This is a genomic window from Devosia sp. Root105 (genome assembly GCF_001424865.1).
GTDB lineage: Bacteria > Pseudomonadota > Alphaproteobacteria > Rhizobiales > Devosiaceae > Devosia_A.
In genome coordinates this window covers 113,444-160,191 of sequence record NZ_LMCR01000002.1, presented here as the reverse complement: position 1 = coordinate 160,191, position 46,748 = coordinate 113,444, and the positions used below count along the sequence as shown (strand labels likewise).

30 protein-coding genes (1 of these 30 cut by a window edge) are annotated in these 46,748 nt (G+C 65.8%); 11 read left to right on the top strand and 19 right to left on the bottom strand.

Annotated features, from left to right (window positions below; all coding sequences use genetic code 11):
- Positions 1-142: 142 nt before the first annotated feature.
- Positions 143-1,048 carry a S1C family serine protease gene (locus tag ASC68_RS06145; protein ID WP_055876443.1) on the bottom strand — a complete coding sequence of 302 codons (906 nt, stop codon included), beginning with the start codon at positions 1,046-1,048 and terminating at the stop codon, positions 143-145.
- Between the two features lie 244 nt (positions 1,049-1,292).
- On the opposite strand from ASC68_RS06145, the gene ASC68_RS06140 reads away from it, so the two are divergent.
- The 3 genes from ASC68_RS06140 (at position 1,293) to ASC68_RS06130 (ending at position 6,311) form a co-directional block, all read left to right on the top strand.
- The gene (locus ASC68_RS06140) at positions 1,293-2,702 is read left to right on the top strand and encodes an extracellular solute-binding protein (RefSeq protein WP_055876441.1); all 1,410 of its coding nucleotides are present in this window, start codon (positions 1,293-1,295) and stop codon (positions 2,700-2,702) included.
- Between the two features lie 170 nt (positions 2,703-2,872).
- A complete protein-coding gene (locus ASC68_RS06135) occupies positions 2,873-4,828 on the top strand; it encodes an ABC transporter permease subunit (RefSeq protein WP_082527947.1) in 1,956 nt (651 codons plus the stop codon).
- Positions 4,829-5,045: 217 nt separating this feature from the next.
- Positions 5,046-6,311, top strand: coding sequence for an enolase C-terminal domain-like protein (locus ASC68_RS06130; protein ID WP_082527954.1), 1,266 nt, complete (start codon positions 5,046-5,048; stop codon positions 6,309-6,311).
- A 189-nt stretch (positions 6,312-6,500) separates the two neighbouring features.
- On the opposite strand, the gene ASC68_RS06125 is transcribed toward ASC68_RS06130, so the two are convergent.
- From ASC68_RS06125 to ASC68_RS06080, 5 genes are all read right to left on the bottom strand, one after another.
- A complete protein-coding gene (locus ASC68_RS06125; RefSeq protein WP_055876432.1) occupies positions 6,501-7,655 on the bottom strand; it encodes a mandelate racemase/muconate lactonizing enzyme family protein in 1,155 nt (384 codons plus the stop codon).
- Between the two features lie 122 nt (positions 7,656-7,777).
- Positions 7,778-9,271 carry an HlyD family type I secretion periplasmic adaptor subunit gene (locus ASC68_RS06120; RefSeq protein ID WP_055876430.1) on the bottom strand — a complete coding sequence of 498 codons (1,494 nt, stop codon included), beginning with the start codon at positions 9,269-9,271 and terminating at the stop codon, positions 7,778-7,780.
- Between the two features lie 67 nt (positions 9,272-9,338).
- The gene (locus tag ASC68_RS06115) at positions 9,339-11,072 is read right to left on the bottom strand and encodes a type I secretion system permease/ATPase (RefSeq protein WP_055876428.1); all 1,734 of its coding nucleotides are present in this window, start codon (positions 11,070-11,072) and stop codon (positions 9,339-9,341) included.
- A 7,516-nt stretch (positions 11,073-18,588) separates the two neighbouring features.
- Entirely contained in the window at positions 18,589-20,685 is a 2,097-nt protein-coding gene (locus ASC68_RS06085; protein WP_055876410.1) for an ABC transporter substrate-binding protein, read from the bottom strand.
- Between the two features lie 91 nt (positions 20,686-20,776).
- The gene (locus ASC68_RS06080) at positions 20,777-21,709 is read right to left on the bottom strand and encodes a phytanoyl-CoA dioxygenase family protein (protein ID WP_055876457.1); all 933 of its coding nucleotides are present in this window, start codon (positions 21,707-21,709) and stop codon (positions 20,777-20,779) included.
- 95 nt (positions 21,710-21,804) lie between these two features.
- On the opposite strand from ASC68_RS06080, the gene ASC68_RS06075 reads away from it, so the two are divergent.
- The 6 genes from ASC68_RS06075 (at position 21,805) to ASC68_RS06050 (ending at position 31,040) form a co-directional block, all read left to right on the top strand.
- On the top strand, positions 21,805-22,635 hold the full coding sequence (locus ASC68_RS06075; protein ID WP_055876407.1) for an AraC family transcriptional regulator: 831 nt from the start codon (positions 21,805-21,807) through the stop codon (positions 22,633-22,635).
- 284 nt (positions 22,636-22,919) lie between these two features.
- Positions 22,920-23,390, top strand: coding sequence for a hypothetical protein (locus ASC68_RS06070; RefSeq protein WP_156387266.1), 471 nt, complete (start codon positions 22,920-22,922; stop codon positions 23,388-23,390).
- Between the two features lie 179 nt (positions 23,391-23,569).
- Positions 23,570-25,765, top strand: coding sequence for a GMC family oxidoreductase N-terminal domain-containing protein (locus ASC68_RS06065; protein ID WP_055876400.1), 2,196 nt, complete (start codon positions 23,570-23,572; stop codon positions 25,763-25,765).
- Positions 25,766-25,857: 92 nt separating this feature from the next.
- The gene (locus ASC68_RS06060; RefSeq protein ID WP_055876454.1) at positions 25,858-28,764 is read left to right on the top strand and encodes a hypothetical protein; all 2,907 of its coding nucleotides are present in this window, start codon (positions 25,858-25,860) and stop codon (positions 28,762-28,764) included.
- Entirely contained in the window at positions 28,761-30,422 is a 1,662-nt protein-coding gene (locus ASC68_RS06055; RefSeq protein ID WP_055876396.1) for an alkaline phosphatase family protein, read from the top strand. The genes ASC68_RS06060 and ASC68_RS06055 overlap by 4 nt, the downstream gene beginning before the upstream one ends.
- Before the next feature lie 6 nt (positions 30,423-30,428).
- Positions 30,429-31,040 carry a hypothetical protein gene (locus tag ASC68_RS06050; RefSeq protein WP_055876393.1) on the top strand — a complete coding sequence of 204 codons (612 nt, stop codon included), beginning with the start codon at positions 30,429-30,431 and terminating at the stop codon, positions 31,038-31,040.
- Between the two features lie 12 nt (positions 31,041-31,052).
- Here ASC68_RS06050 and mepA read toward each other — a convergent pair whose 3' ends face one another.
- From mepA to ASC68_RS06000, 10 genes are all read right to left on the bottom strand, one after another.
- The gene (mepA, locus tag ASC68_RS06045; protein ID WP_082527952.1) at positions 31,053-31,904 is read right to left on the bottom strand and encodes a penicillin-insensitive murein endopeptidase; all 852 of its coding nucleotides are present in this window, start codon (positions 31,902-31,904) and stop codon (positions 31,053-31,055) included.
- A 115-nt stretch (positions 31,905-32,019) separates the two neighbouring features.
- On the bottom strand, positions 32,020-33,057 hold the full coding sequence (locus ASC68_RS06040; protein ID WP_055876388.1) for a Gfo/Idh/MocA family oxidoreductase: 1,038 nt from the start codon (positions 33,055-33,057) through the stop codon (positions 32,020-32,022).
- Positions 33,058-33,067: 10 nt separating this feature from the next.
- Complete coding sequence (locus tag ASC68_RS06035) at positions 33,068-34,270, bottom strand: hypothetical protein (protein ID WP_055876385.1); 1,203 nt, start codon at positions 34,268-34,270, stop codon at positions 33,068-33,070.
- Entirely contained in the window at positions 34,267-35,139 is an 873-nt protein-coding gene (locus ASC68_RS06030; protein ID WP_055876381.1) for a carbohydrate ABC transporter permease, read from the bottom strand. Before ASC68_RS06030 ends, ASC68_RS06035 begins: the two co-directional genes overlap by 4 nt.
- On the bottom strand, positions 35,136-36,026 hold the full coding sequence (locus ASC68_RS06025) for a sugar ABC transporter permease (RefSeq protein ID WP_055876378.1): 891 nt from the start codon (positions 36,024-36,026) through the stop codon (positions 35,136-35,138). The genes ASC68_RS06030 and ASC68_RS06025 overlap by 4 nt, the downstream gene beginning before the upstream one ends.
- Positions 36,027-36,103: 77 nt before the next feature.
- Positions 36,104-37,414, bottom strand: coding sequence for an extracellular solute-binding protein (locus ASC68_RS06020; RefSeq protein WP_082527951.1), 1,311 nt, complete (start codon positions 37,412-37,414; stop codon positions 36,104-36,106).
- A gap of 106 nt (positions 37,415-37,520) precedes the next feature.
- Positions 37,521-38,795, bottom strand: a complete 1,275-nt coding sequence (locus ASC68_RS06015; RefSeq protein WP_055876375.1) for a neutral/alkaline non-lysosomal ceramidase N-terminal domain-containing protein — start codon at positions 38,793-38,795, stop codon at positions 37,521-37,523.
- Positions 38,783-39,928, bottom strand: coding sequence for a hypothetical protein (locus tag ASC68_RS06010; RefSeq protein ID WP_055876371.1), 1,146 nt, complete (start codon positions 39,926-39,928; stop codon positions 38,783-38,785). Before ASC68_RS06010 ends, ASC68_RS06015 begins: the two co-directional genes overlap by 13 nt.
- Positions 39,925-40,698 (bottom strand): sugar isomerase domain-containing protein, encoded by a 774-nt coding sequence (locus ASC68_RS06005; RefSeq protein ID WP_055876369.1) that lies wholly within the window; start codon positions 40,696-40,698, stop codon positions 39,925-39,927. The genes ASC68_RS06010 and ASC68_RS06005 overlap by 4 nt, the downstream gene beginning before the upstream one ends.
- On the bottom strand, positions 40,691-41,476 hold the full coding sequence (locus ASC68_RS06000) for a glucosamine-6-phosphate deaminase (protein ID WP_082527946.1): 786 nt from the start codon (positions 41,474-41,476) through the stop codon (positions 40,691-40,693). The genes ASC68_RS06005 and ASC68_RS06000 overlap by 8 nt, the downstream gene beginning before the upstream one ends.
- Positions 41,477-41,652: 176 nt before the next feature.
- Here ASC68_RS06000 and ASC68_RS05995 point away from each other — a divergent pair, with 176 nt between their 5' ends.
- Positions 41,653-42,693 (top strand): LacI family DNA-binding transcriptional regulator, encoded by a 1,041-nt coding sequence (locus ASC68_RS05995; protein WP_055876366.1) that lies wholly within the window; start codon positions 41,653-41,655, stop codon positions 42,691-42,693.
- Positions 42,694-42,805: 112 nt separating this feature from the next.
- Here the strand turns inward: ASC68_RS05995 and ASC68_RS05990 are convergent, their stop codons facing one another.
- The 3 genes from ASC68_RS05990 to ASC68_RS05980 form a co-directional block, all read right to left on the bottom strand.
- Entirely contained in the window at positions 42,806-43,573 is a 768-nt protein-coding gene (locus tag ASC68_RS05990; RefSeq protein WP_055876363.1) for a pentapeptide repeat-containing protein, read from the bottom strand.
- Positions 43,570-44,304: a hypothetical protein gene (locus ASC68_RS05985; RefSeq protein WP_055876360.1), complete on the bottom strand. Its 735-nt coding sequence runs from the start codon at positions 44,302-44,304 to the stop codon at positions 43,570-43,572. Before ASC68_RS05985 ends, ASC68_RS05990 begins: the two co-directional genes overlap by 4 nt.
- A gap of 64 nt (positions 44,305-44,368) precedes the next feature.
- Positions 44,369-46,144, bottom strand: a complete 1,776-nt coding sequence (locus tag ASC68_RS05980; protein ID WP_055876357.1) for a PQQ-binding-like beta-propeller repeat protein — start codon at positions 46,142-46,144, stop codon at positions 44,369-44,371.
- 235 nt (positions 46,145-46,379) lie between these two features.
- On the opposite strand from ASC68_RS05980, the gene ASC68_RS05975 reads away from it, so the two are divergent.
- On the top strand, positions 46,380-46,748 hold the 5' portion of the coding sequence (locus ASC68_RS05975) for a Rieske 2Fe-2S domain-containing protein (RefSeq protein ID WP_055876354.1). It continues 246 nt past the right edge of the window; the window shows 369 of its 615 coding nt (coding positions 1-369); its start codon is at positions 46,380-46,382; its stop codon lies beyond the right edge, outside the window.

Genomic DNA, 46,748 nt, shown 5'->3' with positions numbered 1-46,748 from the left:
CACTTACCAATCCTACTCAGCAAAAGCCGCCAGAACCGCCCCCTCAGGGCTACGCCTGCGGCCCAAACCACCAGCCCTCGCCAACTGCGCAACAGTCCCCTGAGGGGAGAAGGGACGTGGCTGCCTGCGTCCGCAAATGCCCTCACTGCAGATGTGGTTTGCGCAGGAAGCTGTTGCGGTCGGCGGATTTGATGCGGACCCAGGTGTCGCGGCCGTCGCGTACGACACGCATCGGGAACTCGGCGCCGGCCGGGCCGCTGCTCCAGACCTTGCGATAGAAATCGGCGAGGCTTTCGACCTCGCTGTCGCGCACGTCGGAGATCACGTCGCCCTGGCGCAGGCCGGCCTGCGCGGCCGGGCCGCCATCGGCGACACTCATCACCACCACTTCACCGTCGCTCTCGGCGGAGAAGACGCCCAGCCACGGACGCGGCGGGCGGTTGGCCTCGCCGCGGGTGAGCAGGTCATCGAGGATGGGGCGGAGCAGATCGATGGGGACCACCATGTTGATGTCGGCGGTCTCGCCGGCCCGCATCATCTGCAGGCGGAGCGAACCGACACCGAGCAGCTTGCCGTCGGCGCCGATCAGCGCCGCGCCGCCCCACGAGGGATGCGCCGGGGCGGTGAAGATGGCTTCGTCGAGCAGGTACTCCCAGTAGCCGGCGAATTCCTGCTTGGCGACGATAGTGGCGCGGATGGAACGACCGGTGCCGTCGGCGAAGACCACGGCATCGCCCAACTGGGCATCGGCAGAATTACCAAGTTCGAGCGCCGGCAGGTCGAGGGGCCCAAGCGCCTGCACCAGGCCAAAACCGGTTTCCTGGTCATAGGCGAGGGCATGTGCGGCGACGACGCGGCCGTCGCTGGTGGTCAACCACACCTCTTCGGCTTCGGTGATCAGATAGCCGATGGTCAGCACCAGGCCGTTCTCGCGGATCACTACGCCGCTGCCTTCGCGCAGCGTGCCGAGGCCGGCCGCGGTGAAGGCGTCGTCGGGGATGGTGGATCGGACGGCCACGACTGACCGCAAGGTCGGATCGATATCCATGCTCTTGTCCTGGTGTTGCGGAAACAGGCGGGCGCCGGGCCTCTTGCCGGGCACGATGCCTGTGCACAAGGTAGGCAATGGACGGGGGGCCTGCAAGGGCCGGACAGCCGAACCGTGAGGTACGTGTTGCAGCAGAGCGAAATCTGTTCAATGCTGCACGTGTTGTCATACAAGGTGGACACGAGAGCCACCAACGAGCCGTGACTAGGAGAGACTGCCCAAACGACGAGGAGGAGAAACTACGATGACTATCAAGAAGTTGAGCCGTCGCGACGTCCTGAGGGGGACCGTTGCTACCGGCGCCGGACTTATCGCCGCGGGGAGCGGCCTTCCGGTTTTTGCGCAGGACGCCGCAGCACCCAAGCCGGATGCACCGCTGCCGGTCGGCGGTTCGGGAAAGCTCACCGTCATTCACCGCACCGAGTATTTCGAGGCGGCCCAGACGGCGTTCCGCGACACAGTGCAGGCCTTTGCCGACGGCAAGGGAGTCCAGCTCGACATCTCGACCACGAACCCCGAGTCATTCGGCGATTTCATGGGAAAGATGACGGCGGCGGTGAAAGCCGGCAACCCGCCGGATTTCGCCTACACATCCAACGTCTCGATCTCGCAACTGCACCTGCTCGACCTGGTCGAGGATGTGACCGACGTGGTCGACGAAGCGGTCAAGCTTTACGGCGACATCATGCCCGGCCTGAACGCTGCCAAAACCGCGCAGCTTGACGGCAAGTGGTGGGCCGTTCCGCTGATCGGCACGACCACCGGCTATTATGCCCGTGGCGACAAGCTCAAGGAAAAGGGCATCGATCCTGCTTCCCTGAAGACCATCGTCGACCGCCGCGAAGCGGCGCTCGCCATCTCGGGTCCCGACTTCTACGGCTGGGGCTTTACGCCCAACCAGTCCGGTGACGGCTTCGGCTTCCTGATCGCCACGGTGCAGGCCTTCGGTGGCCACTTCACCGACGAGACCGGCCAGGTCGTTACCTTCGACTCGCCGGAGACGGTGGCCGCCTTCGAGTTCCTGCGCGAAACCTACGACCGCAACGGCAAGTATGCCGCCATGCTGCCGCCGGGCGTCGAGAGCTGGAACGACACCGGCAACAACGAGGCCTGGCTCGCCGGGCAAATCGGGTTCACCCAGAACGCCTTCTCGATCTACGCTCAGTCGAAGCGTGACGCCAACCCGGTCTATCCGAACACGCTGCTGCTGCAGGCGCCGACGGCGATCAACGGCGACAGCCGCGACGGCGGCAACGTCGGCGGCTGGATGACCGTGTTCAAGGGTGCACCGAACGCGGCGCTCGCCAAGGAACTGGCGCTCAACCTGCTCGACCCGGCCAACTTCGGCAAGATCGCAGCTCTGGGCAGCGTGCTGTTCACCCCGGCCTACCAGAACCTGTGGACCCCGGAACTGCTTGCCGCCGAACCAAACCTGGCGACGATCAAGCAGGCGGTTGACGTCAAGGATCCGTTCCTTGGCCAGTCGTGGCCGGCCAATCCGAATGCGGGTGTCGATGCCATCCGCGCCCAGGGCGTGCTGGAACAGTCGGTCGGCAACGTCATCTCGGGCCGCATGGCGCCCGCCGATGCCGTCAAGGATGCGCACCAGAAGATGCGAGACCTGTTCGAAGAAGGCGGGATCATGCAGCCGTAAGGCGATGCGACCCGCGCGGGAGGGCGGTGCGACCGCCCTCCCCACTCTAGCGCCACAGCGTCATCGGCCGCACTCCCAGGCAGAGTGGGCGCGCTGTTGCACGCAGTGGATCAAGGCTCCGGTGCGCAGGCCAGACGCCTCGCCATGCAGCACTTTCGAGGGGACAGATAATGGTTGACCAAGCTCAGGTGAATACGGCGGTAGGCCGAACGATGCGGCCGATGTCCGTGGCGCGGCGGGTGCGAGGAATTCTCGGCCGCGACTGGAAGATCGCCTATCTGTTCGTATTGCCAATGGTCCTGCTGATGGCCGGCCTGATCTTCTGGCCGTTCATCAGCGCCATCCTGATGTCGATGACGACATTCAATTTCAACACCGGCGAGACGGTGCAGGTGGGCCTGAGGAACTACCAGCGGCTCTACACCAATTCCGACTACCTGCTAAGCCTCTCGAACACGATCAACTTCACCTTCTGGTCGCTCAGCATCAAGTTCGTCACCGGCATGACCATCGCCATGATCCTTCATTCCAAGTTGCCGTGGCGCAACCTGATGTCGGCGATCATGCTGCTGCCCTGGATCGTGCCCGAGATCGTCACGGCGCTGGCCTGGAAATCGATCTACGACCCGCTGTTTGGTGGCCTCAACCCGATCCTGCAAGGCGCCGGCATCATCAACAAGCCGCTGGGCTGGCTGTCGGACTCGAACCTCGCCCTGGGCAGCGTCATCGCGGTGAACGTCTGGAAGGGCATCCCGTTCTTCACCCTGCTGCTGCTGGCGGGGCTCAAGGCGATCGATACCGAACTCTATGAATCGGCCGAGGTCGACGGCGCCAATGCGGTGCAGCGCTTCCGCTACATCACCCTGCCCGGGATGCGCTACGTCATCCTCGTGGTGCTGCTGCTGAGCTTCATTTCCACCTTCAACCAGTTCGGGCTGATCTTCCTGATGACCGGCGGCGGACCGAGCGGCGCGACGCGCCTCTACTCGATCCTTGCCTATGAAAAGGCGATCGGCTCGCTGCAATACGGTCCCGGCAGCGCCATCGCGCTTTCCGTCGCGCCGCTGATGGCGTTCCTGATCTACCTGCTCTCCAAGTACATGCGCCACGACGAACGTGCCGCCGGGGTGCAGAAGAAGGGGCTCGGCATCGGCAAGTTCTTCGGCGGGCTGTTCAGCTTCGTGCTGGATATCTTCTTCTGGCCGTTCGACATGCTGAACCGCGGCATCGAGGTGCTGGGCCGGGCGCTGCGCAAGCGGATGACCGGTTCGACCGAAAAGCCGGTGTTCAAGCCGCAGGGCCGCGAACGCATGGGGATCGGCATCCGCATCCTGATCCTGTTGCCGATCATGGCGTTCGTCCTGTTCCCGTTCTACTGGGTGCTGATCACCTCGTTCAAAACCACGACACAGATCAGCCAGCGGCAATCGATCTTCTGGCCGAACCCGCCGACCCTCAACCAGTACCAGGAGCTGCTGTTCGGCTCGCCGTTCCTGCACTGGCTGGGCAACTCGATCCTGATTGCCGCATTGAGCACCATCATCTCGGTGGCGATCGCGGCGCTCGCCGCCTATGCGTTGACCCGGCTCAAATTCCTCGGCGCCGGGCTGCTGACCACGGCGATCCTGATCACCTACCTGCTGCCCGGGACGCTGATCTTCATCCCGCTCTACCAGACGCTGAGCGACCTTGGGTTGATCAACAGCTATGGCGCGCTGTTGACCACCTACCCGACCTTCCTCGTCCCCTTCGCCACCTGGGTGCTGATCGGCTATTTCCGCTCGATCCCGGTGGAGCTTGAAGAAGCGGCGATGATCGACGGGGCGAGCCGACTCTATGCCTTCATCCGCATCACCCTGCCGCTGGCGGCGCCGGCCCTGCTGTCGGTGGCGCTGTTCGCCTTCACCAACGCGTGGAACGAGTTCCTGTTCGCCTTCGTGTTCATCACCTCGGAATCGCTCAGGACTTTGCCGATCGGCCTCCAATCGATGGTGGTGGGCGACATCCTGCCCTGGGGCGAACTGATGGCGGCCTCGCTGCTGACGGCGATCCCGGTGGCGGTGCTCTACATGTACGCCCAGCGCTTCCTGGTTGGCGGGCTGACCGTCGGGGCGGTGAAGGGCTAGTTCGCTCGATCGGTGCGTGTTGCCCACCCCCACCCTTGATCCCTCCCCACAAGGGGGAGGGAGAACCACGGCCCGCGCCACAACGTCTCCCTCCCCTTGATGGGGAGGGATCAAGGGTGGGGTGGAACCCCACGCACCAGCTTGTCTTGAGGCAAACGTGACCGCCACCCCCATCATCACCGCCCTCCGCGTCGTGCCCGTGGCCGGCGAGGACAGCATGCTGCTCAACCTCAGCGGCGCGCATGGACCATTGTTCACCCGCAACATCGTGCTCCTCACCGACAGCGCTGGCCGGACCGGGCTGGGCGAGGTGCCGGGGGGCGAGGCGATCGCCAGGACGCTGGAGGATAGCCGCGAACTGGTGGTGGGGCGCGAGATCGGCGCCTATCGCTCGGTGCTGCGGCAGGTGGGCGAAACCTTCGCCAGCCGAGACGCGGGCGGACGCGGGGCGCAGACCTTTGATCTGCGCATCACCATCCATGCGGTGGCAGCACTCGAATGCGCCCTGCTCGACCTGATGGGACAGTTCCTCGGGGTGCCGATGGCCGAGCTGCTCGGCGACGGCCAGGTACGCGACCGGGTCGAGATGCTGGGCTACCTGTTCTATGTCGGCGACCGCACCAAAACGCCGCTCGGCTATCGCGCCGCGATGCGTGGCGATGATTGGGTGCGGGTGCGCGATGAGGTGGCGCTGACGCCGGCGGCCATCGTCCGGCTCGCCGAGGCGGCGGAGGCGCGTTACGGGTTTCGCGATTTCAAGCTGAAAGGCGGCGTGCTGGCCGGCGAGGCCGAAGCCGAGGCGATCGAGGCGCTGGCCGAGCGCTTCCCCGCGGCGCGACTGACGGTCGATCCGAACGGGGCGTGGTCGCTCGAGGAAGCGGTGAAGCTCGCGGGCCGGCTGAAGCCGATCCTCGCCTATGCCGAGGACCCGTGCGGCGCCGAGGCCGGCTTTTCCGGACGCGAGGTGCTGGCGGAGTTCCGGCTACGCACCGGGGTGAAGGTCGCGACCAACATGATCGCCACCGACTGGCGGCAGATGGGACACGCCATCACGCTGGGCAGCGTCGATATCCCGCTGGCCGATCCGCATTTCTGGACGCCGCGCGGCTCGATCGACGTGGCAAAACTCTGCCAGCGCTGGGGGCTGACCTGGGGCAGCCACTCGAACAACCATTTCGATATCTCGCTGGCGATGTTCACCCAGGTCGGCGCCGCGGCGCCAGGGACGATCACCGCGCTCGACACGCACTGGATCTGGCAGGACGGGCAGCGGCTGACGGTGGAGCCGCCGCTGATCCGCGACGGGCACGTCGCCGTGCCGGAACGGCCAGGCCTCGGGGTGGAGATCGACGAGGCGCAGCTCGAGGCGGCGCATGCCCGGTATCGCTCGCTGCCGGCAGGCAGCCGCAACGATGCGGCGGCGATGCAGTATTTGATCGGTGGGTGGGCGTTTGACGCGAAGCGGCCGGCTTTGGTGCGGTAGCACAGCTCCGATCTTACCGCCCCGCCCCACCCAGCTGCGCTAGGCGGCAGAGCCGCCAAGCTGCGCTGCCCTCCCCATCAAGGGGAGGGAGAGCCAGAACCGCAGCTTCAGTACGCGTCTCCCTCCCCCTTGTGGGGAGGGATCAAGGGTGGGGGTGGCCACACGCTCAGAGCATCGTGGCCGTCCCCCTCAAGCAAACCAGGTCGTCCCCGGATACTGATGCTGCCGTGCCACGTCCTCGTTCAGCTCCAGACCAATGCCCGGCCGATCGGTGAGCTTGATGCGGCCGTTCTGGATGATCTCGCCGCCATCGGTGATGGTCGACCAATAGTCGCGGTGGAACCAGTGGAACTCCAGCACGAGGAAGTTCGGCACTGTGGCGCAGACCTGGGCCGAGGCCATGGTGCCGATGGGCGAGCTGACATTGTGCGGGGCGAAGGGGATGGAATAGAGGTCGGCCATCTCGGCGATCTTGCGGCACTCCGAGAGCCCGCCGCATTTCGGAATGTCGGGCATGATGATGTCGAGCGCCTGCTGCTCGAACACCTTTCGGAAGCCGTGACGCAGATAGAGGTTTTCGCCGCCGCAGATCGGCACGCTGGTCGAGCGGGTAATCTCGGCCATGGCGTCGATGTTTTCGGGCGGGATCGGCTCTTCCAGCCACATCAGCTGCAGATGTTCGAGGTCCTTGGCGAGGCGGATGGCGGAGTGCTTGTCGAGCCTGGTGTGCAGGTCGCAGGCGACCTCGACCTCTTTGCCGGCGGCCTTCACCACCATCTCGGCCAGCTGCACCATGCGGTCATGCTCCCACTTGTTGGGAGTCATGTTGAACCTGTCCTTCTCGTACCAGCCGGTTTCCGATCCGGTGTGGCCATAGGCGCGGATATCGAGATCGACCTTCAGAGCGCTGAAACCGGCCTCAAGCACCTTGTCGACCTCGGCCTGCACCTCGTCCATGTTCATGCCGGGCGAGACTTCGCAATCGCAATAGACCCGGATGTCGTCGCGGAACTTGCCGCCCATCAGCTCATAGATCGGCACTTTGAGGGCCTTACCCTTCAGGTCCCACAGCGCGATTTCGATGCCGGTGAGCGCGGTAATCAGCGCGCCGGCGAAGCCGCCCTCGAACACCAGGCTGCGGCGGGTCTCCTCGAAGATCGCATCGATGGCGAAGGGGTCGCGGCCGATCAGGCGCTCTTCCAGCTCCTTGATGATGGCAATGGCCTGGTAGCCGCCATGCACGCATTCACCGAGCCCGGTGATGCCGGCGTCGGTCTCGATGCGGACCCATAGATGCATGCAATGGCCGCTCGTTGCCGCCGTCTTCACCGAAGTGATCTTCACGTTGCCTCTCCCTCGTTATTTGTCCCCCGATCCTCCCCGAGGGACGTACGTCAGGTTACAGCCCGAGGCAGCGTTGGCAACCGCCGATCGGGCAACGAGGAGTAAGCCGAAGGTCGTATACTCTACTGCCGGAAGCTATGGTCGAGCGAGGCGGTGATCGGGCTCACCAGATAGTCCAGGAGGGTCTGCTCGTCGCCCAGCAGCATGATCTCGGCCGGCATGCCGGGAAGCATCCTGATGCCTTCGCCGAGCGCGTCGAGGCTCGCCCGGTCGACCTCGACCTTGGCGAGGAAATAGGCGCTGCCGGTGCGCTCGTCGATGAGGCTGTCGGCCGAGATCGAACGGAGCACGCCGTGGATCTGCGGCAGGTTGCGCTGCCGGAACGCAGTGAGGACAACGCGCGCCGGCATGCCGGGATGGACGGTATCGATATCGAGCGGCCTGAGCCGCGCATCGATCACCAGCTTCGAGCCCTCCGGCACGATCTCGAGCATCGGCTCGCCGGATTTCACCACGCCGGAAACGGTGGTGACCCGCACATGCATGACGGTGCCGGCGATCGGCGCCGTGACCACGGTGCGGGCCAGCACATCCTCGCGCGAGGCCAGCTGGCTCGCGAGTTCCGCGAGCTCACCGCGCACCTTGCTGAGGTCCTCGCTGACGCTTTCGACGATTTCGTCGCGCAGCGCGAAGAGCTGCATCTGGGTTTCGCCGATCAACTGGCGGTTCTGCGCGATGGCGGCGCGGTTGGCGGCGCGCTGGGCTTCGACGCTGGCCGCCTCGCGCTGCAGCTCGAGCAGGCGCGGCAGGCGCTCGAGGCCCTTGTCGTAGAGCTGCTTGACGTTCGCGGCCTCCTGTTCGAGCAGGCCGATCTGTTCGTCCTCGGCGGCGATCATCTCGGTCAGGCCGGCGATCTGCTCGTCCACCTGTTTCACCCGCTGGTCGAGAATCTGCTCACGGCCGTTCTGTGAGGCGCGGCGGTTCATGAACAGGGCACGCTGGTCGTCGATGGCCCTGGCATAGTCAGCTGCCGGAAAGGCGAGCAGCTCGGCCGGGATGACGATGGCGTCGCGCCCCTGCATCTCGGCGAGAAGGCGAGCCTCGAGGGCGCGCAGGTCAATGTAGCGGTCGCGCAGCTCCTGGCGACGGGCCAGAGCCTGGGTGTCGTCGAGGGTGACCAGCGGGTCGCCGGCGGCGACCACATCCCCCTCCTTGACGTGAATGGTGCGGACGATGCCGCCTTCGAGATGCTGGATGGTCTTGCGGTAGCCGTCGGGGCTCACCACGCCCGATGCGATGGCGGCGCTGGCGAGCCGGGCGCCATAGGCCCAGGTGCCGAAGCCGCCGACCAGCAGCAGCGCCGCGACGTAGCCGAGCCAGCGCGGACCACGGGTGGCGCGGGAGAGTTCGACCCGTGGTTTGATGCGGCGGCGGCGCTCCCCGAGCATGGGCAGCAGAATGCCCAGGGCAACCACGGTGGCGGCTGCAGTGAGCACGCCTTCGGGGGAGAGGCCGACGTCGCGAGTGGCGATCCAGGCCCGATCGACCAGCGGCAGGGCCTCGGCTTGCCACCAGTCCAACGCCATCTGCCAGAGCTTGGTGGGGTTCTCGAACATGGCAGCGACCTCCTGGAGTGCTTACAGGAAAAGTTGCAGACTTTTCCGGTTCGAAAGCGCGACATAATCAATGACTTGGAGCGTTTTCTCTGGGGAGCTTGCGCGCCGGCTGCGGGATGCGCCGCGGCTCTTCGCCCTCGACCGGAACGCCGGAGGGGCGCAGCACCTCGTCGCGGTCGGCGAAGCGGGTGACGGTGCCGTTGCGCATGATGAGGATCTTGTCGACGGCCTGCAGGTCGACCGGCCGGTGGGTGACGATCACCACGGTGCGCCGGCGGCGCCGGAGCTCGGCGAGCGCCTTGGTGAGCGCGAGGTCGCCATCGCTGTCGAGGTTGGCGTTGGGCTCGTCGAGCACCAGCAGCGGCGGATCGCCGTAAACGGCGCGGGCGAGGCCGAGGCGCTGGCGCTGGCCCTGCGACAGCCGGTTACCGGCCGCCGCGATATCGGTCTCGTAGCCGCCCGGCAGGCCCAGCACCAATTGGTGCACGCCGGCCAGCTGGGCCGCCTCGACCAGCTTATCGCTGTCGATGGGGCGGAAGCGGGCAATGTTCTGGCCGACGGTGCCGGGGAACAGTTCGACCTGCTGCGGCAGGTAGCCGAGGTGGCGGCCCAGATCGTCGGAATCCCAGGCAAAGACATCGGCGCCATCGATGCGCACATGGCCGAAGCTGGGGCGCGCGGCGCCGACCAGCAGGCGGCAGAGGGTCGACTTGCCCGCCCCCGATGGGCCGACGATGGCGCAGCTGGTGCCGGGCTCGAGGCCGAAGCTGACATTGGAGAGGATCGGCTCATGCCGAGCCTGCGCGGCGAAGCTCACCGCCTCGACGGACAGGCGGCCGAGCGGCCGTGGCAGCTGCACCGCCTCGTGGCCCGTGGCAGAGCCCTTGAACAGGGCCTTGAGATTTCGATGCGCCGCGGCGGCAGCGAGCAGCCGGCGCCAGGCGCTGATCGAGCGCTCGATGGGCGAGAGCGCCCGGGCGAGGACGATCGATGCGGCGATCATGGCGCCACCAGTGAGCTGGCCCTGCAGCACGTAATAAGCGCCAGTGCCGAGGATCAGCACCTGCAGCGCCATGCGAATGGCGCGGGAGATGCTGACGACGGTGGCGGTGTCTTCGGCGAGGCGCTGCTGGCGATCGGTGGCGAGCTGCTCGCGTTCCTGCCAGCGCTCGATGATCGGTTGCGCCATGCCGAGCGGCGCCAGCGTCTCGCCGCCGTCGATGTAGCGGAGCGCCGCGTCGTGGTTGGCGCGCAGCTCGGCCGTCGAGCGCTTCTGCGCCGGCCGGGTGGCGATGTCATTGCCGACAGCGAGGCCGAACAGCACCAGGGCGCCGCCGATGGCGATGAGGCCGAGCGCCGGATGCAGCTGCCAGATGAAAGCGATGAAAACGATGGCCCAGGGCGCATCGAGCAAGGCGAGCGGACCGTCGCCATCGAAGAAGGCGCGCAGGTCCGAAACATCGCGCGGTCCGGCTTCGAGGCCGGCGCCGGCAAGCCGGGCTTCCATGGCGCGGCGGATCACCGGGCCGGTGAGCTCGAGATTGAGCCAGGCGCCGGTGCGAGTGAGCATCAGCCGCCGGGCATGCTCGATGATGCCGTAGACGATGATGGCGGCGAGCGTGCCGAGGGTCAGCCAGATCAGCGTGTCGAGCGAGTCGGTCGACAGCACGCGATCATAGACCTGCAGCATGTAGAACACGGTGACGAGCAGCAGCAGGTTGACGAGGCAACTGAACAGGATGAGCGCCGGAAGCTCGTTCCGGACGCGATCGATGATGGTTTCGTAGAGGGTCTTGGGCATGACAACCGCCTTGGCAAGGAACGCGCCGCAAAAGACGCCGGCCGGGGTTTGCCCCCGGCCGGCTAAGGCTTGTTGCCGCTAGATGGTGATCACCCCGTCGAGGTCACCATCGATGCCGATGGTGAAGTCGGCTACTGCCGTGTCACCCGCGGTGTCGAAGTCCTCGATGGTCACCTCAAAGTCGAGCTGGCCGTCCGGTGTCGTCCCGGTTTCGCCGATGCTGAACTTGCCGACGTCGAACTTGCCGGCGACGCCTTCAACCAGAACGCGGTTATGAAGCGTGTCAGTATCCCATTCGACGGTGTAGCCCTTGTCGAGGCCGGTAACGACCACCGAGGTGCCACCCAGGCCCGTCACATCGATGAAGCCGATCGCCGGGTCGGAGTCGGAGTCGAACTCATAGACCGTCCCGTCGGGCTTGATGATGCGCACCTCGATGATGTTGGGCGAAGTCCCGTTCGGGGTCAGCACCATGTCGCGGCCCTGCTCGGCGGTGCCGAGGAAGGTCGTGAGCTTCATCGATGCACCCTTGTTGCCCTGCATCTGCGAGATGGTGATCGAGGCCGTGGTCACGTCCACGGTGCCACCGGTGTACTGCACGTTGTCGGCATCGTCCGCTTCGGTTGGGCTCAGCCCGCCGGGCACGCCCGACAGGTAGTTGGCCACCGGGTCGTCGATGTAGACGAAGTAGGCGCCTTCGCCGGGGTCGAACATCTGGTTGTTCACACCGATGGTCGCTCCGGTGCCGCCCTGCGAGGTATGGATCACATCGCTCTTGTTGGTGTAGTTGCCGGCGGCATTGACGACGGTCTTCTTGCCGAAGACGAGGATCGCCGGATCAGAGGAGGACTCGCCGACCACGCCGAACAGGTTCGCACCCGAAGGCAGCTCGTCAAAGTTGAACTCGATACTGGCCGGTTCCGGATCCTCAAGCGTCTCGAACAGGTAGCTCCAGTTCGCCGGATTGGTGGCGGTGGTATCGAGGCTCAGGCGGAAGAACGCCGTATCCTCGTCGGCGCCGATCGAGCCGTCACCGTTCTCGTCCAGGTAGTAGGTGACCGTCTGGTCGCCTTCCTGCACCCCGATCACTTCGCCGAAACCGAAATCGAAACTCTCGGTGAAGTCGGTGATCTTGGCATTGGCGCCGTCGGCACCGGGAACCGCTCCAAGCAGGTGGGAGACGGTATCGCCGTTGACGAAGTCCACCATGCCGCCGGAGATCGGACCGATCGCCGGGCCGTCGTCCTCGAACAGGAACGTCGCACTGATATCGAGGGTGGCGCTGTCGTGGTCGCCATCCCCGTCATAGGCCGTCGCCACGAGGCTCACCAGGTTGGTCGAGGTGAAGGTGGCGGGCGAGCTGGACTCATCGGGATCGTCCGGATCGTCATGCTTGACGGCCCGGCTCTGCGTCAGGGTGACCACGCCGGTCTCCCCGTCGGCCGAGACGCGGAACACCTCCAGCCCGCCGATCTCGGTAACGCCGATCACGTCGAGGCCGCTGACGCCGAGCACCACCGCCTCGCCGGTGAGCGAGTCGACGAGACCGGTGTCGTCGCCGGCATTGCTGATCGTCACGGCATAGGTGATCGCATCGTCGTCGGCGATGTCGTTGTCGTCGGTGTCCTTGGGCCCGTCATTGCCGAAGGCGGTGGTGAACAGGCTCGAGAAATCGGCGAAGACGCTGCCGAATGCCGACTCGTCAACCACCAGGTCCGGAACTTCGACCAGGTTGCGGTCGATCGACGGGCCATCATCCTCGAAGTTGAACGCAAGCCCGATATCGGCAACGGCGTCATCGTGGTCGAGATCACCGTCAACGGCGACGGCGGTCAGGGTCACGAGGTTGGCTGCGGCAAGCTGAGCGGGTGAGCCGCTCTCCTCGTCATCGTCCGGATCGTCGTGCACAACGGCGCGGCTCTGGTCGAGCGTCACCTCGCCGGTATCGGCATCGACCGTGATGCGGAACACCTCCTCGGCGCCGACCATGCCGACAACCGCAGCACCATCCATGCTGAGCACGACGGCGTCGCCGGTCAGCGTGTCGGTGAGACCGCTGGCCCCGGCATTGATCCCGAGCTCGTAGGTGATGGCATCGGCATCGGCCACGTCATCGTCGTCGGCATCGAGCGGCCCGTCATTACCGAAGGCGGTGGTGAACACGACCGAGAAGTCGGCCGAGTCATTGGTGGCGAAGTCACTGTCGTCGACCGTAAGGGCCGGAACCTCGACCTGGTTGCGATCGATCGACGGCCCATCATCCTCGAAGTTGAAGGCAAGGCCAATGNGAGTCATTGGTGGTGAAGTCACTGTCGTCGACCGTAAGGGCCGGAACCTCGACCTGGTTGCGATCGATCGACGGCCCATCATCCTCGAAGTTGAAGGCAAGGCCAATGTCGGCAATAGCATCATCATGATCGCCGTCACCGTCATGGGCGGTAGCGGTCAGGGTGACGAGGTTGGCCGCGGCAAGCTGAGCGGGTGAGCCGCTCTCCTCGTCGTCGTCCGGATCGTCGTGGACAACGGCGCGGCTCTGGTCGAGCGTCACCTCGCCGGTATCGGCATCGACGGTGATGCGGAACACCTCCTCGGTGCCGACCATGCCGACAACCACGGCACCNCCGCTCTCCTCGTCATCGTCCGGATCGTCGTGCACGACGGCGCGGCTCTGGTCGAGCGTCACCTCGCCGGTATCGGCATCGACGGTGATGCGGAACACCTCCTCGGTGCCGACCATGCCGACAACCACGGCACCATCCATGCTGAGCACGACGGCGTCGCCGGTCAGCGTGTCGGTGAGACCGCTGGCCCCGGCATTGATCCCGAGCTCATAGGTGATGGCATCGGCATCGGCGATGTCGTTGTCGTCGGTGTCCTTGGGCCCATCATTGCCGAAGGCGGTGGTGAACAGGACCGAGAAGTCGGCCGAGTCGTTGGTGGCGAAGTCGCTGTCGTCGACCGTGAGGGCCGGAACTTCGACCAGGTTGCGGTCGATCGACGGCCCATCATCCTCGAAGTTGAAGGCGAGGCCAATGTCAGCGACGGCATCATCATNTTGCCGAAGGCGGTGGTGAACAGGACCGAGAAGTCGGCCGAGTCGTTGGTGGCGAAGTCGCTGTCGTCGACCGTGAGGGCCGGAACTTCGACCAGGTTGCGGTCGATCGACGGCCCATCATCCTCGAAGTTGAAGGCGAGGCCGATGTCAGCGACGGCGTCGTCGTGATCGCCGTCACCGTCAACGGCGACGGCGGTCAGGGTGACGAGGTTGGCAGCGGCAAGCTGAGCTGGTGAGCCGCTCTCCTCGTCATCGTCCGGATCGTCGTGCACGACGGCGCGGCTCTGGTCGAGCGTCACCTCGCCGGTATCGGCATCCACGGTGATGCGGAACACCTCCTCGGTGCCGACCATGCCGACAACCGCGGCACCATCCATGCTGAGCACGACAGGGTCGCCGGTCAGTGTGTCGGTCAGACCGCTGGCGCCGGCATTGATCCCGAGCTCGTAGGTGATGGCATCGGCATCGGCCACGTCGTCATCGTCGGCATCGAGAGGGCCATCATTGCCGAAGGCGGTGGTGAACACGACCGAGAAGTCAGCCGAGTCATTGGTGGTGAAGTCACTGTCGTCGACCGTAAGGGCCGGAACCTCGACCTGGTTGCGATCGATCGACGGCCCATCATCCTCGAAGTTGAAGGCNGAGTCATTGGTGGTGAAGTCACTGTCGTCGACCGTAAGGGCCGGAACCTCGACCTGGTTGCGATCGATCGACGGCCCATCATCCTCGAAGTTGAAGGCGAGGCCGATATCGGCAACGGCGTCATCGTGGTCAAGATCACCGTCAACGGCGACGGCGGTCAGGGTGACGAGGTTGGCAGCCGCCAGCTGAGCGGGTGAGCCGCTCTCCTCGTCATCGTCCGGATCATCGTGCACAACGGCGCGGCTCTGGTCGAGCGTCACCTCGCCGGTATCGGCATCGACGGTGATGCGGAACACCTCCTCGGTGCCGACCATGCCGACAACCGCGGCACCATCCATGCTGAGCACGACAGCGTCGCCGGTCAGCGTGTCGGTGAGACCGCTGGCTCCGGCATTGATCCCGAGCTCGTAGGTGATGGCATCGGCATCGGCCACGTCATCGTCGTCGGCATCGAGCGGCCCGTCATTACCGAAGGCGGTGGTGAACNCCGGCATTGATCCCGAGCTCGTAGGTGATGGCATCGGCATCGGCCACGTCATCGTCGTCGGCATCGAGCGGCCCGTCATTACCGAAGGCGGTGGTGAACACGACCGAGAAGTCGGCCGAGTCGTTGGTGGCGAAGTCACTGTCGTCGACCGTGAGGGCCGGAACCTCGACCTGGTTGCGATCGATCGACGGCCCATCATCCTCGAAGTTGAAGGCGAGGCCAATGTCAGCGACGGCATCATCATGATCGCCGTCACCGTCATGGGCGGTAGCGGTCAGGGTGACGAGGTTGGCAGCCGCCAGTTGAGCGGGTGAGCCGCTCTCTTCGTCATCGTCCGGATCGTCGTGCACGACGGCGCGGCTCTGGTCGAGCGTCACCTCGCCGGTATCGGCATCGACGGTGATGCGGAACACCTCCTCGGTGCCGACCATGCCGACAACCACGGCACCATCCATGCTGAGNAGCGTCACCTCGCCGGTATCGGCATCGACGGTGATGCGGAACACCTCCTCGGTGCCGACCATGCCGACAACCACGGCACCATCCATGCTGAGCACGACAGGGTCGCCGGTCAGCGTGTCGGTGAGGCCGCTGGCCCCGGCATTGATCCCGAGCTCATAGGTGATGGCATCGGCATCGGGGATGTCGTTATCGTCGGTATCCTTGGGCCCGTCATTGCCGAAGGCGGTGGTGAACAGGACCGAGAAGTCGGCCGAGTCGTTGGTGGCGAAGTCGCTGTCGTCGACCGTGAGGGCCGGAACTTCGACCAGGNTCATTGCCGAAGGCGGTGGTGAACAGGACCGAGAAGTCGGCCGAGTCGTTGGTGGCGAAGTCGCTGTCGTCGACCGTGAGGGCCGGAACTTCGACCAGGTTACGGTCGATCGAGGGACCATCGTCCTCGAAGTTGAACGTGTCTCCGATGCCGACCGTGTGGTCGTCGGTGTCGCCATCGTCATCGGTGGCCGTGGCGGTCAGCGCGATGAGGTCGGCCGAGGCCAGTTGGGCAGGTGAGCCGCTCTCCTCGTCATCGTCCGGATCGTCGTGGACAACGGCGCGGCTCTGGTCGAGCGTCACCTCGCCGGTGTTGACGTCGACCGTGATGCGGAACACTTCGGGGCCAGCGGCCCCCGCCTTGCCGACGACCGCAGCACCATCCATGCTGAGCACGACGGCATCGCCGGTCAGCGTGTCGGTGAGGCCGCTGGCGCCGACACCGATGCTGAGGCTGTAGGTGACGGCATCAACGTCGACGGTGCCGTCATTGTCGCTGTCCTTGCCGCCGTCGGTGCCGAAATCGACATCGAACAGGTTGGCGTAGCTGGCCGAGTCATTGGTGGTGAAGTCGCTGTCATCGACCGTCAGCGCCGGCGTGCCCTCGCCATCGCCGACCGATGGGCCATCGTCTTCGAATACGATCCGGTCACCGACCGGCTCGTGGACGAACGTGCCTTCGGTGATGGTGAAGCCGCCAATATCAAACTTGCCGGCGGTGCCTTCGATCTTGACGCGGTTGTGCTCGCTGTCGGTGACGAACTCGATGAGGTAGCCGTCATCGACGCCGGTCAGTGTCACCGTGGTGGTGCCGAGGCCCGACACATCAAAGCCACTCACGGCCGGATCAGCATCGTTGTCGAACGTCGTGGTAACCCCGCCAATGGTGACGTTGACCGCGATGATATTGGGCGAGGTGGCACCGTCGGTCGGGCCGGTCAGCAGGTCACGGGCGGTGTCGGCCGCACCAAGATAGGTGGTCAGCTTCATGCTGCCGGTGCCGTTGCCCTGGATCTGAGCGATGGTGAACTGGGCCGCCGTCACGTCCAGCGTGCCGCCGGTATAGAGCGCGTTGTCGGCATCGTCAGCCTCAGTGCCGGTCAGCCCATTGGGCTCCCAGCCCGACAGAAAGTCGGCGTTCACGTCGTTGACATAGGCAAAGAACGCCGCGTCGCCGGGGTTGAACATCTGGTTGTTCATACCGATCGTGGCATTGGGTCCGGCCTGGGACATGAACATCATGTCGCTTGTATTGGTGGGTGTGCCATCGGCCTGAAGATGAATGTCGGCGCCGAAGATGACGATCGCCGGACCGTCGGGAGACGCGCCCAGCGTTGCAAACAGGTTGTTGCTCGATGGCAGGTCATCGAAATCGAAATCGATGGTGCCGCTGGCCCCCACGTCGAGCAGGCCGCTCAGATCGACCGGATCGTCATGGTTGCCGCTATCGGGATTGGTGATGGCCTCGAACTGCACCGTCGAGATGGTGCCGTCTGCCTCGAGGTAGCCAGCGAGCACGATGTCGCCATTTACGTCGACACCGAGGAACATGGAAGATCCCAGCCCGGTCGCCTCGTCGGCGAACAGATAGATCGCCTCGCCATCAACGGTGGTGAAGCCGGCGAGCACGCCGGTGGTCGGAACGGTCGTGCCGGCGTCATAGGCCAGCAACGCACTGCCGTCGCTCTTGACGAAACCGGTGAGGGTCGAGCCGTCGGTGAGTGAAATGAAGTCGTTCTGGGCCGCGCCGTTGGCCTGGGCAAATGCACTGCTCAAGTTGAGCTGGCCGGCGTCGAAGAGCCGCGTAGCGAAGGCGGCGGGCAGGTCGGTATAGACTATATCGTTGTCGTCGTTGTCCTCGTTGGTGCTGGATACTCCGGTGTTCTGTAGCCCTTGCGACTCGTCGAGCACGACGAATTCGTCGCCTGTTAGAACGATTGCCATGATGACTGCTCCCTAGAGTGTTTTGTAACTGCTCCCCGCTTACGTGTTGACGCTTTGTATTCGCCTGCGGAATAAAACAAATCATCGACCGCGCTGTCGACATCATCGACAACACAGCCTTATCTACCGTTGGCCTCTGATTGTTGCAGAATACATCCGGCGCAGATCGGATGGTACGGCCGGGAGTTCTACTTCTGCACCATGAGCTCGTTCCGCAATTCGAGCGGAGGTGCTGTCCCGGTATTCTTGGTTCGCGCCGGAATACAAGTTGTGTGCCGAGCTATACAAAAAATTAGCCATGATTGCAATGGCGACCAGCGCCGCCAACTGCCGCTGAGGTCGTGCGCGACAGACGAAAGCCCGATCCGGGCGGGTCAGGCGCGTCGAACATACCAACTAGTGCTGAGAGCAAATGCAGTGGGGATGGCTTGCGCCACCCCCACCGGCCTTGGTGCAGCAGTGATCGGTTTTGACGATCTGGCGACCGCCGCACCGGGAGGTTCAGTAATCCTGGCTAGGAGCGCTTTCAGGAAAAGTTGCAGACTTTTCCGGTTCGAAAGCGCGACAAAACCAATGACCTGGAGCGTTTCGGCGTTTCATTGAAACGGTGAAACGATCTAAGAGACCGGGCCGTTGCCGATGCCCGGGGCGCCGGGCAGCGATTGCGGGTGCAGCTCATAGCCCGGCTGCTTGTCGGCCGGCACGAACAGCCGCTCACGCATCATGTTGTCGACGTCCCAGTTGAACATGAAGATCGGCACGCCGGCCGGCACGTTGGCGAAGCGCTTGTTGATGATCTCAGCGCCCGGATACTGGGTCAGCCCGATGGCGTAGATGTTCTCGGTATAGAGCCTCTGGTAGCGCTGCATCAGCGCGATGCGCTCCGCCGCGTCGTCGGTGGCAGTAAAGGCGTTCACCACCTCGACCATCTCGGTTTCAAACGGCAAGAGGTCCATGCTGCCATCCGGCCCGGCCTGGTGCTGGGCGGCGATGCGCGGGCCGGTGGGCGCCAGCGACGCGGTGTTCTGCACCACGGCCACCAGTTCCGAGCCGTTGCGGATCACCACCCAGTCGAACTGGCCGGAGCTTTGCGCGGCATTGAACTGGGTGCCGGTCATGAAGTTGGCGACCACCCGGATGCCGACCCGCTCGAGGTGTGCGATCACCGCCTCGGCGAGGTTCTTGTCGGTCTGATAGTCGGCATTGGCGAGGATGGTGATTTCGAGATTGCGCCCGCCTTCCTGGTCCGCCGGGAAGTTCAGGATGCCGTCGCCATCGGTATCGGCGAGGCCGGCCCTGGTGAAGTAAGCCTCTGCCGTCTCGGCCGAGTACGGATAGTAGACCGTCGAGGCCTTGTCGTAGAAGGTGGTGCCGGCATAGAGGCCGCCCGGATAGATGGCGGTGAACGGCCCCTTGACCAGCGCCTCGCCGATCGACTGGCGGTCGAGCGCGCTGGTGACGCCCTTGCGGAAATCGAAGTTGCGATTGAGCTCACGCACCGCCTGGCGGCGACTGTCGGGTTCGCCCCAGCCATTGGCGCTGAGATTGGGATAAAGCGTGTAGCCGATGGTACGGGCGCCGAACTGCAGGCGCGACGGGGCACTGGGGTCGGCGGCGCGCTTCAGGGCCTCGACGTAGTTTTCCGGCTGCTCCATCGCCGAATTGTCAGCGGTGCCGGCCACGGCCTGCACGTCGCGATCGGCCCAGGTGGAGAGCCGGTAGTGCACCTCGTCGAGATAGGGCAACTGGTTCCCCGCGTCGTCGACCTTCCAGTAGTAGGGGTTGCGCAGCATGACGATGATGTCGTCGGCCCGATACTCGGCCGGCACCCAGGCGCCCATGACGGGGATGTTGAGGTATTCCGGCTTGATGGCGTTCTTGTACTGGTCGTAGGTGTTGGACGAGTATTTTGGGTGCAGCGGCTTGAAGATGTGCGCCGGGCCCGGACAGAAATTTCCGTAGGCCATCTGGTAGAGATACTGCTTGGGGAAGGCGTCCCTGAAGGTCCACTCGATGGTGTAATCGTCGATGGCGCGGAGCGTGGTGCCTTCACCAAAACTCTCGGGCGAGGCGCCGTTGAGCGGCGTAACGTTGGGGTCGACGACATTGTCCTCCCAGTAGAACATCACATCTTCCGAGGTGAACGGCACCCCGTCCGACCACTTCGCCCCTTCGATCAGGTGCATGGTCAGTTGGTGGCCGTCCTCGCTCCATTCCCAGCCCTTGGCGAGGTTAGGCAGCGGCTCGAGCTCTTCGGCCTTCACCTGGAACAGCGGTCCGGTGCGGGTCAAACACTCCATGGTGCCGATATCGGTGCCACCCCAGCCCTGCGACTGGCCGGCCATATAGTTCCAGCCTTCCGGCCGGCCGCCGATGACGTGGCGCATCACATCGCCATAGACGCCAATGCCATCGGGCAGGTTCGAGGCCTTGTAGACCAGCGGCTCCCTGGGCAGGCGTTCCGCCACCGGCGGCAGCTTGCCGGTCACAACGAACTTCTCGGTCACCCAGGCCGGTTCGTGGTACTCGGGCAGCGCCCGGTACTCGAACATGTCGGTGACGCCGACGAAGGTGGGCGTGCCCTGGGCGTCGAATTTCGGCGGGTCGGGCGGCGTCGTCGGCTCCAGCAGCTGCGCCTCAGTCAACGACGTCGAGGCAGAGAGCAGCAGGGCGGCATAGCCTATGAGGCCAAGAGTCCTGGTGGTTTTGGGCATGGCATCTCCTCGCGGGGCGCGGTGGTGTCGCGCCTCTTGCTTTGTGGGTTGGCGGTGGGGGGGGGTGAGCGGACAGGCTGCTGAAGCGCCTTCAGAGCATGTCGTTGAGGCTCCAGTGGTTGTTCCAGCGGGCGTCGATCTCGTCGTCGACGTTCTGGTAGCGGATGTCGGTCGAGAGCCTGATCCGCCGCTCGGGATCCTGGTTGGTGGTCGAGGCGTGGATCATGAACGGGCTGTGCAGCATGACGTCGCCGGCCTCGTAGTCGGCGACCAGCCAGCGGGTATCGAAGCGCTCGGCCATGTCAGGCAGATCCTTGGAGACCCAGCCGCCTTCGGTCATGTTCTTGTTGTAGGCGCTGATCCGCTCCTCCGGCGTCAGGTCCATACCCTCGATCTGGAACTTGGCTTCCATGTCGCTGCCGATGCGGTGCGAGCCTTCGAGATAGGTCAGCCCGCCCATGGCAATCGAGGTGTCGCCGATCGGGATCCAGGCGGTGACGATGCGGCTGGTGCCGCCCCGCAGGTAGACCAGGTCGTAGTGCGCCGGCGTCACTGTCGTGGTCCCGGGCTGGGTGAAGCGCATGATCTTGCGCTTATGCAGGTAGGAGAGCCCGTCGAGGAAGGCGTCCATGAAACGGGCGAGGCGCGGCTGGGCGCAGAAGCCCTCATAGGCGGTCGAGCGCACCAGCGACATCAGGCGGCGATCGAGCCAGGCCTTGTCGGGTGAGCGCGAGGCGGAAATGCCGGCGGCGAAATCGGTGCCCGGCTCGGTCAGCCGGCCGGCCGCCAGCTGCTCGAACACCCAGCCACGGAAATCGATGACGTCCTGCCGGTCGAGGAACCCCTTGATGAACAGGTAGCCCTGCTCCTCGTACTGCCGCCGCATCTCAACGAGGCTGGTGGTCGCACTGGTCGGCGTCAGGTAGCCCATGCGGTTGGCCGCCGAGGACAGGGTCTGGCCATTGGCATGCAGCGTCGGCATGGACGAAGCGGCAGGCCGCTCCGCAGCCACGGAACTTGACATTTCGATCATCCGTTGGAACGACTGGTGATGCAGTATCGCTATGGTATGAACGACAGCGCCACCATAGACAAAAGCACCATCTGGACTTTTCGCTCATGGCTAACTTTTCCGTCGCCGCCTATCGCCCACATATTCCCGGCACCGCGCCGCTGCTCGGGGTGCTCGAATACGGGGCGCACCGGATCTCGACGCAGATCGAGAATCGGAAGCTCGAGCTGTTCGCCGTGGTGATGGTCGAACGTGGCCGCGGCCGGTTGCACACCGCGTCGAGCGGCAGCCAGGTTGTGACAGCGCCGGCCATCTTCTGGCTCTGGCCGGGAATGGCGCATTCCTATGGGCCGGATGACGGCACCGACTGGGACGAGCAATGGGCGCTGTTCGAAGGACGGATCGCCAACGACGTGCTGGCCAGCGCCTTGATCGAGCCGCGCCAACCGCTGCTGCAACTGCACGAGCTTGGTGAAATGCAGCGGCTGTTCGCGCTGTTGCGGGTGGAGATGGGCGACGACACGCACCTCGCCCGCGCCTCGGCCGGCGCCCGCATGCAGCGCATCGCGCTCACTGCGGCGCAGCAGAGCCTGATCGAGCGGCGCGAGCGCGCCGAACACCCCATCGCCCCGGCGATCGAAACGCTGCGTAAGCGGGCCTTCGAGACCGTCGACCTGACCCGCTTCGCCGCGGAGTTCGGCATGTCGCCGGCGACGCTGAGGCGGAAGTTCATCGCCGCCACGGGCGTACCGCCCAAAGCGTTCCAGCTGCGTTTGCGGCTCGACCGGGCCAAGGAGATGCTGGCGATCAGCAATGCCGGCATCGAGGCGATTGCCCACCAGACCGGCTTCGAGGACGCCTTCTACTTCTCGCGGGTGTTTGCGCAGCGCGAAGGCATGTCCCCGAGCAGTTTCCGCAGCACCAACCGGCGGGGGTAGCGGCAGGCGTGTCGCCCCAGGTCCGGCAGGGCAAGCGCTGATAGTAGTTGGGGTTCTCTCCGCGTACTCATCGTCCGTCGCTTCGCTCCGGCCGCGCTACACTTCGTTGCGCGGACCCCTCATCCGCCCTTCGGGCACCTTCTCCCACAAGGGGAGAAGGCTAGAGGTGGTCAGCGCCATCATATGCGATTGCCCCGGTCGGCTCCCGGCTGTGGGCGTTCTGTCAGCTTGCGGGAGTTAGGCTCGGTGATCCCTAGTTATCCGACGAGGGCAAGATGTCATCGATGCGGCTTCACAGACTGGCATGGATTATCCTGGTTACTCCCGTAGTGGCAGCGGGGTTGCCGGCGTTGGCGCAATCGGCGGACGGCCCCGCCATCAAGCGCGAGTTCCTGTTCGAGGTGCCGGGGTACAAGACCCAGAACCAGGGCGGGCAGACGATGAACATGTATTTCCACTACCGCTACAACAGCGGCATCGCCGAAGCCGATATCCCGAATTACGAAGACCTGCGCAGCCATGCGCTGAAGTTCATGGATGCGGTCGACCCAACCAAGAACCCCTATTGGGAAACGCTCAACCAGGAGCTGTGCACGCAACTGAAGGACGGCTTCCCGATCGAGGCCATCACCTGCCAGTTGCTGGTCTATCCCGACAACCGGCCGGGGTTGCCATATGAGCCGGGCTATCACGGCTCGATCCACACGATCGGCGATATCGAGCCGCTGGCGATCCTGTCGCGGCCGCCACCGTGATTGCTGCAGGAACGGATGCTGCCCGCACTCCGAATAAGTCCTTCGCATTCTAGTAGAAACGTGAATTGACGGCACGACTGGCAGCGTAAATCCTGACTTCGCCGAGTAGTCATCTGAGGGGTTGGCTCGTGGCTGATAGTTCTGCCTTCCGCCCTGCCGGATTGGACCGGCGTCAATTCATGGCGTCGCTGGCCGCGGCCGTGGCGGCAATCGCCTCGTCTCCGGTCTGGGCGCAGTCGGCGCCCGCCGCGGCAGCAATCGAGAAAACCCACGATGCCCTGTTCGACCTGTGGTTCCCGCAGGCCGAACTGGGGCTGCCGCCCGATGCGGCCAAATCCATCGCCGAGATCGCCGCCGAAGTCAGCAAGGCGATGCTTTCAGGCTTCGAGGCTTCGCCGGTGGCGCAACTGCTCGCCGGGTTCACCGAACCGCAGGCGCTGCCGTTCTATGCCGAGCTCAAGGCGTCGAGCGATCCGGCAGTGCAGGCCTTCATCACCACCCCGGGCGGCTTCGGCGCGATGGACCCGGCGCTGAGGACGCTGCTCTACTCGTATTTGTTCGAGGGCACGGCAGGGCCAGTCTCGACGCAGATCGCCTCGATCCTGCGGGAGGCCTATCTCTCCTCGATCTGGGACCTGCCGCTGGCGCAGCCGCTCAGCAACTTCCTCGCCCCGCCGGTTTTCGTCAGCCGGCCCGATGTCTATTCGATGCTCAACGCGCCGACGATCGCACCCAGCCGGCTGACCTATGACGCGGCGACCAAGACCATCAGCCATGCCGACGGGCCGATCGAGTATCTGGTGATCGGCAGCGGGCCGGGCGGCGCCACCGTCGCCAGCCAGCTGCAGGCGGCCGGCAAGCGGGTGGTGCTGATCGAGAAGGGGCCGTTCGTCGTCTGGGGCTCGATGACGACGCGCAGCTACCCGCGCCTGATGTACAAGGGCGACCAGTCCTTTACCGCCGACAATGCGGTGGTGATCCGCAGCGGCGAGACGCTGGGCGGCGGCTCGGCCGTCAATATCGACCTCGCCTTCTCGCCACTCGAATCCACGGTGCAGACCCGCATCAATGGCTGGATCGCCGACGGCTTAATGGACGGCACCTACTATTCGACCGAGCGGCTCGCCACTGCCTATGAGTGGGTGCGCCAGGCGATCGGCACCCGCACGCTGGCCGAGAGCGAGCTCAACAACGACAACCAGGCGCTGTGGGACGGCGCCGCCGCCTATGGCGCCGACCCCTCGCTCTATCACCTCAACCGGTTCCCGGTCGGCGACTCGCCGTCGCCGGTGAACGACAAGCTCGATGCCGCCCGGCAGTTGCTCTACCCAGCCATTGCCGACACCGCCAACCCACTCGGCATCATACCGGACGCGACGGTCGACGAGATCGTCTTCGATGCGACCGGTACGCGCGCCACCGGCGTCACCCTGCACATGACGGCGCCATGGACCGACTACGGCAATACGGTGGTCGACCCGTCAAAGCTCGGCATTCCACCCGACGTGCCGGTGAGCATCGCGGCCGAGACCATCGTGGTCTCGGCCGGCACCATCGGCACGACACGGGTGCTGCTCAACACCGCCAAGGCCAACCCCAAGGTCGCCAATGACAAAATCGGCCGCGGACTGATCCTTCACCCATCGGTGCCGTTGCTCGGGCTGTTCGACAAGGTCATCGACCTGCTCGATGGGCTCGACAGCGCCACCTACGTCTCGTCGTTCGGCGCCTCGCCCGGCTTCATTTACGAGACCATGGCCGGGCTGCCGGCCTATGGCGCGCTGCTGGTGCCCGGTAGCGGCAAGCAGGTCTACGAGGAGATGGCGCGGTTCAACAACTATGTCGGCTTCGGCTGCATGCTGGTCGACACGGCATCGGAGGGCAATCGGGTGGTGCTCGACGCGACCGGCGACACGGTGCTCGAGTATACGCTCAGCGACAGCGACAAGGCGCGGTTCCGCATTGGAGTGGCGATCGGGGTTCGGATGATGTTCCTCGCCGGCGCCAAGAAGGTGATCATCCCCTCCAATGAAAACGTGCTCGGGGTCGAAAATTTCGATCCGATGGTCGGCACCTATTTCACCGACATCAAGCAGGCCGACCTGATCGATGAAAACCTCAAGTTCATCCCCAACCGCAATGTGCTGACCTCGGCGCACCTGCAGGCGACCAACAAGATGGGGCCGGCCGGCACGGGCGTGGTGTCGCTCAACCACCGGTTGTGGGCTGCCGATGGCAGCGAGGTGCCGAATGTCTACGTGATGGACAGCAGCATCTTCCCGACCTCGGTCGGCGCCAATCCGATGCAGTCCCTCTACACCATCGCCAAAATCTTCTCCGAACGACTGATCGAGGGCATCCCCCAACCGAGCTGAGGATTCTCGTGACCATCGAGGCGGCCTGCTCCACGCAACGGAAGCGCATAACGCCGAGGCGCTCGCTCGCAACGCTCGTCGGCGGCCTCGCGATGGCACTGCTGTCAGCGGCCGGCGCCGTGGCGGGTACCTGCCCGGCCGAGCAGCAGACGGCGCTGGCGCCGGTCGACCCAGAGCTCTGCCTCTCGCTCGACGCCGATATCCGCAACCCCGGCGGCTTCGCACTCGATGTCTACGAGAAGAAGCTCGACGCCTTCCTTGGCCATTATTGCCATCGCGATCCCGCCCGCGGCTGGGCCCGCGACAAGACGGTGCGCGATACCGGGCCGTTCACCGCGACGCTTGCCGATGGCAAGTGGATCGGCAGCGAGCACGGCACGCATGCGCCGGTGGTGATCTGGTATTCGCCCGAAATGCTGGCCTGGCTCGAGAAATATCGCTCGGAGGACGCCGATCCGAGCCTCGTCCCGCCGCCGGTGCCGGCTGGAGCGGTAATGATCAAGGAGATGTATCCGGCCCCGGCCGCCGACTGCGCCGGCGTCGACCCGATGAAGCTGTTCCCCACCAGCGGCGCGGCCGTCATGATCCGCGCGCCTGACGTTTCGTTCGATGGCTGGTTCTGGGGCTGGTACGGCTTCGGTGCCAAGAGCGGCTGGACGCCGGACTGGCCGGCGCCGCCGGGGAATTCGATCCCCGACATGGGCTTTGCCCAATACTGCATGAACTGCCACGCCTCGGCCAAGGACAACCTCACCTTCGCCACCACCGCCAATATCGAGGGGCATCCCGGCACGCCGACAGTGTTCCTCAGCCAGAACTTCTTCGTCGACGCCCCGGCGACCCCAACCCAGCATCAGGCGGTGGCGCAGGCCGATTTCGGCGCGCCGCGCTTGCTCGTGCCGTTCAGCACGCCCGACCCCGGTGTTGTCAAAGACCTGATGGCCTATGCCGAGGGGTTGCCACCGGCCGCCAACGTCCAGCCGATGCCATCGCAGACCTATGACAATACCTGGGTCGCGGCAGGTGGGCCGACGGCGGCCGACACCTTCCTCACCTCGAGCCAGTGCCTCGGCTGCCACGATGCCGGCAGCACCGGGTTGCAGTTCGACATGACGCAGCCCAACCCGCACGGCAATACGCTCGACAACCTGTCGCCCTATGCGACCTGGCGGTCGTCGCCGATGGGGCTTGCCGGGCGCGACCCGTTCTTTTTTGCGCAGCTGGCGAGCGAGACCCAGACTTTCCACCCGGATGCGGCGGACACCGTGCAGACGGTCTGCCTCGGCTGCCACGGCATTGCGGGGGAACGGCAGTTCAATATCGATAGCAAGCTGGCGGGCGGGCAGTGCTCGAGCTTCGAGCGCTCGGTGCTGGAGACGCTGCCGTGGGAGGGCGGCACATCGCACCTCGCCCAATACGCCATGCTGGCCCGTGACGGGGTCTCGTGCACCGCCTGCCACCGCATGGCGCTGGGCGATCGGGTCACCGAAAACCTGCTGGCGGCGCCGCAGAACGCCTGCGTCGCCGAGCGGCAGGCGCTGCTCAACCCCGACAATACCGGCTTTGCCAAGACCTTCACCGGCAGCTTCCTCGTCGGCCCGCCGGATTCGCTGATCGGGCCGTTCGACAAGCCGCAGACCACGCCGATGAAGCAGGCGCTCGGCATCACGCCCGAGGAGCACCCGACCATCGCCGCGTCAGAGGTCTGCGGCTCCTGCCACACGGTGCACCTGCCGGTGCTGCAGGAGGGCAAGATCATTGCTCACATCTACGAGCAGACGACCTATCCCGAGTGGGCATTCAGCGCCTTCCGCACCGGCTCGACACCCGACGGAATGCTGCCGCAAGGGGCGGGCACCACCCCGCTCTCCTGCCAGGACTGCCACATGGCGGCAAGCGACGCCAATGGCGTGCCGTACAAGTCGAAGATCGCCAGCATCCAGGAATACTCGAACTTCCCGCAGGCCGATAACGCCACCGCACCGGAGAAGATCGACCTCGAGGCGCGCGATAACTTCGCGCTGCACACCTTGGTCGGGCTCAACGTGTTCCTCGTCAAGCTGGCCCAGCAGTTCCCCGATATCCTCGGCATCCCGATCGCCGATCCGATGCTGGGCAGCAAGGGCACGGACCCGCTGCTGTGGACCGAGAGCGCCATGCTGGATCAGGCGAGGCAGCACACCGCCGATATCGCCGTCGGCAGCGTCGCCGTCACTGACACGACGCTCACCGCCACCGTGAAGGTGACCAACAAGGTCGGGCACAAGTTCCCCTCGGGGGTCGGGTTCCGCCGCGCCTTTGTCGAGTTCTCGGTGCTCGACGCCGGCGGCAAGGTCTTGTGGCGCTCGGGCGGCACCAATGCCGCTGGCGCACTGGTCGACGGCAACGCCACACCGCTCGACGGCGAGTATTGGTGGGATGCCAATTGCAAGGCCCGCATCGCACCGGAGCAGCGGCTGCACCAGCCGCATTTCGAGACCATCACCAGCCAATCGCAGGCGCAGGTCTACCAGGAGCTGGTCTCGACCCCCGGCGGCACGGCGCCGGTCTGCGGCGCCGGGTCGTCCCCCTCGGGCCAACTGACCACGAGCTTTCTCTCGATTTGCTCGACAGTGAAGGACAACCGGCTGCTGCCCGACGGTTACCTGCCGCTCGAGCAGCGGGTCGAGATCGCCAATGCGCTGGGGGCCGGCGACGACCTGGCGCTCGAGGCCGGCTCGGTCGGCGTCGGCGACGACCCGGATTACGTCGCGGGCGGCTCGGACAGCATCGCCTATGTGGTGCCGCTCAGCGAGATCAGCGGCAAACCGGCCAGCGTCAGCGCCACGCTCTACTACCAGGCGACGCCACCCTTCTACCTGCAGGATCGGTTCTGCACCGCCTCAGGCAGCGATACCGACCGGCTCTACCACATGGTGACCCGGCTCAACCTCGAGGAAACACCGGCCGAAGGCTGGAAGCTCGCTATCGCCGCCACCAGCCAGGCAGCCGTGCCTTGAGCAAGACCGCCGGCCCTTCGCGGCGCAACTTCCTCAAGCTGAGCGCCGCGGCAATGGCCGGAGCGAGCGCCACGCCGGGCCAGGCCGCCGAGGCGGTGGCGAAGGGTGACCCGGCCGCGGCGCTCGACCACCTGGTGGTGATCATGTTCGAGAACCGCTCGTTCGATAACCTCTTGGGCCACCTCTACCCGTCCGGGCAGATCCCCGACGGGCAGAGTTTTGACGGCGTCGGCAATGGCAGTTTCGTCAACCCGTCGCCGAGCGGCGCTATCACGGCGCATATCTATGCCGGCTCGACCGACGCGATCATGGCGAGCCCGACGCCGGACCCGGGCGAGGAATACCCGCACGTCAACACGCAGCTGTTCGGCACCGTCGATCCACCAGGCAATGCCGGGCTCGATTTCAGCGCCATGACGGCGCCGTTCAACGCGCCGCCCGCGGGCACCGCGCCGAGCATGAACGGCTTCGTCACCGACTACATCAACAGCTTCGTCGCAACGCAGAGCCGGCAGCCCGAGCCGGACGAGTATGCCGTGGTGATGGGCGGCTTCAGCCCCGACATGCTGCCGGTGTTCAGCACGCTGGCCCGCGGCTTTGCGGTCTACGACGCCTGGCATTGCGCCGTGCCGTCGCAGACCTTCTGCAACCGCGCCTTCTTCAATGCCTCGACCTCGTCCGGTTTCGTCACCAACAGCGGTGGCGCAGCCGGTTATCTCAAATGGATGGACCCCAAGCGCAATGCCGCGCCGACCATCTTCAACCGGCTCGAGGCAGCGGGCATTTCCTGGGCGGTGTATTTCGACGAGACGCAGATCGTCTCGCTGACCGGGCTGATCAACGGCCCGGCGCTCAAGCCCTACTGGAAGACCAGGTTTCGCGGCATGCAGCAGTTCCATGCCGATGCCGCTGCCGGCACGCTGCCAGCCTATGCCTTCATCGAGCCGCGCATCATCTTTGACCACAACGACATGCATCCGCCGGTCGCTGCCTTCGATTTCGTCGGCGCCGACGGGGTGACCGTGCAGGTCGGCGGCAATTCCGATGTGCGGGCCGGCGAGAAGCTGCTGCACGAGGTCTATTCGGCGATCCGCCTCTCCGCCTCGCCTACCGGATCCAATGCCGGCAACACGCTGCTGCTGGTTACCTTCGACGAGCATGGCGGCACCTATGACCACGTGCCGCCGCCGGCCGCGACGCCACCGGCCGGTCTCACCGATACCGAGATGGGTTTTGCCTTTGACCGGCTCGGGGTGCGGGTTCCGGCCATCGCCATCTCGGCCTATACGCGGGCCGGAACGATCATCAACGCGCCGATGCACCACGCTGCGGCGATCGCGACGCTCTGCAACCGCTATGGCCTTGCCCCGCTCACCGCCCGCGACGCCGGGGCACGCGACCTCGGCAACGCCATCAACCTGACGGAACCGCGCCCGGCAGCCGATTGGCCCGAGACCACGCCGCAATATGTGCCGCCCAACCCCGAAGCCGGCGGCCCATTCTCCGAGGCGGCCGGCAAGGCTCCGCTCAGCCCGCCCGGCCGCGCGCTGATGGGGATGCTGGTGAAGAATTTCGGCCTCCCCACCGACGAAGTCCCCACCACCTATGACGAGGCCTATGCGCTGCTGCAGCGCCTCGGCCCCGGCCTGTTCGGTTAGCAGCAGATGACCTCCACGGCGGTCCTGCTGGTGCTCGTCGTCATCGCGCTCCTGGTCGCGATCATCATCTTCGACGTCTTTACCCTGGGCACCAAGGGGCGGCTCAATGCGCTCAGACAGTGGCAGACGCTGATCGGCACGATGCTCGGCTTCGTCACCGGCGCCGGGGTGCTGGCGATCTCGAGCGCCATCCAGGACGAGACACAGGTACGGCGCAACCAGGAGGCGCTGGTGCAGGTCGGTAACGCGCTGCGCGTCGAAGCGAGGGATCTCGACGGCGTGCTCGCCCGGGCCCAGTTGCTGCGCGATACGCTGATGCCGAGCGACCCTAACAAGCCCGCCGGCTGCAGTGGTACGGTGAATGAGCTGGTCGACGCCTTCCAGCGCGAGACGCCGATCTACACCGCCGCCGTTCCCCAATTTATCGCGGTGGGCGAGCCGAACCTGGCGCTGTTTGTGTCGTTCTATGCCGGCTTCGAGGAGCTGGCGCGGGCCGCCAAGCAATATGGCGACAATGGCTGCCCGGTGGTCGCCAAGGAAACGGTCGCGCTGTTCTACGGCCGCATCGACGCGGCTCGCGCCGACTTCGCCAGGATCGCCGCGATCTACAAGGGATAACGGCGAGACAGCTCAGTCTGCCTTGAGCACGGCGGTGCAGGCCTTGGGCAGATCGGCGAGGGTCAGTGGCGGGGCCGGTGGCTTGTCGCTCGGCTTGTACGGCTCGTCGGTGAACCAGTAGTCGAGTTCGGCGCCACAGCCGTCACCGGCCGGAGCCGGCGCCTGGTTGACGCAGAGCTCGACGCCCGCCGGGCAGTCGAGCCGCACGTGGAAATGGTCGTCATGGCCGTACCAGGGGCGGATCTTGTTCAGAAAGCTGCGGTCGCGCCAAGTGACGGCGCAGAGCGATTTCTTGATCCCCGGCGCCACAAAGATGCGGGCCACGCCCGGCAGCTCGGCGGCGCGATAGAGCAGCAGGCGCTGCGCTTCGCCGAAGCGCTGGGGGTCGATCTCGCGGGTGCCCTTCTTCAGCATCGAGCGGGCGGAGAGGCTCTCGCGCTCATCGGCGCTGAGCTGGTGATCCGGCATGCGCTCGAACCAGATGTCGACGTCTAGCCCGATCTGATGCGAGGCGTGCCCGCTGGCCATCGGCCCGCCGCGCGCCTGCCCCATATCGCCGACCAGTATCCCCGGCCAGCCATCCTGCGCCGCCGATTGGGCGAGCGCCCCGACATAGCTGACGAGCTCGGCACTGCCCCAGCGCCGATCGCGCGACAGGCGCATCGCCTGCCAGCCCGGCCCATCGGTCGGCAATTGCACCGCACCGGCGATGCAGCCCTTGGCGTAACTGCCCACCGGCACCTCGGGTCCGGTGGTCGGCGAATGCATGGCGCCGAACAGGTCTCGCGCCGGTTGCGCCAGCGCCGCCGAGAGCAGCGTCAGCAGGGCGACAGCCGCCAAAGCAAGCATGCGAAGCACAGCCATCATCACCCCCCATGAAGCACCCACGACTCACGGTTTTTGATCGTAACATCAGGGCCGTGTCATGGCGGAGCGGCACATTCGGCCCCGCCTCGGCGCGAGCCCAATTGCATTGCGCTCAGCGGTCGAGGTCAGCCAGCCGGACCGGGCGCTGTTCGGCGCTCGAAGCAAGGATCGCTTCGATCAGCCGATGCACCTTGAGAGCCTCCTCGCCGGTGACCAACGGCTCGCGGTCCTCGTCCAGGGCATCGAGAAAATCCTCGAGCACGGCGCGGTGCCGGGCGTGCGAATAGCCCATCGGGTCGGCGCCGCCACCATGGCCGGCGGCAGCGACAGAGTGATCCTCGATGCTGCCATCGCGCCAATAGAGCATCAGGCTTTCACCTGATATCACCGCCGTGGCCCGGTCGAAGACCAGTTCCAGCCGTTCGGGGAACCCCGGGAAGCTGGCAGTGGAGGCATCGATCGAACCGATCGCGCCATTGCCGAAGCGGATCGCGGCACTGACCACGTCCTCGCATTCCATCCGGTGGGTCTGCGAGGTGCCGGCCATGGCGCTGACCTCGGCGACCGGGCCGGTGAGGCTCAGGAACAGGTCGAGCGCGTGGATAGCCTGGGTCAGCAACACGCCGCCGCCGTCGCGCGCCAGCGTGCCGCGGCCCGGCTCGTCATAGTAGGATTGGGCTCGCCACCAGCGGATCGAAGCCGAGGCGGTCACCAGTTCGCCCAGCTCTCCCTCAGCGATGCGGCGCCCGAGTTCGCGTGCATTGGGCCGGGTGCGGTTCTGCAGCACGATGCCGAGCCGGACACCGGCGGTACGGGCGACCGCCACGACTTCGCGGCTCCGGGCCGGACTGTGCTCGATGGGCTTTTCCAGCAGGATGGCTTTGCCCGCGGCGGCCGCCAGCCGCACCATTTCGAGATGCGCCGATGGCGGGGTCAGCACCAGCACGACATCGACCCGCGGATCGCCGACCAGGGCGTCGAGGTCGTCGCTGACCGGAAAGCCATAAGCCGCATGGGCCGCCTCGCGGCGCTCGGCCGAGCGGCTGAACACACCGATCACTTCGACCCGATCAGTCAGATCACGCAGGCTCAGCGCATGTGGCTTCATGCCCATGCCGGCGCCGATCACGGCGATGCCCCTGCGCTGCATGTGCCCTCCCCTAGCTCCGGCGACCGACCACATCGATCGCAGCCAGCAGGCTCAGCCCGGTGTGGTAGCCGGGGTCGAGATCGGGGGTGGCCGGCACGTAGTCGATCGGGCCATCGTCGGTGAGGCACTGGTAGGCAATGCCGGTGCCGGGGCGCCAATAGTCGCGGAAGAACACCTCGTCGGCCTTCTGCCAGACGCGGAGGCTCTCGGCGCTGTGCGAGCGCTCGTGGCAGAGCGCTGCGCTGCGGATGGTTTCGGGCAGCGACCACCAGGGGCAATAGGGGCTGATCGGTGCGCCGCTCGCCGCCGACACCACCAGCCGCACGCCGGGCCCCACAAAGCCGCGGTCGAACGACGAGACGAGGATGGTCTCCAGCACGCGCAGCAGTTCCGGGTCGACGTCGGCCTCAAGGTAGTCGAGCGCGAAGCCGACGAACTCGATGCCGTGCCCGACATTGCAGCGATCCTCGCCCGGCACGTTACGCAGCAGCCCACTGGCGGGATCGAAATAGTTGTCGATGACATGGCCGATGAAGCGATCGGCGAAGCCGGCGAGATTGCGGTGGCCGATGCCGGTCAGCAAGGCGCCGGCACTCAGCATGATCATCCGCGGGCCAAAGTCCGCCGCCTCGGCCTCGAGCATCTCGCGCCCCAGCGGCAGCTTCTCGTCGATCTGGAAGCGATCATCCTCGATGGCAGCGATCACCTTTGCCAGCGCCGCGAGCTGGCGCGGCAGATCGGCGGGCGCATAGCGCGCCGCGCCGGCAACCAGGCCCTTGGCGGCAAATGTGTCGGAGAAGCTGTAAATGTCGGCCGGCTGGGTCTGGGGAACGAAGACTTCACCCTCGAAACGGATCGGGCGCATGTCGCGGTCGTAACAGAAATACACATGCCCATCGGCGGCGCGCAGCTTGTCGAGCGCCGTGTAGAGCCGGCGCCCGGCCACGTCGAGGGCGAGCGCGAGGTCAGGGTCGGTGCTTTCGAAGGCCGACGCGTGAGTGACGATGGCCTCGAGGGCGCGGCCCTGGATCCAGCCATAGACATGGTCGGGGCCGCGCCAGCCGTCGACCGCTGCGTAATCGACGAGGGTCAACGGGTTCAGCTTGGTGTTGACGAAGACGCCGTGCAAACGCGGCCGCGCCAGCATCCAGCGCAGCGTCTCGGCGTTGGAGGCGAGATAGCGTTGCCGCGCCGCGGCGAAGAAATCGGTCATTCCTTCAGCCCGGTGCTGGCGACGCCTTGAACGAAGTTGCGCCGCAGAAAGACGAACAGGGCCACCGACGGCACGAGGACGATGGCGGAGGCAGCGCTCAATCGGCCGAGATCGACGGTGAAGCCGGTCTGGAACAGCGCGAGGCCGACCTCGATGGTGTAGCTGTCCTTGGTGGTGGCGACGATCAGCGGCCAGGCAAAGGCCGTCCAGGCCTGGAAGAAGGCAAGGACGAACAGCGCCCCGAGCGCGCCGCGCAGCAGCGGCACGACGATGCGGATGAAGATCCAGATCTCGCCGGCGCCATCGATACGGGCGGCCTCGAGCAGCTCGTCGGGGATCGAGTGGATGACGTTCTGCCGGATCAGGAAGATGCCGAAGCTCATCACCAGGTAGCCGAGCAGCAGCCCCCAGACCGAGTTGAGGATGCCCAGGCTCTGCGCCTGGAAGTAGAGCGGGATCATGTAGACCTCGAACGGCACGATGGCGGTGGCGAGGATGATGGCGAACAGCACGCTCATCGCCCGCGACGGGAACTTGGCGAGGATGTAGCCGGCAATGGTCGAGGTGATGAGGATCGCGATGGCCGAGAGCAGCGCGAAGCTGAAGCTGTTGAAGATCCAGCGCAGCAGCGGCGTATCGGCCAGCACCGCCTCGATATTGGCGAGCGTCGGCTGGGCCGGGATGACGGTGGGCGGCCAGCTCAGCATTTCCTGCGGCGTCTTGAAGGCATTGGCGACCAGCAGCACCAGCGGCAGGATCATCAACAGCCCGAACAACCCGAGGAACAGGTCGATGCCGAGATTGGTGGCGCGCGCCTTGAACGTGCGGTCGCCGACTTCACGGGAATGTTTCTCGATGTCGGTGCTCATCGGGGGGCCCTCTTGTCACGCAGCAGGCTGAACTGCACGAAGGTCAACAGCAGCACGATGGCGAGCAGCACCACCGCCTCCGAGGCGGCATAGCCGACGCGGTAATTGCGGAAGCTGTTCTCGAGCATATCGAGCACCAGCACCCGGACCTGCCGCCCCGGCGCGCCCTGCGCATCGGAGGCCAGCACATAGACCTGGGCGTAGACGTTGAAGGCCGAAACCAGCGTCACCACCGAGACATAGAGAGTGATCGGCTTCAGCATCGGCACCGACAGGTGCCAGAATGACTGCCGCCCGGAGGCGCCATCAAGCTTGGCCGCCTCGTAGACCGAGACCGGCAGGCTCTTGAAGCCAACGAGGTAGATCAGCACGGCGAAGCCGAGCGCCTGCCAGGAACAGAGCACAATGACGCAGATGATCGACAGCACCGGGTCGAACAGCCAGGACATCGGCTTGACCCCGAACAGCGACAGGAACGCGTTAAGCGGCCCGAGCCGCGCATCAAAAATCCATTTCCACGCCATGGCGGCCGGCACCAGCGACACCACGTGCGGGATGAACACCGCCGTCTCGTAGAAGGCGGCGAAGCGCGAGCGGGTGCGGTGGAAGATCAGCGCGGCGATCACCAGCGACAGCGGAATGGTGATCAGCAGCACGCCGAAGGCGATGATCGAGGTGTTGAAGAGCGCCTCGTGGAACAGCCGGTCGCCCAGCAGCTCCTGGAAATTCCTGAGCCCGATGAACGGCTTCTTCTTCGACAGGATGTCCCACTTGTGCAGGCTCAGCCGAAGAATCTCGCTGATCGGGTAGACCCGGACAAAGGCGAAGATGGCGATGACAGGCAGGATGGCAAGCAGCGAGAAGAGCAGGCGTCGTCGCTTCAGCATGTCATCGTCTCCGTGCTGCCTCCGGGGCATGATCCCCGAAGGCAGCGGTTGAGCAAGGGCAGGTTTGCAAAACCGATTTACTGGCCAAGCAGGCCTTCACGGTCGAGAATGGCATTGATCTCCTTGTCGGCATTCTCGAGGAAGGCCTTGAGCGCCGCATCGTCGGTGGCGAGCTCCGGCTTGGCGAAGGCTTCAACGAGGAAGGCTGCGGCGCGGGTCTGGATCTCATCGATCGGGCCGATGGCCGGAACGGTGAAGAACTCATAGCTCGCGGGGTAGTTGACGTAGGCTTCGAAGCCGGGCTTGGCGGCAAGGATGGCCGAGAAATCGAGACCAGAGCGGTTCGGCAGCCAACCGACATTGTCGAGCAGCCAGAGCAGGTTTTCAGGCTTCTGGGTTGCCAGCACGAAGGCCCAGGCGGCGGCTTCCTTGTCGGCGCCGGCTTTGACGTAAAGCTGGCCGGGGCTGACGATCGAACCACGCGGCAGCGTCGCCGTGGCATATTTCAGGTCCGGGGCCTTGGTGGCGATATCGCCGATCACCCAGGACTCGCGGATGAACATGGCAGTCTGGCCGCGCTCGAAGGCATCGGCATCAGCCGGCGATTCGACCGTCACGGTCTTGGTGTCGAACAGGTTGTGCAGGTACTGCTTCATGGTGGCGGTGCCGGCTTCGGAGGCGAAGTTCGACTTCCACAGGCCCTCACCGGCGGGCGCGATCAGCTCGCCGCCATGCTGCCACATGTTGATGGCGAACTTTTCGGCAATACCCGAGCCGCCACCCGAGAGCCGCATGCTCCAGCCGGTGACAGTGGGCGCACCGCTAGCATCGCGCTGCGTCAGCTTTTCGGCATAGGCATCGAAGTCGGCCATGGTCTTGGGCGGCTCGGTGAGGCCGGCCGCGGCGAACATGTCGGTATTGTAGTAGAGCGCGCTCTGGCCGCGGAACAGCGGCATGCCGTAGACGGTGCCGTCATAGCTGGCAGAGTTGACGAAGAACTCGCCGAAATTGGCGGGATCCTTGACGAAGGCCGTCACGTCGGCCGGCGGCGTGTTGAGCAGGCCGCCCTCGAGGTAGCGGGCGGCAATGGTGGTCGCCAGCTCGATCACCTCGGCGGCTTCGCCGGAGGTGACGCCAAGCGCCACGCGCTTTTCGTGCTCGCGCAAGGCGATGGCTTCAACCGTGACCTTGAGGTCCGGGTATTCCGCCGCCATCCCCTCGGCGACATGCTGATAGAACGGCGCCAGTTCCGGGTAGCCGCTCCACACCCGGATCTCCTGCGCCGAGACCGCCGTGGCGGCCAGCCCGAGGCCGGCGGCGGACACCAGCAGCAGCTGTCGTCCTGATATCGAGAAGGCAGAAAGCTGAGGCCGAGAAAGCAATTTCATCATCGTTGTCATCCCTGTTTAACGAACGATCCAGCACATAGTGAAGTCTTGACTGCAACCGGTTGCGTGTCAAGCGGCGCGAACCGCGCGACAGCGTCGAAACCCCTCATTTTCTAGGCGTTGCAGCCCGTTTTGGTAGTCCGAGCAAGGTCTTGGCCGCGAGGGCCAGGCGCTCGGCAGAACCGGCGGCGAATGCCCCCGGCATACCGATGAAGCGATGCGCTTCATCGACCTCGTAGCCGCCGAAGCCAAACTCACTGGCTGGCGGAATGTAACCCGGCGTGCCGTCGGCATAGGACAGCACCAAAGCCGGCCGGCCGGCGCAGGCAGCGCGGACGGCAAGGCCGGTTTCGGCAAAGATCTCTCCGGGCAGCGCCGCGATCGGCAGGCCGCCCCAATCGAGGACACTGACGCGACCGGCCCAGCTTCCCTCGGGTTGGCCGGCATAACGGCGGGCCCAGTTCGCCCAGTGCCGCAGCACCGTGGCGCGCACCGGCTCGGCGGTGCGGGCCTCGTCATCCCAGGCAGCAGCCAGCGCCGGCAGGTCGTGTTCGCGTCGCTCGAGGCTCAGTTCGACCCATTGTTCCCCGGCGGTCGCCGTGTCTCCGAGCCCTGTCTCCGGCGCCGCGAGCGCCGCCTCGGCGATCCGCGTGCCCAGTCGCTCGGCATTCTCGAAGGTGCGGGTGGCGCTGGCGTTCAGCGTCACTGAGGCCTGGGCGGTGTGCCCGATATTGACGTCGCCACAACAGCCATTGAGGAAAATCGCCACCGCGCCCGGATGCGCTGCCTCGATCGTGGTGCGCACGAAATGCGGGAAATCCGCGGTCATCAGCCGGTTGTCGGCGCCCAGCACGGTGGGGTGGCAGGCATAGGAGACGACCACCGCCAGCAGGCTGCCGGCCGCGTCGCGGATGCGCAGCACCGGCAGGGCGCGATCGAGCGGGCCGTCGGCGTGACGGCGATTGCGGGCCACATCGGGATCGGCGCCGAGACCGACGCTCAGCGTGGCCGGCACGGCGTTGGCGGCAGCTTCGCTCAGTGCGGCGACGCAGCCATCCTCGATCGCCATGAGGAATGCCGGGTCAGCCTCGGCGCTCAGCCGGTCTGCCATCGAGACCGGCGCGCCGTGCGTATGGGTGGCCGCGACGATGACATTGGCTGACGGCAACGGGCAACGCTCGCGAATGCGGGCGCTCATCGCTTCGTGGATGCCGATGACGTCGGCGACGACAATCGCGGTATCGCCGACCACCACGGCCCGTACGGTCAATGGATCATGCGCCCCGGTTGCCGGTTCGGTGCGGGCGGCAAAGCCAGCGAGCAGCAACCCGGGTGGCGGGGTGATGTCGACGACGGCGACGCCGGCCTTCAACGCGCCCATACCCGCTCCCCACCCAGATAGGTTGCAGCAATGGCCAAGCGCTCGGCGCCTGGCGCCCACTCGAACTGAATGAGGTCAGCCGCCGCGCCGATTTCGAGCAAGCCACGGCCGCCGGCAAAGCGGCCGGAATTGCGCGTCGCGAGCCCCAGCACCTGAGCGAGGCTCAGCCCGGTCATCGTGACGGTCCGCGCTACGCAATCGCCCAGCGGCAGCGCGGCGCCGGCGAGGTAGGGCGTGCCGGGCGGCCCCAGCCGGCCATTGGCCTGGAGTTCGACGCGGCCACCGATGGTCTGGTGATAGATGCCCGGCTTCAATCCGCCGGGCGAGACCACGTCCGACACCAGCAAGGCCTTGTCGAGCCCCTTGGCGCGCAGCATTGCCTTCAGCGTGTCGGCCGGCAGGTGGTGGCTGTCGCCGATCAGCGTGGCGGTCAGCCGATCGTCCGCCAGTTGCGCCCAGATGACGTTGGGATGGCGCGGCAGCAGGGCCGATATGCCATTGCCGAGATGGGTCGAAAGCGTGGCGCCGGCTGCCGCCGCTGCATGAATCTGCTCGGGGCTTGCATCGGTATGACCGATGGCGACGTGCACCCCCTGCCCCGCCGCGTGCCGTACCAGCGCGATGGCCGCATCGGAATGCGGCGACAGCGTCAGCAGCCCGACCAGCCCGCCGCTTGCTGCCTGCCAGCGCTCGTATTCGCCGATATCGGCGTCGCGGACATGGGCGGCCGGATGGGCGCCGCGCGGGCCGTCATGGACAGAGATGAACGGCCCTTCGACATGCACGAACGGCACGGCGCGGGCGACGAGCGGGTAGCGCGCCCGGGCCTCGCGGATCGCCACCAGCCCGGCAGTGATGTTCGCCTCGCTGGCGGTGACCAGGGTCGGCAGGTAAGTGGTGGTGCCCAGCGCCAGCAGCATCTCGGTCAGCGCCAGGACGCGCTCCGGGGTCACCGTGCCGTCGTTCAGATCGTGGGTGGCATAGCCATTGACCTGCAGGTCGACGAGGCCCGCCGAGAGATAGAGCGGGCCGTGGTAGTCCGCCGCCTCGACGGCAGCGATCCGGCCGTCGGCGATGCTGATGGCAAGGCCCTGGCCGGTGTCTGGATCGCGGCCGACGATTGCTGCCGTCACAGCCAGCGCACCCGCTCGGCAAAGCGAGCGATGAACTTCGCATTGGCCTCGTCGCCGCCCGGGGCATTGCCGCTGCGCCAGACCGGTGGCTCGATGCCGCGTTCGACCAGCTTGGCGACGGTGCGGATCACCAGGTTGTTGAGCGCGAAGGCGTTGGCGAAAGTGGAGATGGCGCCGATCTTTTCGCCCATCCCCGGCACTGCAACGATCGCGTCGCCGATCGGCACCTTGCAGTCGATGGCGATATCCACCAGCTCGTGCAGGTTATGTTTGGTCGGGTGGCGTGCCGGGTGGGTGGGCGCGGAGTTGTTGGCGTGCTCGTGCGAGTTGACGCCAATCAGAAACACGCCGCGGCGCTTGGCCTCGAGCGCTGCATCGATCAGCGCGGCGTTGATGCCGTAGGCGTTGACGAGGATCAGCAGGTCGCCTTCGCCGAGCCGCTGGTCGGCGATGACGATCTTGCCATAGCCCGGAGTGCGCTCGATCGCCATCGAGCGCAGCGAGCCGCCCGAAAGCAGCGTGCCCTCGTCGAGAATGGCGCTGACATGCATCAGGCCGCCGGCGCGAAAGAAGATCTCCTGCGAGGCGAGGTTGGAGTGGCCGCCCGGCCCGTAGGCATAGACCAGCCGGTCGGCGGCGATCTGCTCGGCCACCCGCTCGGCGGCACGCTCCGTCGCGTCGCGCTCCTCGACGAGGATGCGCCGCATCAGGGCGGTGACGTCGTCATAGTAGCCACGGCAGAGTGCGTCGGCGTCGATCAATTCAGGCATGGGGATCTGACTCCGCGTCGAGGTAAAGCGTGCAGTCGGGGTGGGTACGGAGGATCGATGCCGGGCAGGCCGTGGTCAACGGGCCCTCGAGCGCCGCGCGCACGGCGTTGCGCTTCACCCGCCCCGGCACCATGCAGAACAGCCGGTCGGCCCGCAGCAGCCGCGGCACGGTCAGCGTGATGGCGCGCAGCGGCACATCGGCGAGGGTAGCAAAGCAATCATCATCGACCTGCTGCTGCCGGCAGACCTCATCGAGCTCCACCACTTTGACATCCAGCGGATCGTTGAAATCGGCCACCGGCGGGTCGTTGAAGGCGATGTGGCCATTCACCCCGATACCGAGTTGCACGATATCGATCGGCGCCTCGGCCAGCAGCGCCGCGTAATCGCGCGCCGTCGCCTCGGGGTCGTCGCCGGGGAGGATCGGGTGCACCGCGGCGAAGGGCAGGCGGCCGAAGATGTAGCGCGACAGCCAGCTGCCGAAGCGCTCCGGCGCGTCGGGGGCGAGCCCGATATATTCATCCATGTGGAAGGCGGTGACGCGGCGCCAGTCGATGCCGGGTTCTGCCGCCAGCGCATCGATGACGTCGCTCTGGCTCGGAGCGGAGGCAAAGACCATGCGCACCGCAGCCTGCCGGGCGAGCCGCGAGCGCAGCTCGGTGGCGATCTCGCCGGCAGCGACGCGTCCCAGCTCCTCGCGGGTGACAAAGCTCCGGACCTTGAGCTGGTCTACTCGCCGGTAACGCGTTCCGGCCTCAGGCACGACACTCGAACTCATCGGCTAAAGCACTCCCCGCGACGCATCGTTCTCGAACCACGATTTCGTTTGACTATCGAATGCAACCGGTTGCACGTCAATCCCCTGTCGAACACTCGGCATTGGATGGAACGGGATATTGCCAAGCCACGCTGAACTGTGGGAGCGATCGTTCCAGGCTGCGCAAGGGCAACAGCATGACAGCAGGCAAGGGCCGCAAGGACCTGCCCACCATGATGGATGTGGCAAGGACGGCGGGGGTGTCGAAGTCGACGGTGTCGCGGGCCTTCACGCAGCCGGGCATGCTCGGCGCGGAAACCGTGGCGCGCATCCTCGAGATCGCCAGCAGCATCGGCTATGTCCCCAACCACACCGCGCGGGCGCTGAGCACCGGGCGCTACGGCAATGTGGCGCTGGTGGTGCCGGATGTCGCCAACCCGTTCTTCCCGCCGCTGATCCGCGCCGCGCAGATGGAGGCAGACCGCTCGGATTTCTGCGTGTTTCTCGGCAATTCGGATGAGAGCTGGCGGCAGGAGGACAAGCTGGTCGACCGCTTCCTCAGCCAGGTCGAGGGGCTGGTGCTGTGCGCCTCGCGCCTCACCGATGAGCGGATCCGCGCCCATGCGCTGAAGCGCCCGCTGGTGCTGGTCAATCGCGATGTACCGGGGATTCCGCGGGTGCTGATCGACAGCGCCATCGGGGTGCGCGAGGCGATCGCTCATCTGGCAGAACTGGGCCACAAGCACATCGTCTATGTCAGCGGCCCGGCCAGCTCGTGGTCGAACCAGCAGCGCCGCGCCGCGGTGCGCCTGGGAGCCCGGCAGCACCGGCTCGAGGTCAGTATCGTCGCCGCCCGGGTGCCGAGCTATGAGAGCGGCCGCGCCGTGGTGCCGGATATTCTCGCCACCGGCGCCACCGCCGCCATCGCCTTCGACGACCTGACGGCGCAGGGGATCATGACCGGCCTCGCCGATCGCGGCGTCAGCGTGCCGGCGGATTTCTCCATCGTCGGCTGCGATGACGTGCTGGGCGCCGCCACCTACCCGTCGCTGACCACGGTTTCCAACCGCTCGGACGAGACTGGGCGCGCCGCGATGTCGCTGCTGCTCGATATGCTGGGCTCGCGCGCCGTGGGCGACGCCCGGGTTACGCTCGATACTTATCTGGTGGTTCGCAACACCACGGCGCCGCCGCCGGGCAGGCCGCCAGCGCCGGCGCGGGCTGCCCCCCACCCTTGATCCCTCCCCGCAAGGGGGAGGGAGACGCAAACTGAGACGCTGGTGTGAGGGTCTCCCTCCCCCTTGCGGGGAGGGGACAGGGGTGGGGGTCAGCACGCACCGGCGGGCCAGTCTAGCGCCGATAATAGCTCCCGTCCGGCATCAGCGCGTCCTGCCAGTTGGCGCCGTCGGTGATGGCGTCGCGGAGGTTGGCGGAGACGAGGCGGGTGCCCGAGAGGTTGGCGTCGGTCAAGTCGGCGGCGATCAGGCGGGCCCCGAACAGGTCGGAGTGCGCGAGGTCGGCGCCGCGCAGGATACCGGACTCGAGGTTGCTGGCGGTGAAGTCGGCGCCCTCGATGGTGCTGCCGGTGAAATCCACCCGCTGCATGTTCAGCTGGCGGAAGCTGGCGCCGGAGAAATCGGCGTTGGTCGCCTTCACCCCGCCGAAGCGGGCATCCTCGAACTGGGCGAAGCGGAGGCTGGCGCCATCGAAACGGGCGTTGGTGAGAATGGCCCGGCGGAAGTTGACGCTCTCTCCCGTGGCCCCAGCCAGGGACGCCCCGCTGAGTGTCGCACGAAAGAACACCGCGTTATCGAGGTGGGTGTCGGCGAGATCGGCGTTACTGAGCTTGGCGGCAGTGAAGTCGGCAGCCTCGAGCTTGGCGCCCGAGAGGTTTGCCTCGCTCAGGTCCGACTGAAAGAAGAAGGCGCCGGTGAGGTCGGCGCCCGAAAGGTCCGCGCCGGCGAGGCTCCGGTCGCTCAGGTCGGCGCCGACAAGCGGGCAGCCGGGGCAGGAATTGGTGTCGCCGTTGAGGAAGGCCGACGCGTCGGACGATTGCGCGATTGCCGGTGCGAGGGTCGCGAGCAACACGGTAAGCGCGATGCCGATCACCGGCCTCATGGCACCGCCTTCGCCGCATCGAGCGTCGCGTCGAACGCCTCCCAGCGGGTCGAGGATTCATACTGGCCCGGCTCGAACATGCCCTGGATATCGAGGCCGGTCTGGCCGGGCTTGCGGAAATAGTGGGTTTCGACCCGGATGTGCCGCCCTTCGACGTCCTTGGTGCAGACCTCTTTAATAAACATCTCGCCAACGCCGGTTTCGCCCGGCGCCTTGGGCAGGTCGGTGCAGGTCCAATCCTTCGAGCCGTAGCGCTGGAACACCGGCAGCCGGAACAGGTAGGCGCGGCCGCGATCCTCGATGCCGGCGCGGTCATCGGTGACGGCGCGGAAGCCGCGTACCACACCGGCATCGTCGAACAGCAGCGACAGCACCACGGGGAAGTTGGCGAGCCGGGTGCCGCCGAAACGCTGCAGCCAGAGCTCCTCGCCATACTGATCGTGGAAACGCTCGGCGAGTTTGCCGACGCGGCGGCCGAACTCGACATAGACTTCGTGGAGGCCGCGCTCGTCGGCGGCGCATTGGGCAAAGTCGCTCCAGCCGGTGATGTGCTTGAGCGGTGGGCCGCCATTGGAGCCGCAAGCGAAGGCCTCATAGCCCTCGGTGGGGAGCGCCGTGGCGGTCTCGCCGATGGCGAGAGTGCGGAATTCCGGCGGGAGCGGCGCCCCCAGCGACGGGGCAGCAAGGCCGAGCAGCAACAGGGCCGGCAGCAATCGGACAAAATTGATCATGGTACCGTCGCACGAGGCGAAAAGGGGTGGCACGGCAGCCTTCGCCGCCGCGCCACAGGAGAGATCAGTTCACGGCGAAGACGTACATGGCGTCGGTCGGGACGAAGTACTTCAGCGACGGGTCGGCATTGATCTGCGCCGTGCTGGGCGCCGCACCGGCGAGGACCGCGATGTACTCCTTGCCATCGACGGCATAGGCCATCGGCGGGGAGCCGAGCGAGGTGCCGACGTTGAACTTCCAGAGTTCTTTCAGCGTCTCGTCGTCATAGGCGTAGATCCAGCCGGCACGGTCGGAGCCGAACACCAGGCCGCCGGCCGTCGCCAGCATGCCGTTGCCACGGGCCAGCAGCGGGATCTTGGCAGCAATCTTGCCGGTGACCGGGTCGATCGCCACCACCGAACCACTCTGTTCGGCCGGCAGTTCGGTGCCCTCAGGAGCGGGCAGGCGACCGTTCCATTCCTTCTGCGCCGCGACGACGTCGTACTCACCGCCGGTGATGGTCGGGTTCGGCGCCTCGGTCGGCACATAGGCCGAACAGCCTTCGTTGGAGGTGAGGTAGACCAGCTTGGTCTTGGCGCTGTAGGAGGCCGGCTGCCAGTTCTTGCCGCCGCCCAGGGTCGGACAATAGATGCCCGGCAGGTCGTCACGCGACCCCACCGTGCCGGCGACATATTTCTGCAGGTCGGCCTTCGGATCGTAGCTCAGCGGCAGGCCGGTCTTCTGGTCGATACCGGTGGTCCAGTTCAGGTCGTCGACATATTGCGTGGCGTGCTGCAGCTCGCCGTTCGAGCGATCGAACGAGTAGCCGAAGCCGTTACGGGCAGCGCGGAAGGCGAGGTTGCGATCGCCATTGTCGATAAGCTGAGTTTCACCGATTTCGTCGTAGTCGTAGGGGTCGTTGGGGGTGAACTGGAAGTGCCACTTGATGGCGCCGGTCTCGGTGTCGAGCGCGACGAGGCTCGAGGCATAGAGGTTGTCGCCCGGCCGATACTCGGCGTCGATCTGCGGCGCCGGGTTACCGGTGCCCCAATAGGTCAGGCCGAGTTCGGGGTCGTAGCTGCCGGTCGCCCAGATCGAGCCACCGCCGGTTTCCCAGGTGCCCTCACGCTTCCAGGTCTCGCTGCCGGGCTCGCCCGGCGCCGGAATGGTGTAGGTGCGCCACTTGGGCTTGCCGGTATTGAGGTCAATCGCCTCGATCCAGCCGCGGATGCCGTATTCGCCGCCGGCCGGGCCGTAGAGCGCCACATCGCCGATGACCAGCGGAGCGACGGTGAAGCTTTCGGCGCGGGTCTTGTCGGCCTGCTGGGTTTCCCAGTTGAGCTCGCCGGTATCCTTGTTGATCGACATCACCCGGCCATCGAGGGTCAGGGCGATGACGTCGTTCTTCCACAATGCGATGCCGCGGTTCTCGGCGCCGCAGCAGGTGGCGTCGGAAATCCACTGCTTGTCGACTTCGGGATCCACCTTCCAGACGATCTTGCCGAAGCGGCCGTCGCGGACGTCGACCTTGTAGACCCGGCTCCAGCCGGCCTGGACGTACATGAAGCCGTCCTCGACCAGCGGGGTGCCTTCGTTGCGGGCGCTGGCATAGCGGCCGCCGGCCGATGCCTGGTCGAACTGGGTGACGAAGGCCAGCGACAGCTTGCCGATATTGTCCTTATTGATGCCGTCCAGCGGGCTGTAGCGGTGGGCGTCATAGGTCCGGTGAACCATCAGCCAGTTGCCGGATTCCTTGTCGGCAGCCAGAAGCCGATCATTGGTTACCTCGTCCGACCAGGCCGATGACGCCATCGTCACCGCCAAGGCCAGGAGGCCGGCGCCAAAGCGCAAGCGTGCCATCTTCCTCATCCCTTTATTTCGAAAACTCGGCCGCCGATCCGATGGGGATCGTGGGCGCTGCGACGTTATCGCAATGCGACGTTTCGCCGCCAGAATGTACGCGACCTACAAAACCCAATTCAAAATATAGGAACAAGCACTGACGGCTATTTTCTATATTCGATCTGAACGAGGGCGCGGTGATGGCGGCCGCGCTGCCGGCCTGCCGAGGCCGGCACTTGAGGAGAATTAGCTGATGAAACAAGGCACTGCGGCCGATCCGGTGATCGAGACTCAATGCGGGTGCGCGTGCACCAGGATCAGCCGGCGGAGCGTCCTCGGTGGCCTCGCGGCGGCCGGCGCCTTTGCCGGGCTGGGTGGCGCTGCGATCGCTGCGGCGCCTGATGCAATGCCGCCGCAGGTCGGGGATTTCCTGGTTTCGCCGGCCGGCAATACGCCGTTGACGCCCGACAGCATCAAGCTCGACAGCAAGCCGTTCGAAGCGGTGGCGATGTCACCCGACGGCGTGGTGCGCAACGCCGAGTACGAGAACACCGTGCTGCTGCTGCGCTACGACCCGGCAGCCCTGCCGGCGGAAACCGCGGCCAAGTCGGCCGAGGGCGTA

Bases quoted from the DNA above. Each gene is read 5' to 3' on its own strand.
- ASC68_RS06040 (WP_055876388.1), bottom strand. From the start codon at position 33,057: ATGCAGCGCAGGGGCATCGCCGTGATCGGCGCCGGCATGGGCATGAAG.
- ASC68_RS06005 (WP_055876369.1), bottom strand. From the start codon at position 40,698: ATGCCTGAATTGATCGACGCCGACGCACTCTGCCGTGGCTACTATGAC.
- ASC68_RS06000 (WP_082527946.1), bottom strand. From the start codon at position 41,476: ATGAGTTCGAGTGTCGTGCCTGAGGCCGGAACGCGTTACCGGCGAGTA.
- ASC68_RS06065 (WP_055876400.1), top strand. From the start codon at position 23,570: ATGGCGTCGCTGGCCGCGGCCGTGGCGGCAATCGCCTCGTCTCCGGTC.
- ASC68_RS06050 (WP_055876393.1), top strand. From the start codon at position 30,429: ATGACCTCCACGGCGGTCCTGCTGGTGCTCGTCGTCATCGCGCTCCTG.
- ASC68_RS05995 (WP_055876366.1), top strand. From the start codon at position 41,653: ATGACAGCAGGCAAGGGCCGCAAGGACCTGCCCACCATGATGGATGTG.
- ASC68_RS05990 (WP_055876363.1), bottom strand. From the start codon at position 43,573: ATGAGGCCGGTGATCGGCATCGCGCTTACCGTGTTGCTCGCGACCCTC.
- ASC68_RS06135 (WP_082527947.1), top strand. From the start codon at position 2,873: ATGGTTGACCAAGCTCAGGTGAATACGGCGGTAGGCCGAACGATGCGG.
- ASC68_RS06030 (WP_055876381.1), bottom strand. From the start codon at position 35,139: ATGAGCACCGACATCGAGAAACATTCCCGTGAAGTCGGCGACCGCACG.
- ASC68_RS06080 (WP_055876457.1), bottom strand. From the start codon at position 21,709: ATGTCAAGTTCCGTGGCTGCGGAGCGGCCTGCCGCTTCGTCCATGCCG.
- ASC68_RS06085 (WP_055876410.1), bottom strand. From the start codon at position 20,685: ATGCCCAAAACCACCAGGACTCTTGGCCTCATAGGCTATGCCGCCCTG.
- ASC68_RS05985 (WP_055876360.1), bottom strand. From the start codon at position 44,304: ATGATCAATTTTGTCCGATTGCTGCCGGCCCTGTTGCTGCTCGGCCTT.
- ASC68_RS06015 (WP_055876375.1), bottom strand. From the start codon at position 38,795: ATGGGCGCGTTGAAGGCCGGCGTCGCCGTCGTCGACATCACCCCGCCA.
- ASC68_RS06130 (WP_082527954.1), top strand. From the start codon at position 5,046: ATGCTGCTCAACCTCAGCGGCGCGCATGGACCATTGTTCACCCGCAAC.
- ASC68_RS06035 (WP_055876385.1), bottom strand. From the start codon at position 34,270: ATGACCGATTTCTTCGCCGCGGCGCGGCAACGCTATCTCGCCTCCAAC.
- ASC68_RS06070 (WP_156387266.1), top strand. From the start codon at position 22,920: ATGCGGCTTCACAGACTGGCATGGATTATCCTGGTTACTCCCGTAGTG.
- ASC68_RS06145 (WP_055876443.1), bottom strand. From the start codon at position 1,048: ATGGATATCGATCCGACCTTGCGGTCAGTCGTGGCCGTCCGATCCACC.
- ASC68_RS06025 (WP_055876378.1), bottom strand. From the start codon at position 36,026: ATGCTGAAGCGACGACGCCTGCTCTTCTCGCTGCTTGCCATCCTGCCT.
- ASC68_RS06140 (WP_055876441.1), top strand. From the start codon at position 1,293: ATGACTATCAAGAAGTTGAGCCGTCGCGACGTCCTGAGGGGGACCGTT.
- ASC68_RS06020 (WP_082527951.1), bottom strand. From the start codon at position 37,414: ATGAAATTGCTTTCTCGGCCTCAGCTTTCTGCCTTCTCGATATCAGGA.
- ASC68_RS06120 (WP_055876430.1), bottom strand. From the start codon at position 9,271: ATGTTCGAGAACCCCACCAAGCTCTGGCAGATGGCGTTGGACTGGTGG.
- ASC68_RS05980 (WP_055876357.1), bottom strand. From the start codon at position 46,144: ATGGCACGCTTGCGCTTTGGCGCCGGCCTCCTGGCCTTGGCGGTGACG.
- ASC68_RS06075 (WP_055876407.1), top strand. From the start codon at position 21,805: ATGGCTAACTTTTCCGTCGCCGCCTATCGCCCACATATTCCCGGCACC.
- ASC68_RS06060 (WP_055876454.1), top strand. From the start codon at position 25,858: ATGGCACTGCTGTCAGCGGCCGGCGCCGTGGCGGGTACCTGCCCGGCC.
- ASC68_RS06115 (WP_055876428.1), bottom strand. From the start codon at position 11,072: ATGCCCAAGACCCTCTACGAAACCATCATCGATCGCGTCCGGAACGAG.
- mepA (WP_082527952.1), bottom strand. From the start codon at position 31,904: ATGGCTGTGCTTCGCATGCTTGCTTTGGCGGCTGTCGCCCTGCTGACG.